General features: G+C 45.8%; 46 protein-coding genes and 2 pseudogenes. 25 read left to right on the top strand and 23 right to left on the bottom strand.

Going from position 1 to position 57,671, the window contains the following annotated elements; all coding sequences use genetic code 11:
* Positions 1-212 precede the first annotated feature (212 nt).
* From K4039_RS29905 to K4039_RS07405, 3 genes are all read left to right on the top strand, one after another.
* On the top strand, positions 213-356 hold the full coding sequence (locus K4039_RS29905) for an anacyclamide/piricyclamide family prenylated cyclic peptide (protein ID WP_375339789.1): 144 nt from the start codon (positions 213-215) through the stop codon (positions 354-356).
* A 562-nt stretch (positions 357-918) separates the two neighbouring features.
* A complete protein-coding gene (locus tag K4039_RS07410) occupies positions 919-1,788 on the top strand; it encodes a LynF/TruF/PatF family peptide O-prenyltransferase (RefSeq protein WP_265234506.1) in 870 nt (289 codons plus the stop codon).
* 116 nt (positions 1,789-1,904) lie between these two features.
* On the top strand, positions 1,905-4,061 hold the full coding sequence (locus K4039_RS07405; RefSeq protein ID WP_265234505.1) for a PatA/PatG family cyanobactin maturation protease: 2,157 nt from the start codon (positions 1,905-1,907) through the stop codon (positions 4,059-4,061).
* A gap of 277 nt (positions 4,062-4,338) precedes the next feature.
* Here K4039_RS07405 and K4039_RS07400 read toward each other — a convergent pair whose 3' ends face one another.
* The gene (locus K4039_RS07400; protein ID WP_265234504.1) at positions 4,339-5,250 is read right to left on the bottom strand and encodes a calcium-binding protein; all 912 of its coding nucleotides are present in this window, start codon (positions 5,248-5,250) and stop codon (positions 4,339-4,341) included.
* Positions 5,251-5,349: 99 nt separating this feature from the next.
* Here K4039_RS07400 and K4039_RS07395 point away from each other — a divergent pair, with 99 nt between their 5' ends.
* Positions 5,350-7,047 carry an NAD(P)/FAD-dependent oxidoreductase gene (locus K4039_RS07395; RefSeq protein WP_265234503.1) on the top strand — a complete coding sequence of 566 codons (1,698 nt, stop codon included), beginning with the start codon at positions 5,350-5,352 and terminating at the stop codon, positions 7,045-7,047.
* A 15-nt stretch (positions 7,048-7,062) separates the two neighbouring features.
* On the opposite strand, the pseudogene K4039_RS07390 reads toward K4039_RS07395, so the two are convergent.
* Together K4039_RS07390 and K4039_RS07385 are read right to left on the bottom strand one after the other, a co-directional pair.
* Positions 7,063-8,274, bottom strand: a pseudogene (locus K4039_RS07390) (RNA-guided endonuclease InsQ/TnpB family protein); the annotation flags it as partial.
* Positions 8,275-8,442: 168 nt separating this feature from the next.
* Entirely contained in the window at positions 8,443-9,219 is a 777-nt protein-coding gene (locus K4039_RS07385; RefSeq protein ID WP_265234557.1) for a Uma2 family endonuclease, read from the bottom strand.
* Between the two features lie 210 nt (positions 9,220-9,429).
* Between K4039_RS07385 and K4039_RS07380 the strand changes: the two genes are divergently transcribed.
* The 3 genes from K4039_RS07380 (at position 9,430) to K4039_RS07370 (ending at position 12,621) form a co-directional block, all read left to right on the top strand.
* Positions 9,430-9,903 (top strand): FxLYD domain-containing protein, encoded by a 474-nt coding sequence (locus tag K4039_RS07380; protein ID WP_265234501.1) that lies wholly within the window; start codon positions 9,430-9,432, stop codon positions 9,901-9,903.
* A gap of 203 nt (positions 9,904-10,106) precedes the next feature.
* Positions 10,107-11,834: an ABC transporter ATP-binding protein gene (locus K4039_RS07375; RefSeq protein ID WP_265234500.1), complete on the top strand. Its 1,728-nt coding sequence runs from the start codon at positions 10,107-10,109 to the stop codon at positions 11,832-11,834.
* Positions 11,835-12,000: 166 nt separating this feature from the next.
* On the top strand, positions 12,001-12,621 hold the full coding sequence (locus tag K4039_RS07370; protein WP_265234499.1) for a Uma2 family endonuclease: 621 nt from the start codon (positions 12,001-12,003) through the stop codon (positions 12,619-12,621).
* Between the two features lie 169 nt (positions 12,622-12,790).
* On the opposite strand, the gene K4039_RS07365 is transcribed toward K4039_RS07370, so the two are convergent.
* The gene (locus tag K4039_RS07365; protein WP_265234498.1) at positions 12,791-13,027 is read right to left on the bottom strand and encodes an antitoxin; all 237 of its coding nucleotides are present in this window, start codon (positions 13,025-13,027) and stop codon (positions 12,791-12,793) included.
* A 19-nt stretch (positions 13,028-13,046) separates the two neighbouring features.
* A complete protein-coding gene (locus K4039_RS07360) occupies positions 13,047-17,504 on the bottom strand; it encodes an NACHT domain-containing protein (protein WP_265234497.1) in 4,458 nt (1,485 codons plus the stop codon).
* Positions 17,505-17,882: 378 nt separating this feature from the next.
* Between K4039_RS07360 and K4039_RS07355 the strand changes: the two genes are divergently transcribed.
* On the top strand, positions 17,883-18,239 hold the full coding sequence (locus tag K4039_RS07355; protein WP_265234496.1) for a hypothetical protein: 357 nt from the start codon (positions 17,883-17,885) through the stop codon (positions 18,237-18,239).
* Between the two features lie 52 nt (positions 18,240-18,291).
* Here K4039_RS07355 and K4039_RS07350 read toward each other — a convergent pair whose 3' ends face one another.
* From K4039_RS07350 to K4039_RS07340, 3 genes are all read right to left on the bottom strand, one after another.
* On the bottom strand, positions 18,292-19,260 hold the full coding sequence (locus K4039_RS07350; protein ID WP_265234495.1) for a YegS/Rv2252/BmrU family lipid kinase: 969 nt from the start codon (positions 19,258-19,260) through the stop codon (positions 18,292-18,294).
* Positions 19,261-19,445: 185 nt separating this feature from the next.
* Positions 19,446-20,174: a DUF3891 family protein gene (locus K4039_RS07345; protein WP_265234494.1), complete on the bottom strand. Its 729-nt coding sequence runs from the start codon at positions 20,172-20,174 to the stop codon at positions 19,446-19,448.
* 135 nt (positions 20,175-20,309) lie between these two features.
* Entirely contained in the window at positions 20,310-21,863 is a 1,554-nt protein-coding gene (locus tag K4039_RS07340) for a metallophosphoesterase (RefSeq protein WP_321161581.1), read from the bottom strand.
* A 490-nt stretch (positions 21,864-22,353) separates the two neighbouring features.
* Between K4039_RS07340 and K4039_RS07335 the strand changes: the two genes are divergently transcribed.
* A complete protein-coding gene (locus K4039_RS07335; RefSeq protein ID WP_265234492.1) occupies positions 22,354-23,739 on the top strand; it encodes a hypothetical protein in 1,386 nt (461 codons plus the stop codon).
* A gap of 302 nt (positions 23,740-24,041) precedes the next feature.
* Here the strand turns inward: K4039_RS07335 and K4039_RS07330 are convergent, their stop codons facing one another.
* Complete coding sequence (locus tag K4039_RS07330; RefSeq protein WP_265234491.1) at positions 24,042-24,884, bottom strand: hypothetical protein; 843 nt, start codon at positions 24,882-24,884, stop codon at positions 24,042-24,044.
* Between the two features lie 812 nt (positions 24,885-25,696).
* On the opposite strand from K4039_RS07330, the pseudogene K4039_RS07325 reads away from it, so the two are divergent.
* Positions 25,697-26,116 (top strand): annotated as a pseudogene (locus K4039_RS07325) (transposase); the annotation flags it as partial.
* A gap of 180 nt (positions 26,117-26,296) precedes the next feature.
* On the opposite strand, the gene K4039_RS07320 reads toward K4039_RS07325, so the two are convergent.
* The gene (locus K4039_RS07320; protein ID WP_265234490.1) at positions 26,297-26,695 is read right to left on the bottom strand and encodes a DUF4342 domain-containing protein; all 399 of its coding nucleotides are present in this window, start codon (positions 26,693-26,695) and stop codon (positions 26,297-26,299) included.
* A 529-nt stretch (positions 26,696-27,224) separates the two neighbouring features.
* Between K4039_RS07320 and K4039_RS07315 the strand changes: the two genes are divergently transcribed.
* Both K4039_RS07315 and K4039_RS07310 read left to right on the top strand, forming a co-directional pair.
* Positions 27,225-30,044, top strand: coding sequence for an AAA-like domain-containing protein (locus tag K4039_RS07315; protein ID WP_265234488.1), 2,820 nt, complete (start codon positions 27,225-27,227; stop codon positions 30,042-30,044).
* Positions 30,045-30,503: 459 nt separating this feature from the next.
* Complete coding sequence (locus K4039_RS07310; RefSeq protein WP_265234487.1) at positions 30,504-31,964, top strand: sensor histidine kinase; 1,461 nt, start codon at positions 30,504-30,506, stop codon at positions 31,962-31,964.
* Positions 31,965-32,050: 86 nt separating this feature from the next.
* Here the strand turns inward: K4039_RS07310 and K4039_RS07305 are convergent, their stop codons facing one another.
* The 4 genes from K4039_RS07305 to K4039_RS07290 all read right to left on the bottom strand — a co-directional run bounded on the left by K4039_RS07305 (position 32,051) and on the right by K4039_RS07290 (position 36,290).
* Positions 32,051-32,431: a hypothetical protein gene (locus tag K4039_RS07305; RefSeq protein ID WP_265234486.1), complete on the bottom strand. Its 381-nt coding sequence runs from the start codon at positions 32,429-32,431 to the stop codon at positions 32,051-32,053.
* 115 nt (positions 32,432-32,546) lie between these two features.
* Positions 32,547-33,515: a protein translocase subunit SecF gene (gene secF / locus K4039_RS07300; RefSeq protein ID WP_265234485.1), complete on the bottom strand. Its 969-nt coding sequence runs from the start codon at positions 33,513-33,515 to the stop codon at positions 32,547-32,549.
* Between the two features lie 125 nt (positions 33,516-33,640).
* Entirely contained in the window at positions 33,641-35,050 is a 1,410-nt protein-coding gene (gene secD / locus K4039_RS07295) for a protein translocase subunit SecD (protein WP_265234484.1), read from the bottom strand.
* A gap of 256 nt (positions 35,051-35,306) precedes the next feature.
* A complete protein-coding gene (locus tag K4039_RS07290; RefSeq protein ID WP_265234483.1) occupies positions 35,307-36,290 on the bottom strand; it encodes an alpha-ketoacid dehydrogenase subunit beta in 984 nt (327 codons plus the stop codon).
* A gap of 191 nt (positions 36,291-36,481) precedes the next feature.
* On the opposite strand from K4039_RS07290, the gene K4039_RS07285 reads away from it, so the two are divergent.
* Entirely contained in the window at positions 36,482-37,117 is a 636-nt protein-coding gene (locus K4039_RS07285; protein WP_265234482.1) for a Uma2 family endonuclease, read from the top strand.
* 220 nt (positions 37,118-37,337) lie between these two features.
* Here the strand turns inward: K4039_RS07285 and K4039_RS07280 are convergent, their stop codons facing one another.
* Positions 37,338-38,705, bottom strand: a complete 1,368-nt coding sequence (locus K4039_RS07280) for an NACHT domain-containing NTPase (RefSeq protein WP_265234481.1) — start codon at positions 38,703-38,705, stop codon at positions 37,338-37,340.
* A 327-nt stretch (positions 38,706-39,032) separates the two neighbouring features.
* Here K4039_RS07280 and K4039_RS07275 point away from each other — a divergent pair, with 327 nt between their 5' ends.
* A complete protein-coding gene (locus K4039_RS07275; RefSeq protein WP_265234480.1) occupies positions 39,033-39,872 on the top strand; it encodes an SH3 domain-containing protein in 840 nt (279 codons plus the stop codon).
* Positions 39,873-40,019: 147 nt separating this feature from the next.
* Here K4039_RS07275 and K4039_RS07270 read toward each other — a convergent pair whose 3' ends face one another.
* Positions 40,020-40,745 (bottom strand): M15 family metallopeptidase, encoded by a 726-nt coding sequence (locus K4039_RS07270; protein ID WP_265234479.1) that lies wholly within the window; start codon positions 40,743-40,745, stop codon positions 40,020-40,022.
* A gap of 94 nt (positions 40,746-40,839) precedes the next feature.
* Here K4039_RS07270 and K4039_RS07265 point away from each other — a divergent pair, with 94 nt between their 5' ends.
* Positions 40,840-41,076 carry a hypothetical protein gene (locus K4039_RS07265; protein ID WP_265234478.1) on the top strand — a complete coding sequence of 79 codons (237 nt, stop codon included), beginning with the start codon at positions 40,840-40,842 and terminating at the stop codon, positions 41,074-41,076.
* 183 nt (positions 41,077-41,259) lie between these two features.
* On the opposite strand, the gene purB is transcribed toward K4039_RS07265, so the two are convergent.
* Positions 41,260-42,555, bottom strand: a complete 1,296-nt coding sequence (gene purB, locus K4039_RS07260) for an adenylosuccinate lyase (RefSeq protein ID WP_265234477.1) — start codon at positions 42,553-42,555, stop codon at positions 41,260-41,262.
* 774 nt (positions 42,556-43,329) lie between these two features.
* On the opposite strand from purB, the gene K4039_RS07255 reads away from it, so the two are divergent.
* Positions 43,330-44,160: a class I SAM-dependent methyltransferase gene (locus K4039_RS07255; protein ID WP_265234476.1), complete on the top strand. Its 831-nt coding sequence runs from the start codon at positions 43,330-43,332 to the stop codon at positions 44,158-44,160.
* On the top strand, positions 44,133-44,411 hold the full coding sequence (locus K4039_RS07250; RefSeq protein WP_265234475.1) for an excisionase family DNA-binding protein: 279 nt from the start codon (positions 44,133-44,135) through the stop codon (positions 44,409-44,411). Before K4039_RS07255 ends, K4039_RS07250 begins: the two co-directional genes overlap by 28 nt.
* A gap of 79 nt (positions 44,412-44,490) precedes the next feature.
* Here K4039_RS07250 and K4039_RS07245 read toward each other — a convergent pair whose 3' ends face one another.
* Both K4039_RS07245 and K4039_RS07240 read right to left on the bottom strand, forming a co-directional pair.
* The gene (locus K4039_RS07245; protein WP_265234474.1) at positions 44,491-46,020 is read right to left on the bottom strand and encodes a YifB family Mg chelatase-like AAA ATPase; all 1,530 of its coding nucleotides are present in this window, start codon (positions 46,018-46,020) and stop codon (positions 44,491-44,493) included.
* A 58-nt stretch (positions 46,021-46,078) separates the two neighbouring features.
* Positions 46,079-46,303, bottom strand: a complete 225-nt coding sequence (locus tag K4039_RS07240) for a hypothetical protein (protein ID WP_265234473.1) — start codon at positions 46,301-46,303, stop codon at positions 46,079-46,081.
* Here K4039_RS07240 and K4039_RS07235 point away from each other — a divergent pair.
* The 3 genes from K4039_RS07235 (at position 46,302) to lnt (ending at position 50,290) form a co-directional block, all read left to right on the top strand.
* Positions 46,302-46,649 (top strand): histidine triad nucleotide-binding protein, encoded by a 348-nt coding sequence (locus K4039_RS07235; protein WP_265234472.1) that lies wholly within the window; start codon positions 46,302-46,304, stop codon positions 46,647-46,649. The two genes, K4039_RS07240 and K4039_RS07235, sit on opposite strands and share 2 nt — an antisense overlap.
* 670 nt (positions 46,650-47,319) lie before the next feature.
* Entirely contained in the window at positions 47,320-48,402 is a 1,083-nt protein-coding gene (psbA, locus tag K4039_RS07230) for a photosystem II q(b) protein (RefSeq protein WP_265234471.1), read from the top strand.
* A 139-nt stretch (positions 48,403-48,541) separates the two neighbouring features.
* Entirely contained in the window at positions 48,542-50,290 is a 1,749-nt protein-coding gene (gene lnt / locus K4039_RS07225) for an apolipoprotein N-acyltransferase (protein WP_265234470.1), read from the top strand.
* 262 nt (positions 50,291-50,552) lie between these two features.
* On the opposite strand, the gene K4039_RS07220 is transcribed toward lnt, so the two are convergent.
* Positions 50,553-51,458, bottom strand: a complete 906-nt coding sequence (locus tag K4039_RS07220) for a bestrophin family protein (protein ID WP_265234469.1) — start codon at positions 51,456-51,458, stop codon at positions 50,553-50,555.
* A 326-nt stretch (positions 51,459-51,784) separates the two neighbouring features.
* Between K4039_RS07220 and recJ the strand changes: the two genes are divergently transcribed.
* Both recJ and K4039_RS07210 read left to right on the top strand, forming a co-directional pair.
* On the top strand, positions 51,785-53,860 hold the full coding sequence (gene recJ, locus K4039_RS07215) for a single-stranded-DNA-specific exonuclease RecJ (RefSeq protein WP_265234468.1): 2,076 nt from the start codon (positions 51,785-51,787) through the stop codon (positions 53,858-53,860).
* Between the two features lie 67 nt (positions 53,861-53,927).
* A complete protein-coding gene (locus K4039_RS07210) occupies positions 53,928-54,125 on the top strand; it encodes a hypothetical protein (protein ID WP_265234467.1) in 198 nt (65 codons plus the stop codon).
* On the opposite strand, the gene psb30 is transcribed toward K4039_RS07210, so the two are convergent.
* On the bottom strand, positions 54,096-54,236 hold the full coding sequence (psb30, locus tag K4039_RS07205; protein WP_265234466.1) for a photosystem II reaction center protein Ycf12/Psb30: 141 nt from the start codon (positions 54,234-54,236) through the stop codon (positions 54,096-54,098). The genes K4039_RS07210 and psb30 overlap by 30 nt on opposite strands.
* 214 nt (positions 54,237-54,450) lie before the next feature.
* Here psb30 and K4039_RS07200 point away from each other — a divergent pair, with 214 nt between their 5' ends.
* The 3 genes from K4039_RS07200 (at position 54,451) to K4039_RS07190 (ending at position 55,737) form a co-directional block, all read left to right on the top strand.
* Entirely contained in the window at positions 54,451-54,819 is a 369-nt protein-coding gene (locus tag K4039_RS07200) for a YkgJ family cysteine cluster protein (protein WP_265234465.1), read from the top strand.
* A 75-nt stretch (positions 54,820-54,894) separates the two neighbouring features.
* A complete protein-coding gene (locus tag K4039_RS07195) occupies positions 54,895-55,218 on the top strand; it encodes a hypothetical protein (RefSeq protein WP_265234464.1) in 324 nt (107 codons plus the stop codon).
* Positions 55,219-55,449: 231 nt separating this feature from the next.
* Positions 55,450-55,737 (top strand): YggT family protein, encoded by a 288-nt coding sequence (locus K4039_RS07190; RefSeq protein ID WP_265234463.1) that lies wholly within the window; start codon positions 55,450-55,452, stop codon positions 55,735-55,737.
* Positions 55,738-56,110: 373 nt separating this feature from the next.
* Here the strand turns inward: K4039_RS07190 and K4039_RS07185 are convergent, their stop codons facing one another.
* Entirely contained in the window at positions 56,111-56,542 is a 432-nt protein-coding gene (locus K4039_RS07185; protein ID WP_265234462.1) for a hypothetical protein, read from the bottom strand.
* A gap of 115 nt (positions 56,543-56,657) precedes the next feature.
* Positions 56,658-57,545: a shikimate dehydrogenase gene (locus K4039_RS07180; protein ID WP_265234461.1), complete on the bottom strand. Its 888-nt coding sequence runs from the start codon at positions 57,543-57,545 to the stop codon at positions 56,658-56,660.
* Between the last annotated feature and the right edge of the window lie 126 nt (positions 57,546-57,671).

Below are 57,671 nucleotides of genomic sequence, written 5' to 3'. Positions count from 1 at the left end.
GGGCGCTATTTACTGCGAAAAATTAAATAAGAAATACTGAAAAAAAATACTGAAAAAAGCTTGACAACTTTCGATAAAGTGTTAATCTAATTAATAGAAAAGTCGGTGAGAGTTGCCACGCGAAAACTATCCGCACTCGAAGAGCGCGAAAAGTAAAGCCAAAGGTGACGCTCAGCCGTCGGAAAATCTACCCAAAATTCAAGGAGACTTGTATGAAGAAGAAATCTTTGCGCCCCATTCAAACTGCCCCTGTGCAACGGGACACCACTGCCACCACTTCTGCTTCTTCGTGTGGCACTGTTGAGGCCCAAGGCCTCGATTTTCGATTCCCTTTTGCGGGCGGCGACGCCGAGTAATCACTGCCACAGCATCACTCACCTCAACACAGGTCAAAACTCAGTTTCTACCTCATGATTGCGCTTATTGGCAGCGATGAATTGACGTATAACCCTTGTCAGTTCTTCATCTTCCGATACCAGGCACGGGGGGGGGCTACGTAACAGGACTTGGCTTTTTTGGGTGAACCTTTATCGAAAAGATGAACCCCAGTGAGTAGCTTACTTCCCCAGTGGCACTTGCTTGGGTTCTTCTCCTGGGGTTTGTACTTCTAACAAAAGCCTTTGTACTTTCTGGCACATTCTTCTAAGCTGTTCCCTAGTCGGAGAAAAGCGGGATGCCACAAAGTTAACCCGTCATCAGTTAAACGTTCATAAACTTGTATTTATCCAACGCTTTCTTAATTGCATAGAGAAACACCTCCCGACATTCGCGCCGTCCTAATTTAAACTCGCGGTTGTTGCAACGGGTGGTGATATGGTAAGAATATCCAGTTTTTAAATGACGGCGTTTTCTTGGCATTGACTCTGTGTTACCTTGATTAAGGCAGATAAAGCTTCCTCATTAAAATATTAGCAAACAATGACAACCTTGTTAGAAAACAGCAAAAAACTTTACTACATTGGCATCCATAAGCGTGTCTTTGAAGTCGAGAATCTCTACCCTCTTGATGTTTTCGAGAACTTTGTCGAACAAATTGAAAAAACATCCGAAAATTGTATACTTGAATCTTCCTGTAAAATCGAGCAAGACAAACTTTATCCTGCTCGCTTTGATATTGGTTTTAAACTCCAAAATCTCGAACAACTCAACGCAGTCTATAACTTTTTCCAAAAAGTAGAAGCGCGTGCAGATGTGCGAGTAAATCATTCTTTAATTCAGCAATTTTTCGGCGAGGACTTCGACTTCAGTAAAATGACAGGATTCATGGTGGGAGTTGATGTACGACGAGAATTAGCTGAATCAAAGTTAAAGCTGGCGCTAACGATTAAAGACTATCCAGAAAAGCTAAAAGTAGCTATAGCATTGAACGGTGGATTAGACGAAACTATTCAAGCTCTAATGGTAAGTAATAGCTTACATCTGGGTTTTGATTTGAGCCTGAATGGTGGCAGCAACATTGAGCTTTATCTTTATATTAAAAAGCAAGAGTTTCAACAAATTCATATTCAGCAAAGGTTAGCCAAGGTTTTGTCAACCCAAGCTTTACAACCTTTACCTGCGTGCAGTCGAATTTGTGTAGGTTTATCCAAAGCAAATGCAGAAAAAGTAGTATATTACTACTTGGAAAACTTCAACGATTTTCTCAATTATTTTGCTGCTAACGATACTGCCCGTAGAGTCCACGCCTATTACCGAGAACAACCCGTCAAGGAAATGTGCGTAGCTTTGCAAGAAAGTGAATTACTAGCAGGGACAATTCAAAAAATGAATTTGTACTACCTGATTTAACATATTTAAATCTAAATTCCTATTTAGTTTTATTTCTTGTCATCATCTAAAAGCGATCCGTTACGCTGTCGCTAACACAGCCTACGCATAACGAAACAATAATCCCAAATTACACTATGCCTGACCTGATAACGATTCCCGGTCTTCCCGAACTTTGGTCGCATACTCTAGGCGACCCCCGCATCAAAATCGCTGTGCTCGACGGTTCCGCCGACATGGCCCGCGCCTGCTTCCAAGGAGCAAACTTCAGCCAACTACGCCCCTACTGGCAGGAAGAACCGGAACCCATCGAACCCGCCTATCTAGAGCAATGGTGGAAAATCCTAGCCCTACAAAAAGAAAAGGCCGATATAAAAAAAAGTGAAGAAGAAACAGACGCCGAAGAAGAAGCCTTAAAAGCAGAAATTGAAGCCCTAAAAGAAACCATCCCCAAACCCATCCTCGGCCGCCTCGAATGTGACTTCCACGCCACCCACATTGCCAGCACCATTATCGGCCAGCACGGTTCCCCCGCCCCAGGCATGGCTCCTGGCTGCACCGCTATCAATATTCCGATCGACATTAACGGCGAAGGCAGCGAATTCATCTCCCCCCTCAACCTCGCCCGCGCGTTCAATTGGGCAATGGCACAAGGAGCAAATATCATCCACTGCGCCGCCTGCCACCCCACCCAAAGCGGCCTCGCCCACGAACTAATTGGCCGCGCTGTCAAGCAATGTCAAGATAACGGCATCTTGGTTGTCGCGCCGGGGGGTAACGACAAAGGCGAGTGCTGGTGCGTCCCCGCCGTGTTGCCAAACGTCCTCACAGTGGGCGCACTGCGGGATGACGGCATCCCGTTTAAATTTAGCAACTGGGGTGGCAAGTACCAAGAGCAAGGCATCATGACATTTGGGGAAAATATCTTAGGGGCGCAACCGGGAACAGACGAGCCGGCGCGGAAAAAAGGCACCAGTTGCGCGGCTCCGATTATTACCGGCCTTTCTGCTTTGTTAATGAGCTTGCAATTGCAGCGGGGCGAAAAGCCAAATGCTGAAGCGGTTCGCGCTGCCATTTTAAACAGCGCCATTCCCTGCGATCCTGAAGAAGTGGAAGAACCGGAGCGCTGCTTGCGGGGGACACTGAATATTCCCGGTGCGGTTCGCTTGCTGACAGGGGAACTGCTGGCGGCTGTTGCGCCTTCGACATTCAGTCCAATTCAACTTGCAGCTAGTGCAGAACCTTTCTCCCAATTGCTGTATTCCGATGAGAGGGAAGCAATCATAGATGAGAGTGCGCTAACTCCCGTGCTCTTGGGTGCAGTGACTTCCGCCTTCCCTCGTCATGGGGAGTTAGGTTCGATCGCAGCTTCGCATAGGGGCGGCGAAATCTCTTCCTCAGAAATTCCAACCACGCCCAACACACCTACAACAGGCGTCACTGCGAGCCTTCCGTCAAAGCTGGTTTATGCCCTGGGAACTTTGGGCTACGACTTCGGCACCGAGGCGAGGCGCGATACGTTCAAACAATTGATGCCGGCTGTGGAAATTGAGGGCGTGACGGTTCCCGCCAACCCCTACGATGCGCGCCAAATGGCGAACTATCTGGAACAAAACCCATCGGAAGCAAAGGCTTTAATTTGGACGCTGAATCAGGAATTAACGCCGGTTTACGCCATTGAACCGAAAGGGTCGTTTGGGGCGGATGTGTACGAAGGCCTCATACAATTGCTAGCAGCACAGTTGATTGCACAAGAAAGCGAAGATTACATCGAGCGGATGAGCCTCCCGGGAAGGCTCAGCGGTGGCACGGTTGAACTGTTTTCTGGGGAATTGGTGCCGGTGATTGAACCGCGAGTGACGCGGGGAATGTATGGCTGGTCTGTTAATAGCCTCGTAAGTGCGGCTTTGGAGACTCTGCGGGATGGAATGGGTGATGTGAGCGAGGAAGCGGTACGGCGTTCTTTGGTTAGTTTCCTGCACCGCATTTATTTCGACTTGCGGAACTTAGGGAAAACTGCGCGCGATCGGGCTCTCAATTTCGCTGCGACAAATGCTTTCCAAGCTGCTTCTACCTTTGCCGAGGCCGTTGCTAGAGGCATGGAACTCGATAGCATCGAAGTGGAAAAAAGCCCGTTCTGCCGCCTGAATAGCGACTGTTGGGATGTGAAATTGAAGTTTTTTGATTCTGAAAATAGCAGTCGAGCTAAGAAAGTTTACCGCTATACAATTGACGTGATAGATGTGATGCCGGTTACTTTGGGTAAAGTGCGATCGTGGTCTGTGCGGAATTAATTAGTCCCTGGTTTTTGTCTGCTGGTTAAATGGGCGATCGTATCCGCGCCGTTATGCCCCAATACGGTTCAGTAGACAAGATTGCAAAAGTCCTTTTAATCAAATTTTCGGACGCTGCTCAGAGCAACGTCCCACAAGAAAAAAAAATTGTGGGATGGGCTTCTAGCCTGTCCTAATTATTTTTGCAATCTTGTCTATTGAATTCAAAAATTTTCTTTAATTCGGCAGAATGCCTTCCACCTTCAGCTACGGTTGCCTTCGACGGTAAACCATCCTGTCATACAAGCGGCGTGGGAGAAGGAGCGGAAAGCAATCTCAAGTCATAATTTGTATCGCCTTGAAACTGAGAAACGCGGACGAAATAAGTCCCCGCAGGCAAAGCCCCATTGCTGACAATTGTTTCTGAAGCCGTGCTTAAATTGTTAGACGAAGCAATAAGATCGTCTAATCCAACTGCGCCGTTGCCGTTGATATCCTTAATTAATTCTACGTCAACATCTGCACTCAAACCGTCCACAGTTGCACTGAAAATGCTCGGAGTATTGAGGATAAAACTGTAAATGTTTGCTGGTTGAGCAGCGCCCACAAAATCGCTGGCACTTTGAATGTTGGTCAAAATTCCCAGGTTTTTTGCTGCGTTTAAATTGTCGGCGGGAGCGGGGAGTGTGCTTAGCAGTCCTTCTTGTTCGCCGAATTGAATGTAGTGGTCGATCGCGCTTTTAACTATACCGTTGGTGACGGCTGCTGCTACCAGCGGATATTTTTGAAGATAAAAGTTCGGATCGAAAAAAACACTGGGTTTGCGGTTTTCAAATTGACCCACTTTCAGGTAATGCTCAAATGCGGTAAATTGATTTGTTTGGACTGCTGTCTGAACGTCTGGGTTGGTTGATAGATAAAAACTTGGATCGAACAAAGGGTTGGGACTCCGTTGTTCAAATTGACCGAATTTAATAAAGTGCTGGGCGGCGGAAAAATTATTTTTTTTAGCTGATACTGCTACATCTGTATTAGTGTCTAAATAATAGTTGGCGTCGAACAGGGCATTGGGGTTGCGATTTTCAAATTGGCCAATTTTTTGGTAGTGATCGAAGGGGCTCGATACCGTACCTCTGGCAACTGCTACGGCGACATCTGGGTTGTTTTCGAGATAAAATTTGCTGTCGAACAGTGTTCTGAGGGTTAGCATTATTAAAAAAAATCTCTTTGTACTTTAGGCTGGAAAGTGCATAATCAAATTCGATCGACAATCCAGTTTACACCGAAGTTTTGTGAGGGTGGCTCAATTATGGCTAAATCTGCACTGATGGCAATGCTGCGCCGCGCTGCGAGTATTGCCCAAAAGTCTCGGGAAACGGGCATTCCGGCTGATGAATTACTGGGGATGCTGACTTCGCGCAGTTCCAATTTTCCCATATCTCGGCGCCAGTTGCTGCACGGGGGTTTAGCTGCTGCGGGGGCTGTAGCTGCTGCGACTTTTACCAGGGAGGGAGCTTTTGCTCAACAAGGCGGACGATCGCCCATTTTGGTTGTGGGTGCGGGAATTGCGGGTTTGACGGCGGCCTATCGCTTGCGTCAAGCGGGCGTGCGTGCCGATATCATTGAGGCAACTAACCGCGTGGGGGGGAGGATTCGCACGGCTCCCAAGGTGGCTGGAACGCAGATTTCGGCGGATTTGGGGGGAGAATTTATTGACACCGGCCACACTACTTTAATTTCCCTGGCGACGGAATTGGGTTTGCAGGCGATCGATTTACTTGGCGTGCAGCGGGGATTGGTGAAGGATACTTTTTTCCTTGATAGGCGACGCTTTTCTCAAGAACAATTAATCGCAGATTTTGCGCCGCTAGCCACTAAAATTAGTGCTGATTGGCAGGCAGTGGGCGATAACTTTAGCTATCAAGATTTTACGGAAACTGCTGAAAGATTGGACAATCTTTCGATCGCTCAATATCTCGATGGATCTGATACTAGCACGATTGTCCGGCAGTTGCTCCGCATTGCTTACACGGCGGAATACGGCCGAGATCCCGAGGAACAGTCGGCGTTAAATCTGCTGTTTTTAATCGGTTCTGAACCTAACAGTTTTGAATTATACGGCAACAGCGATGAGCGCTATCAAATTGAAGGCGGTAACAGTCAAATTGTCAACAGTTTGGCGGATAAATTGTCTGATTCGATCGAAGCGGGGACGGTTTTGGAAGCGATTACTCTGTTACCGGATGGCCGCTATCGGGTAAATTTGCGATCGGGACAAAGCGCCTTCGAGCGCACTTACGAGCGAGTTTTGTTAACTTTGCCGTTTAGCACTCTGCGTGACGTTAAAATTAACGTACCTTTGCCCCAACCAAAGCGCAGGGCGATCGAGCAATTGGGCTACGGTACCAATTCTAAGTTAGTTACGGGCTACCGCAGCCGCATTTGGCGGGAAGTTTATCAATCGACTGCTTCTGTTTATACCGATTTAGGATTCCAAAATAGCTGGGAAGCTACGCCTTTTGCTCCTACTGGTAACGGTTTAGTTACTAATTTTACAGGAGGAAAGCAGGGTTTGGCGATCGGTAGCGGAACTCCCGAAGACCAAGCACAAAGATTTTTGGGACAATTTGAAAGAGTTTTTCCCGGAGTGAGCAATTTGCGATCGGGTAAAGCTGTACGAGCTTATTGGCCGGGAGAACGCTTTTCTAAAGGTTCTTATTCCTGCTATTTAATCGGACAGTGGACGCAAATGCACGGCGTAGAAGGCGAACGAGTTGGTAATTTATATTTTGCCGGAGAACACACTTCGCTGGAAAATCAAGGTTATATGGAAGGCGGTTGCGAAACTGGACAAAGGGCGGCTTTTGAAATTTTACAAGATTTGGGTTTAACAGGTTCTGCTGATGCTTTGAATACTCGCAGTGCGAGCAGTTTGAACCAGCGCCGTCCCAGCCGAAAAGTTCCTGGATCTCGGAATCTTAGGAATAGGAATCCGAGTATTAGTTGACACTCCCCAGCTATCAAGGCGAGGGGATTCTTTGTTCACAGAGCCGACTTGCTGAGGCAGGATTTCTCCAACCAAAGTAGGGGTCAATTCTCCCAAAGCGTTATTTGCAAAGAGTGCAAGGGTTCCGGTATGCCCTACCGTACCCAATCCCCGACTTAGGATATTTCTAGCGGCATTGAAATCTCTATCCATCAGACAACCACATTGACAGGCGTGAGTTCTGGTGGATAGCGTTTTTTTGACAATTTCACCGCAGCTAGAGCATTCTTGGCTGGTATATTGCGGATTTACCGCAACCGTTACGCGCTGGAATACTTTTCCAAAATATTCCAGCCATACACGGAACTGATACCAAGATGCGTCGTTAATAGACTTAGCCAGACAATGATTCTGCACCATATTCTTGATTCTCAAATCTTCGTAGGCTATCAAGTCGTTTGACTGAACTACGCACCTTGCCAATTTCACGGCATGGTCTTTACGTTGCCTACTTATTTTGAGATGGCGCTTACCTAAAGTCTGTCTGGCTTTGCCTCTATTCTTTGAGCCTTTGACTTTTTTCGATACTCGACGCTGACGGAGCTTAAGGATACGTTCGCCTTTTCTTAGGAATCTAGGGTTTTCAACCGTGACTCCATTTGAATCGGTGTAGTATTCTTTTAACCCAACATCTAATCCAATAGTATTACCTGTCGGTTCTGTATTTTCTGTTCTGCTGACATCTATACAGAATTGAACGTAAATACCGTCAGCACGTTTTACCAGTCGTACCCGTTTAATTTGGTTAATTTGGTAAAAATGTAAGTCGCGAGTACCTTTGAGCTTGAGCTTGCCGATTCCTTTTTTATCGGTGAAAGTTATCGACTTTCTGTCTGGATCAAGTTTCCACCCAGTCGATTTGTACTCAACAGAACGGCAGTCTTTATGAAATTGTGGATATCCTTTTTTACCGGGAATCTTTTTCTTACAGTTTTCGTAGAACCGAGAGATAGCAGCCCAAGCGCGTTCGGCACTTGCCTGTCTTGCCTGAGAATTGAGTTCGTCAGCGAACGGAAAAGTTGCTGCTAGTACAGCACAGTATTTATTCAAGTCGTACTTGTTCTTTTTCGGATTGTCGATCCAGTAGCGTAAACAGCTATTGCGAACAAACTGGGCAGTCCGAATTGCTTCGCCTACCGCATCAAACTGACTTGAATTTCCGTAAGTCTTAAACTCAAAAACTAGCATTGCTCTCATCTCCATTCTTATGCTATCGCCTTCAGCACAAGAGTGGTGAATGTGTAATTAAAGTTTACAATTAAAGCCGTCGAGCGAAGGACGGGGTTTTAAACCCAATTATGTGATAATAACGTAAGGTGCGCCGCAGCGCACCCTACAAATATCGCAGACAATTTATCAAACAATCTCGTCCGGGTTAATTCCCTGAGCGCGTAAATATTCAGCAAGGCGATCGGCTCGTTCGCATTCGCGATCGGCCCGTTCGCGTTCGAGTTCGACCCGTTGTCGTTCCGCTGTTATCTGTTCTACACCCCACAAAAGCAGATTTCCTGCTTCATCCCACCAGCGCAACCAATAGCCTGTACGCTGTTCTTTTTCCCCCCGCCAAGTTCCCAAATACAAACCAAAATCTGCTATCCAATGGCGACCTTCCTCATCAGGAAATTCTAATTCGTAATTGCCATTTTGCAAGCGATATACCTCCAATAATCCACTTTCCGGGTCAAAAATGATGTAATTTTGCACTTGCAGAATTTGTTCGTAAAAAAACCACTTTCCGGGAGGAAAAGTACGTATAATAGAATATTCCTCGCCGTCTGTTTCAGACAAAAACTCCATAACAATGGTTGGGATTTCTCCTTCCAAGTTTGGAGTGTAGCTTTTGCGGTCTCTTCTCGATTCTGCGGGTAGTACCGAAGGTATATAAACCCAATCTGGTGCTTTGATAACTAACTCGCCGTTAACAGTAGCGCAAATACCAAAGTTGCTAGCAATCAGCATTAGTGGCCCGATTAATCCTCTTAGTTCTAATATCTCTCGCAGTGCTCCGGCAATTAGCGGTTGACCTGTATTCTCAACTGGTTTTTCTTCTAATTGGAAGTCGTCTGGCAACTTCTCCCAAGTTACGGTTATTGCTACCGTTTTTTGTTTTGGGTGATCTTGAGTCGCGACCATGACTTTACTTTCTAAAGTTTGATATCTTATCATAACATACCCTAAGATCAGACGTACGGTTGAAACCGCGTCTATACAAACACTCACCCGCCTCCGCGGGTTGAAGAGTGGGCGGTTTAAAGTACGTTTTGCGTTATTTTTTTCAGTCTGCGGAGGCGGACTTTATTTTTGTAGGTGCGGCTTCAACCGCCGTCTTGTCTGAGAAAAAACATGAAATTTTTAGATTTAACAGTAGCTTTGCTAATCTTGCTGATATCGGCTTGCCCTTTGCTTGCCGACTCTACAAATCCAGTTGCTCAAAACTCACCAGTTGATGAGCCATTTTGCTACATGAAAACTGCCGATGGCAAAATAGTAGACTTAGGAAGATTGTGCCAGAAACAGCCAAGTTCTGGAACTTCTCAAACTTGCATTTCCGGTGCCAACATGGCGGCAAAAGTGTCAATTGCACAGGCAAATTATGACGGCAACTTTTTTAGCGGTCAAGTGGTCAATCAAGGCTGTAAAACAATCAAGAATGTGAAAGTCAATTATGAAGTTTTGGACGAGTTAGGTGATTTAATTGACAACGGATTTATCTACACTCAACCTGTTACTCTTGCACCAGGACAGTCAGCCACATTTCGGGGCGCAGTTGTCGCCGGGGCTAAGGTGCAGGCTACTTATGCAGACGCTCAAGAATGATTGTGGCGATTTGCCCGATCGCTGTTATCATATTTTGGCTCAGATATCTGTATGACTTACGCAGAGATCCCCCTAAATCCCCCTTCAAAAGAGGGACTTTGAATAATAATCTTGTCCCCCCTTATTAAGGGGGGTTAGGGGAGATCGAAGTTTGAATATTCTTGTAGAGATCCCCAAAACAGAATTTGCGAGGGCAAAATATCTTGAAAACTCGATCGACATACTGGCAAATCTTACCCTACCTCCGTCCCCAAAAACAAACCATCGGTAAAGCACTAGCTTGTACCGTAGTCTTTACCATATTTTGGCCAATTATCGCGTGGTTGGTTGGCGAAACAGCCAAATTTATAGGAAAAGGAGATTTACAAGGATTCGCCCAAATTGCTGCACTCAGCGCCGTTATATTTCTGATTCGCGGTACAGCCCAGTACGGTCAAGATACGCTGATGGCAAAAGCAGCTTTGACTATTGCTTTAGAAATCCGCAAAAAAGTTTACTCCCACCTCCAAAAACTCAATATCGGCTACTTTGAAACCGCCAAAACCGGAGACTTATCCTACCGCCTCACAGAAGATATTGACCGCATTGGCGAAGTTGTAAATAAATTTTTTCATCAGTTTATCCCTTGTGTTTTGCAGCTAATTGCCGTCCTGGGATATATGATTTATCTCAACTGGCAATTAACCTTGGGTGCATTAATTATTGCACCGTTGATGGCAATTTTAATTGGCTGGTTTGGCGAGAGACTTCTCACTTACTCGCGCCAAAGTCAAAATCGCATTTCTGATTTATCAGCTTTGCTAACAGAAGTATTCAGCGGCATTCGTTTAATCAAAGCGTTTGTAGCTGAAGATTACGAAATTGCCCGTTTTGCAGAAGAAGCTGAACAAAACCGCCGCGCTAAGTATTTGTCAGAACGAGTAAAAGCTCTTCAGTTCGTCGTAGTTGGCTTTCTGGAAGCGATGAGCGTGATTTTGCTGTTTTTCCTGGGTGGTTGGCAAATTTCTCAAGGAAACCTCACAGGTACTCAATTTATCAGTTATATCGCCGGAGTAGCGCTGTTAATTGACCCGATCGCCATTACAACGGCAAATTACGGCGATTTCAAGCAGGGAGAAGCTTCTAGCGATCGCATTTTTGAACTTTTAGCCATTCAACCGGCAGTTGTCGAAAAGCCAGGGGCGATCGAACTTCCGCGCGTTACAGGTAAAGTCGAATATCGCAACATTAACTTTGCCTATAATTCGGAAACACCGATTTTGCAAAATATGAGTTTGCTGGTGCTTCCCGGAGAAATGATCGCCCTTGTGGGCGCATCCGGTGCGGGGAAAACTACGTTAGTAAATTTGTTGCCGAGATTTTACGATCCGCAAGCGGGACAGATTTTAATTGACGGTATTGATATTCAAGATGTCACGTTAAATACTCTGCGGCGGCAAATCGGTATTGTACCGCAGGAAACGATTTTATTTTCGGGTACAATTGCTCAAAATATCGCTTTTGGTCAATCCTATTATGAACTGAAAGATGTGCAGAAAGCTGCGGAAATTGCTAACGCCCATCAATTCATTAGTGAGTTTCCCGATGGCTATCAAACTTGGGTAGGAGAAAGGGGTGTCAATTTATCGGGCGGACAAAAACAAAGAATTGCGATCGCCCGTGCGGTTCTGCTCGCTCCCAGAATTTTGATTTTGGATGAAGCTACATCGGCGCTGGATTCGGAATCTGAAGGTTTAGTGCAGGAAGCGCTGGAAAGATTGATGCGCGATCGCACTGTGTTTATCATAGCTCACCGCTTGGCTACTGTCCGTAGAGCCGATCGCATTTTAGTTCTCGAAAAAGGCAGAATTGTGGAATCGGGCACGCACGAGGAATTGCTCGAAAAGGGCGATCGATATGCGGGCTACTACGCGCAACAGTTTAGTCAGTAGGCTACATTAGAAACCGGGTTTTTAGCCGTTTCTGCTGGCTTCAACGAAGTATTATCGAAAAACCCCGGTTTCTGACCACCCGTGCGTAACTCATATCAAGAATGGTACAATAAATTATCAGATCGATATTTACTGATTCCAGTTAAAAAGAAGAGGCCGTGTCAGCATGATTCAAACCACAGCCAAACTACTAACATTTGAGGAATTCCTAGAGTGGTATCCCGATGGCAAAGGACGTTTCGAGCTACGAAATGGAGTAATAGTTGAGATGAATCCAAACGGCGACCATGAGGAAGTTACAAGTTTTCTCATCCGCAAAATTAACGTAGAAATCGATAGACTAAATATTCCTTACATAACACCATCAACCTATTTTGTCCGACCTCCAGCAGCTACTACAGGCTATCAACCAGACATCATAGTATTAGACAAGCCAGCGTTGATTTTGGAGCCACTTTGGAAAAAATCATCGATTATTACGCAAGGTAAATCTGTTAAACTTGCGATCGAGGTAGTTAGCACCAACTGGCAAGATGATTACTTGGTTAAAGTGGCTGATTATGAAAGATTGGGTATCCCGGAATATTGGGTTGTGGATTATGCTGCTTTGGGCGGCAAACGCTTCATTGGCAATCCGAAACAATCTACTATCTCAGTTTATCAGTTAGTTGAGGGCGAGTACCAGGTTAGCCAGTTTCGAGAGAGCGATCGTATTTTGTCGTCTGCTTTCCCCGAACTAAATCTAACTGTGGAACAGGTTTTCGGATCTATCCAAAGGGAAGAATAGCATTTTTTGAGGGGATGTAGATGTTAGCCCGAATGCTTCGCCCCTACAAGTTTGCGCGACACCAAAACCTTCATAACCAGGTTTTTGACCGTTTCTGTTGACCTCAACGAAATATTCTCGAAAAAACCCGGTTTCTGACTACCCGCGGGTCAGTGACGTAGTAAAAATTTCAGTCTAAACCCTCTCTCGTCTCCAAACAAAGCTGCTCCCTGACTAGCATAAAGTCCTCCGAGAACATATTTAAACTATCAAAAAAAGTTTTCCAAGGATTTTCTTTGGAGAGCGTGAGCTTTTCTGGTATAATCACAAACACTTCAACTTCTTCACCCACAGATCCAGGCGGCACTTGAATTTCAAGTTTATTTCCTGCAAGAACTTTGGTTGTAATGCGTATTGCTGACTGCATACTTCCTCCTTTGTGACGATTAATTTTCAACAGCCCCTAAAGCTTTGAGCGTGGCTTTTTCAACTTCCGTTAAACCGGTAACACCCGTGATATTCATCTCCTCATAAAGTCCGTCTCTGAGAGTCTTGATACATTCCCCTGTATTGACATCCCAGAGTTTAATCGTGTTGTCAAAACTGCCACTGGCAAGCCATTCACCCTCTGGACTGAAGGCGACTGAAAAAACCGCGTTTTCATGTCCGGTGAGAGTCCGCAGACAATCTCCGGTATGGCTATTCCAAAGCTTGATAGTGTAGTCATCACTGCTACTGGCAAGACCTTCACCGTCTGGACTGAATGCGACTGAACGCACCCAACTTTCATGTCCGGTGAAAGTATGCAAACACTCTCCGGTATGGCTATTCCAAAGCTTGATAGTGTTATCACCGCTGCCACTGGCAAGCCATTCACCGTCTGGACTGAAGGCGACTGACTCAACCCAATGTTTATGTCCGGTGAAAGTCCGCAAACATTCTCCGGTATGGCTATCCCAAAGCTTGATAGTGTTGTCAAAACTGGCACTGGCAAGCCATTGACTGTCGGGACTGAAGGCGACTGAAATAACCAAATTTTTATGTCCGGTGAAAGTCCACAAACAATCTCCACTATGGCTATCCCAGAGTTTACTCGTGTTGTCACCGCTGCCACTGGCCAGCCATTCACCATTTGGACTGAAGGTGACTGAAATAACCCTATTTTCATGTCCGGTGAAAGTCCGCAAACACTCTCCACTATGGCTATCCCAGAGTTTAATCGTGTTGTCAAAACTGCCACTTACAAGCCATTCACCATCGGGACTGAAGGCGACTGAACGCACTCCATTTTCATGTCCTTTGAAAGTCTTTATACACTTTCCGGTATGGGTATCCCAAAGTTTAATAGTATTGTCAAAAGTGCCACTAGCCAACCATTCACCGTTGGGACCGAAGGCGACTGAAAGAACCGAATTTTCATATCCAGTGAAAGTATGCAAACACTCTCCGGTATGGCTATCCCAGAGTTTAATCGTGTTGTCATCACTGCCACTGGTAAGCGATTCACCGTCGGGACTGAAGGCGACTGAATGTATCGAATTTTTATGTCCAGTGAAAGTCCGCAAACACTCTCCGGTATGGCTATCCCAGAGTTTAATCGTGTTGTCATCACTGCCACTGGCCAGCCATTCACCATCGGGACTAAAAGTGACTGAATCAACCCAATTGTTATGTCCGGTGAAAGTCCCCAAACACTCTCCGGTATGGCTGTTCCAGAGTTTAATCGTGTTGTCACGACTGCCGCTGGCAAGGCATTGACTGTTGGGACTGAATGCGACTGAAATAATCAAATTTGTATGTCCGGTGAAAGTCTGCAAACACTCTGTGGTATGGCTATCCCAGAGTTTAATAGTATTGTCACTACTGCCACTGACCAGCCATTCACCGTCTGGACTGAAGGCGACCGAAAGAACCAAATTTTCATGTCCGGTGAAAGTCTGCAAACAGTCTCCGGTATGGCTATCCCAAAGCTTGATATTGTTGTCAAAACTGCCACTGGCAAGCCATTCACCGTCTGGACTGAAGGTGACTGAATGTATCGAATTTTCATGTCCGGTAAAAGTCCGCAAACACTCTCCGGTATGGCTATCCCAAAGCTTGATAGTGTTGTCAAAACTGGCACTGGCAAGCCATTGACTGTCGGGACTGAAGGCAACCGAACGTACTGAATTTTTATGTCCCCGACAAGTTAAAAGTTCTTTGCCACTTACTGCATCCCACAAACGAACAATACGATCGTGACCACCTGTAGCAAACAGTTGACCATCTGAACTAAATGCCACAACCAAAAAATTACCAAAGATTTTAGCAAAAACAGATTCGGCTAAATTTGCCTCAGACAAATTAACGCAGCGTAGGCTAGCATTTGTAAAATTAGCACCTTTAATGATGGTATGAGAAAGGTCTTTTCCTTCTAAAACAGCATTGTCCTTTTTTACCAACAGCGTCGCCGCATTCCCTCCCACATAACCTACCTCGCTTTCAGTTTTGCCTCGCGTTGCTTCCAGAATTTCCAGAAGGGGCAAAACCCCCGTTTCCGAAACCATCGGCAATAACAAATCCATCACAGCTTTCGTCAGCCGCGCTTGTCCAAAACTATTACGAAGTTGCCCTAAATCTTCAGCAACAAATTCTTTCAAAGGTGCGATAAGTTCGTTGTTATTTCTTTTCTGGGCCTGAAGCCGGCAATAATTAGACCAAGTGTACGATTGAGGCGCTGCATCAGGATCTAAACAAGACTGTTCCGGCGCAACTAATTCGGTAAAATCTGCGGCCAAAACTCCCAATTCCGCTGCAAACTTGTAAGCGACAAAAAACTCTAATAACGAACGGTGTGCCGGAGTATAATCGCCGTCGGCATTGCGGATCAGCATGGTTTGACCCATCATGTCGTAGTGCCAGTGGTCTAAGTCTTTTTCCTCTTGGACGACGGAACCAAACAGACCGCGAATGCGATCGGGAAAACCGCGATAATTGAGACTCATTTGGTCGGTAGATAGCATTTCCCAAGACAGTTCGCACAAAAAGTAAAGCTTATCTGCTACAGAAGTAAAAGTCCGTTCTGCTTTGATATCTCTCTCTATCTTCCGCCGCACCGCATACAGATAAATCCGCGACATATCGACTGGTTTTCCAGCTTCAATATCCGGCAATGCTTCCAAAATTAACTCTGTCATCACCGGGCGACGCGCTAAATCCAATAACTGCGGGTTTCCCATGACTTTTTTGACTGTCGCCGCTTCTGCTTGAAATGACAGCGCTTGCCCAATTTGCTCGTCGTTAAATTTCTCTAATTCTAAGACTTCAAATTGGGGAGTTTCGCCTGTTAAAATAGTTGTTGATGCTTGCAGTTCGGCATTTAACAATGCCCGTCCTTCCTTGGCTTCAGGAAAGTGTTCGGTACGGCAAGTGAGGATGACTTTTGCGCCGGGAACCACGGCTTTTGCTAATTCCCAAAAGTTGTTAATCATTTGTTGCCGATCGCACTTAGCGGCCATTTCATCAAAACCATCGAAAATCAACAGAAATTTACCCATGCGATTGAGTTGTTCAAAGGCCGAATAACCGGCCAAAGGTATCTCGTGTTTCCGAAAGAAAAACTCGGAAAACAGCGACTCAACGCTAACTGCTTTGGCGTAATCTCGCAGCGGAATTACTAACGGCAAACGCGGACGTTCTAAGCCGCGCTTTTGAGCTTCTTTGTAGCGTTGCAGCGCCATCCAAGCATAGTGCATGGCAAACCAAGTTTTCCCAGTCCCAAATTCTCCTAAAACAGAAATATGTTCTTTTACGGGGTCATCTAACCACAGGTCAATATAACCTTCGATCCAGCCATCTCGCCCGCCATAATGACTTACGCCTATCTTGCGCTGAGTGTCGGGGTCAATTTCTTCTTTCGTACAGGCTAGCGGTACATATTTGGTATCAATTCCTCGGCTGGTGATTTCAGTTTCTAGCCAATCCAGATAAGAGGTAAAATCGGCATCTTGATCCAGCAATTCATCGAAGGTATAACAAGCTAAATCGCGATTTTCATCTTTTTTTACTTCATCCCGCGCGGCGCGACTGATGCGGCGGGCGGTGACTAACCAGCCTTCATCGGTGCGCTGTTTTTCCACCGACTCGCGCAGGGCTAAGATGTCTCTGAGTCCGGCTTCTCCGGCAATTCCGCGCACTAAAATGCGATCGTACTTTTTGCGTCTCACCGGAACATTAATAATCCATTCAAAATAGTTATCTTCCCAAATTTCATATTTCTCAAATTGATAATTTAATGTTTCAAACCAACCACGAACTTGTTGCGATAAAATGAAAACTTTAGACTTTTGAATATTGCTTGATTCGGCTGCTGGAAGTGCGGGATAATCTTCAGCTTCCAGTCGTGCAAATTCGGTGCGAATTCCTTCGAGGGTGGGAAGGCGTTCGATGCGATCGAGTACCAGAGATAGGCGTTTTTGCAAAGAGGCGATCGCATTTCCCACCATCACATCTCCCAGCGTCCGCGTCCGCTTTGCTACTTCCATAAATACGGCGGCAAATGCCATAAATTCCCGTTTGGGGTCAATGCCTAAAGCTCGAATTTCTTTGCCTAAAGCACTCTCATTCAGATAGTCATCGCCTGCTTTAATTAAAATTGCTGGGCTATCGGACTCGAAAGCTTTGCGAAATGCTGATTCAATCTCTTTTTGGCGAAACAGTTCTAAAATCTGCTTGGGTTTGCCAGCGCCGTATTCTACTAAAGTATAAACATAGACTCCCGCGAAATCGGCTGGCGGAGAATCGGGGTCGAGGTTAAATCTTTTTAATAATTTGATGACAGTTTCGTTGCGCTGAAACTTGTCTTTGACGGTGCCGAAGGGAATCGCTGTCAGGAGACTGATAACTAAGTCGAGACTAATTAGCATAATTTAGGCTTTCCTGTTTTTCCGTTGAAGTAATGCTCAAATCTAGAATCGGTAGGCTATGCCCCTGAAATGCGCTGCGGGCGATCGCAAAATGCTCTATTTTTATGTTAACAGGATTTACGCGCTTTGACTCCTAGAAACCGGGTTTTTACCGAATCTGCTGGTTGGAGCGCGTCTTTTCGTAAAAAACCCGGTTTCTGACCACTCGTTCGCAAGTTAGATCCAGTTAATTAACTTAGCATTATTTACATAGACTTGACAACAATAAAATAGAAAAAAACCGACATAAATTGTAGTAATAATAGCTCTCATATTAGTTGTTAGATCGTAGTTATAAAAGTTAAAATATAGATAACTAACAAATAAAACTTGCTATCTATGAAAATACAATCATCAGTCTTAGTCCATCTCGGATTTGGTAAATATGTACGATCCGATCGCGTAACAGCAGTAATCCCAATTGAAGAAGAACGGGGCCCTGGTCGCCGTACTTTCGTGCATATAGACGGCGAAGCAGACCCGATCGTTGCTTCGCGCGCCGAAGATACAATTGTTCGCGATTTGGTGCAGGAACCACGCGAAATAACTCAAGCTCGCCAGCAACAAGAAATCCTCCAAGATTTGCTGGCAGATTTGAGCAATGTTAATGTCACCGTGCGCCGCATTAGCCGCGATGAAGGTGGACTTGACCTCGAACTTTTGGAGCGCCGGATTCGCCAAATCTTAGAGGCTTAAAAATTAAAGACCGCCCGCGCGGTCTTTCTTATTGTTTGTGCCGCTGAAAAACTTAAGTTAAGGGTTTCATTGTAACTTCGATGTCCGCTAAACCTGTGAGTTTTTCCACCAGTGGCTCTACTTCAACTCGCGGTACAAAAATAGTTAAAGCTCCCGGAATGCACTCAATAGAGAGTGGAGTCATGCCGATGATTTCGCCGTCTACCACCACTTTTTGAGCAGGATCGGCAGTGATTTTTACTTTTTTGGCGCGCAAATAACCGATATCGTCGCTATCGGTAGGATTGCCACTCAAAGCTGTTTGTAATAGGTGATAAGAGGCTGCGATCGCCCCAGCTTTATTTTGAGGCGCCACCAGGGTGATGTCCAGCAACCCGTCATCGAAAATAATGCCCGCCGGGCCTTGCGCTAAAATGGAAGTAGGCGGCGCTGCATTCGCCACTGTCACAGCCACAGCAGTAACGGTGATGATTTTATCTTCGGTTTCGATTTCGGCTTCAAATCTTTCTAAATTGTTTAACTGTTGAATTCCTGAGAGAATGTAGGCCAGCATTCCCCAGCGATTCTTCATGTCGCGATCGGCTAATTCGACAGTTTCCGCCTCAAAACCCACTCCCGCTAGCAAAACCATCGGCATTTCACCGTTGCAAATCGCCGCATCCACCACCCGCGTCAATCCTCCCAAAATATTTGCGCAGGCGGTTTCAATTGTATTGGGAATCTCTAAAGCATTCGCAAAAGCATTCGCAGTTCCCCGCGAAATAATTCCTAAAGGAATATTTGTGCTGACAATCGCACCAGCAACCGCTGATAATGTGCCGTCGCCCCCGGAAGCAATAATTGCCTCAACTCCTCTAGCAACTGCTTCGTGGGCGAGTTGATCTGCGTCTATTTCTGGGGTTGTCAACCGAATATCTAAGTCAATAAACGGCTCTAAAAGTTCCCGGATTCTAGCTAAGTCTTGCTCTGGGTTGCTGTTGCCGGCGACGGGATTAAAAATTAGGCACGCTGAACGTTTCATAGGTAGTAATTGGTGATTGGTGATTGGTAATTGGTATTTGATAATTGGTAATTGGTGAAATTACGTCTGGTCGATCGACAACAATCAATTTGGTTTGTAGTGAGGACTTCAGTCCTTATTTTTCTAAGGACTGAAGTCCTCACTACGAACCGGGAACAGTGCAGTATTTCTGCTATTTGGTTTAATTAAGACTTAACAAAAGTCCACTCTAACATTTTTTTCGGAGCGTTTTGCAGCGCTTCCTTGATTTCCTGGTTGCTGTCGAACTTGACTTTATCCAAATGGCACGCTTCCACGTTGACAGTAAATTTATCGTCTTCAAAAGGCCAAGGAGTTACAGTCACCAGTTCGTTGCTGTGCTGTAGAATATCGTAGCGCTTTCCGTCGGGGCCGACACTAATTTCTAAAGCCCGTTCTCCGGCGGGTAACTCGCCGCTGCAAAGAATTAATGATAGCCGATCGCACCACTGGAAAAAAGCATAAGCTGATTGGGCCTCTTCCTTAGAAATCTTCATCTCCTCGCGCCACTTTTTTTGGTTGGCCAGTTGTTCGTCCAAAAATTCGTCGAGCTCCTTCGACTCTCCCCGCTTTCCTTCGTTCAGATAGCTCATGTGCATAGAAATCAGCATTGCTACCCACCGCCCGCGATATAGGGAATTCTCCGTCAATCCTCGCATTTTGGGCACAGAAGTTTCCGTGCTCAAGGTAAAATCTAAGGGCGCGCCCGCTTCAGTCAAGATATGTTCTTCCCACTCTTTCTCTAAATCGTCGTGGTGAGAAATCGCGGCTATGGTTTCGTAGAGGCGAACCGGAGATTTCGAGCGCTTCCACTGTCCGCCCAGTTGGGCGGCCAGCAAAGCATGGGCGCGGTGATAAATAATTTCCCAGCCGGTAGCGGTTAAGTTAGCAATCATTGAATTTTTCTCCTGAATTAAGTTGAGTGCAAAAATTGAAGATTTCCGCGTTTGAGACAGAATCTTTAGAGTTTCAAACTAAGGAATTAAGCCGTTTGCTTCGGCAAAACCCCATCCTGACGGCAATCTCATTCGTTAAATCACAAAAGGTTCGATCGCAATTTCCTGCCATTTCCCCTCAAATCGTTCGACAACCAAAGGTGTGACTCTGAACTTGGGGGGAGTCCCGTCAAGAACATCAATCCGCAAACACGAATAAGGACGGCGTTTGTGGGAACCTTGACCGCTGCGGCCGACAAATAGCAAAGATTCCGCTACCCGCCGGCCGGCTGTTTTGACACCCAGTTCGCGCCCCAATCGATAAGCTTCAGGAGTTGATGGTTCCTCCAACACCGGGCCTTCTGGGCGCTGGCGGCGCAGGCTGTGACCGCTTCCCCCGCAAACAATCCAATTAATGCCGGAGTCGCCATGTCCAGTATCCCCAGTCTTCAGGTGTTCCAAACAGTGGGCGTGGCCCGTTAGCACTAAATCTACTAGGGCACGCCCGCCCGCCTCTTTCTCAACTGCATCAGCCACCGCGTCGAGTACCTCGCGCAAACGCAACCGCACCGCCAAAGTTTGAGCTTGATTCCACTTTGTCGCCTCGGTCACGTAGGGGGGATGGTGCAAGTAAATTACTCGCCCACGCACCTCAGAATCACGCCAAGATGCAATCAGCCTTTGTTTGAGCCATTCGAGCTGTTCCACGTCGGTGGCTGTTTTGTCGGGGGACAGTTGTTTGTCAATATCAATCAGGATTTCGTCAAGTTGCTCTAATTTGGCGGCCAAGTCGTCTAGCTGTTCGGCTTCTGAAGGAATTTCGGGGTTTAGCCGATCGCACATTTCGAGCATTGCCAATTTTTCTTGTTCCAACTGCTGGCGCTCGATTTCTAAATTTTGGCGGCGAATGTCGCCCTGTTTGGTTTTCGGGATCGGTAAGGGTTCGTTGAAAGTATTGGAGTCGAGGGCGAAGAAGTCGATGCCGCCGCTGCGGAACGTGTAATAGCGGTTTGGTAAGCGGGTAAAGCGTCCGGGTTGGTAGCGGATGCAGCGGCCTGTGCTGGTGCTGGCGGTGTAGTGCGCGTCTAGGTGGCGATCGAGTTCTCCCGGCAATTTGTGAGCTTTCAGGTAGTCGAGAAACGCTTTAGCATAGGCATTTCCGCGATCGGAACCGTGCCAGCCAACATCGAGATCCAATTTGGAACCCAACAGCTTCCGCAGCGGATACGCTGTTGCCGACAGCAAGCCGTAGACTATGGGCAAGTCGTAATAGTCGTGGTTTCCTGGTACTGGCAAAAACGGAAAATTGAACACCATGCGATCGTAAGCAATCCGAGAAGGATGTTCGCCACCGACGATAAATTCTCGGTAGGGGCGAATAAAGTTTTGCAAGTAGTATTCGCTGGAACCTACTAGATAAACTACATCCCCTGTGTGGAGTGCGAAACGGCAAGTTTCCCGCTGCGAGAGCATTTGTTCGGCAATTTGCCGCTGGGGGTTGTGGCCGCGGTGGTTGCCCGTGCCGCTGTCGCCTAGAACTAAAAACGAAAACTCTGGGGAGTCTGTTGTTCGATCGTCCAAAACCATCCGAGTTTGGTCGATTCCCCGATCGACGATCGCCTGTTCTTGCCACCGCACCCGCTCGTTCATTTTGCGGATTTTGACTATTATCCGCGGATCGGACACGAATTTCACGCCGCCTAGTCTCCCAAATTGCTCAGTTCCTTGTTAATCATAGTGCAGCGATCGATCGACTTTTTACATCTCTCTAAAAGCTGAAAATCTATCTGGGGAAAGCGTGCGGGGGCTAAGAACTCGGTTTCTGCTTGCCCAGGAGCCGATCGACCCCTGTTGATCCGAGAAATCGTTTTTTTTGAGATTTAGCCAGCTTGCGGTTCTTGACTAACCGCTACAATCTACTGTTATTGATGATACAAATTGCTTTTGTTGCGGGAATCGCCACAAATTTTTAATTCTGAATTCTCCCCAATCGGTCTCTCCCTCTCTTCCTATCTTCCCCCCCGATCGTACTGCTCACTATCTGCAATTTTTGAGTCAGGAGTGATGGCACGATCGCAGCACCTTTTGATACCATGCAATCAAGTCCAAGACGATCAGGGAATGTAGTGGAGGTGCGTAAATGGAGCTTTTCGGAGAACAAAAACGGTGTCTGGATGCTTTGGTAGCGTCGATCGAGCAATTGGGAGGTCGAGCAGACATTCCGAAGCTCGAACAGATAGCTGAGTTAATCATTCAAACGATGAGAGGGCCTTGGCGCTACTTTCACACGTCGGAACACATTTTTGAGGTCGGGGGGTCAGTCGATCCGATCGAGGTGCTGGCTGCGCTATTTCACGACCTCGTGTACGTGCAAGTCGATCAGGGCGTAAGTTTCAATATCAGCAGCGCCCTTTGTCCTTTTGTCAAAGAAGTGCGATCGCAGTTAGTGATTAGAGATGAAACCGAACTGCCCGACGATACCATGTATCACCTTGTGGCCAGTGTCTTTGGGTTTGTTCCCGGTAAAACTCTCTCTCCCTTTGCCGGTCAAAACGAATTTTTGAGCGCCGTGATTGCTGCCAAATCTTTAGAGCCTTTTTTGCCAGCTAGTACGATCGCCGAAATCTCCGCCTGCATCGAAGCTACTATTCCTTTTCGTCCGGTTGCGCCCAACGGTTTAAGTGCGATCGAACTTTTGTACCAGCGGTTAGTAAATGTAAATCGCGATTTTGATTTTGGATGGACTGATGCCGAAACTGTAGAAATTGTCAAGCGTTCTGTGAGGCTATCAAATCGGGATGTAGAGAATTTTGCCTCTCCAAATTCCTCTAATTTCTTAGACAATACCTGGAACTTGATGCCGGAAACTAATCACGAATTGAGCAATGTCAATTCCTATACTGTTGGCGGATACCGCAAATCTCTGCAAAAAATGGAAGGATTTTTAAACTTCCTCAAACCAGAACTGGTTTTCCAGCAATTTATGCAAGAGCCGGACGATGAAACCTACGCTAACATGATTGCCCAAACACGAAAAAATATCGCCGCTGCCAAACTTTACCTGGGAATAAAACTAATTACCATCGCCATCTTGGAAGCTCTTTCCTACCGTTTGGGCCGCGACATTCCCCTTTCAACCATGATGGGAGAATTGCGCGCACCAGGATTTAAAACATCAGTTTTAGAGGATTATTTGCCCAACCGACCAATCGCCTACCCCTTAGAAAGTCAGTTGGAAAAAGAGGTTTTAGATTTGTTAGCAATAGGACGCAATCAAGAATCTCCCTATGATATTAAAAACTCGCCCGTAGCTACCTTTATTATCAAATCTATCGGCTTTGCTGAAACTGAAAATTTCCTGAAGAAAGCTCAAGACTTTTTTGCAGAGCGTATTTCGTCGGAAGAGTTTCTGTCTTACTGCGCTCCTGATGTCATCGACACCATCTCTTCGGGAGTTATGAAACTCTTTGACAGCAGGAAGATGGCTTTAGGAAAAGTTAAGTTAGCTCACCAAGCTGTTTCTTAGCATAGGTTGGCAGAATCTTAAAAAGTTTTCCATTGCACAAACCTGGTTCCTTGAGTTCAGCCACGATGTCCGGTTAGTCTGAGATGTTGTATCATTCTCGCTTAACAGGCTTTCGGGCCTGTTCCACAAAGAATAAGTTTTCTTGTGGGGAGTAGGGGTTGGGCAGGAGATCCCGCCCATAGCAGGCTGATTGACAATGGTGCAATATCTCAGTTTAAACCATAAAAAAAAGTCCTATTCAAAGGACTTTAGCTATGAGTCTGGGGTTTGAACCCCAGAAGGACTAATTCGACATCCAACTTCTATTTCTGTGAACCAGCCGCACCCTCTGCGCCGGAGTTGCTATCAGGTGCAGCAGTACCCGTAGGATTAGAATCGGTCTGGCTTTCGGTATTAGTTTTGCCGCTGGTACCTGCTCCAGAAGCGCCATCATTTGGAGTTGGAGATGGAGTAGCTGAACTCTCAGGTGCTGGAGTTGCTGGAGTGGAAGCTGGCTCCTTCTGCGAATTCGGAACCGTAGTATTAGTATTATTTGAGGGCGAAGATGGAGACGGCGCTGCTTGCTGAGCGGGTGCATCTTGCTGCTGTGAATTTGGAGCCGTAATATTGGTATTGGGAGCCGGATTTGCTTGAGGAGTCGGAGTTGCGTTTTGAGCTGGACTTGGTTGAGGAGCAGGCGTAGCCTTTTGAACTGGAGATGGTTCAACCGGAACCGGAACACTCTTTTCAATGATCGTTTTTTCTCTCTCTATAATCCGAGTCGGAGCAGGTGTTGCTGAAGGCTGATTCGCTTTCGGTACAACAATCACAGGAGCAGGAGTAGGAGTAGGAGCCTCCTCACCCCGATTGAAGTAATATACACTGCCCAGAACTAAGCCTGCCAAAGAAGCAAGAAGAATCCCTAACAGTAACCCGCGACCTGCATTCTCATTATCGCGGACTTCTTGGACTCCAGCTTGGCGGTGGTTTTCCGCGATTTGACCCTGTACATAACCTTGATCATGAGCTGCTTCTTTAGAAGCCTTCCCCGTTGTACTCGGAACACTTGTAGTAGTTCGTGTTGTACTGACATGACCGTTAGTTGCATCGGTGTGAACTTCTTGATGAATTTCACGGTTAGAGCTATTTTCTTCGTTAGGTTTCATAAAAAAACTCGGTAAGTGGGAAACTCAGAGACTTTAGTCCTGAGAGGAAAACAACCCGGCGGTTTAAACCGCCTTGAATCTTTCCATTACCGCCTTGGGATTGCTTAGCGGGAGTGTACTTTTGTGGTGTACTTTCGATGGGACAATTACCATCTCAAGCCTTGCAATCCTGTACGCATAATGTTTGGCATTTCTACCTCTCCCTTGCGGGGTGATGTTCGCTTCGCCAATGTTATTAGGGCTTGTTAGGGGCTAGTAGCACTGTCTCAGTGACTTTAAGACTGTTTAACCACTAGCGATAGGGCGGAAAACTAGCGTCGCATTCTCCGGTATCGTGACCCAGATAACGTAGTCAGTTAAGACTTAGGCTGGTCAGAATAGCTTGCTTCAACTTTCGTCTTACAAGCTCAGTGGCTTTAGCCCTGAGTTCCTGACAATTATCTTCGTCACAACTATTCAAAAAATATTTGTCTGTAGGAGATGCTTATGTTTGAAAACTTGAGCATCTCCTGTTCAGCATTTAAACCACTTATTTCGATTCACTGTCAAGAATTAGGTGTAAGCGTTGGGTGTTTGGCTCATACCAGTTTAAATGCTTAACAGCTTTCAGCTTAGGGAGTTTAGAGAACTTTTGGTTTTTCCTTCATTTGTATCCAATCTAACTCGCCAAGGTAGTAACCAGGCTCTACCCCTAGAGTGATTGTCGGAGTCCCCAAAGGAATAGAATTAGCCGGACTTGAACAAAAGAATACGGGCTAATTGAGTTATTTATAATGCTTGCTCTGCAAGCATATAAGCTTAAAAAATGAGCAATGAAAGAGACAACCCCTGCCGCGGTGCCCCCTGCTTTGATCAATTTTGTCAAAGATTTGACGATATCTGTGGTCATCAAGCCCAAAAACGGGAGTTTAGGAACTATTTAGGCGGAGTATTGAGAAAAAATAAGCGAAAAAAACTGTCGCAGATGGCTGGAAAAGCCGTCGGAGTAACTTACCGCAAATTACACCATTTTTTAACGGCAGCGCCTTGGTCATTTAGTGAAATGAATCAATGTCGGCTGGAGGTAATGAATCAGTGTCACCAAAGCAAGATTAGTCGAGGATTTAGCCTGATCAGAGATAATTCATGGCACCCTTAAAAGTGGCAACTTTACTGCCGGAGTGGGAAGACAATACATCAGAGAAATCGGGCAAAAAAAGAAGGGAATAGTAACAGTTACTAGCCATCTATTTATCAAGCCAGTTTGGGCTTGAAATTTGTTTAAGTCCGGTTAGATAACCACAATTAAGTTTTTAGCAGCAATAAAGGCAAGTTTTTTCTCATCCATCAAGAGAGTACGATCGTACTCACTACCAACAAGCTTTATTGCAGGAAATTAACCGGACATCAGCATTACTGACAACTGAGGTTTTTTAATCTTTTCTTTCAATGATGATGGTCATGTGAGCGACTAATGCACCGATCGCGCCTACTGCTGCAATCACTGGAAACAAAGCCGCACCGATCACTCCGCCGACTACTCCCACCGTCAGAGGAACTTCTACCAAGATCCGTCCTTCTTCATTTTTGATAATGATGCGGCGGATATTGCCTTCGTGAATCAACTCTTTAACTTTAGCAACCAAATCCTCGCCGTTAATCTTCAACTCCTCAACGCTAACTTTGTCCTGAGTATAAGCAGGCGTTTCTAAAGGAGTCGTTTCAAAGTTAACATCAGTAGCTTTTTGGCCCGAAACTGTTCCAGATACAGGTATTGATTCGAGTTCTCTTGTCCCGACTGGTTCTTGTTCGCGATCTGTAGGTGTGTCCATTTTTTGTTCTCCTTTTAGGTAAAAGTATTTATGTATATAATTACCTAGTAAAGATAACACACAATTTTTTGTCGATAAATCATTCTTTTGGGTGATATTGCTGCTGGTGTTGTCATGCTCTTCTATCTTAATTTTTGACGGCTCGATTTCCCCTCTCCCCTTCTTCCCTTGTGCCAATACGCGAACTGTCTACCTCTGAGCCTCGCACCGCTTCACCCTTAAAAAACCTCCGATCGCGACAGCCACAGGATTAGAGCTAATTTCACGCCTTGAGATATTCAGACTCAACAGATGTACAGGTTGAAATACTGACATTGTACTGAAAGTGCGATCGCCCCACCGTCTATAGAGTTAACACATCTAGTTCGGCAAACCGCACATGGAAACCCTCGCTTACTTTCCTCAACAGTCATTTTTATTCAACTCAGTGCGATCGCCCCACAAAACCCGGCCCCCCGAGGTTCCTCCCATGAACATCTTAGAGTTTCTAATGAGAATTGCTTAAAATAAAGGGGAAGCAGAAGTAATTATGATCGAAATATTATCGCAACAAAACCAATTATCTCAAATTGAAGTTGAGCTTGGGGCAAAGTCCGCTAAAATAGAATTACTTCCTTCTGCTTCCCCTTTATTTCCCGTGTCCGATTTGCCAGCGACAGAATTTGAATATCAAGTTGGCGGCAGTTTGCAGGCGAATGCTCTTACCTACGTCACCAGATCAGCAGATAGCGAACTTTACGACTCGTTAAAAGCAGGCGATTTTTGCTACGTGCTCACCTCCCGACAAATGGGAAAATCGAGTCTGCGGGTGCAAACAGCGCGCCGCTTGCAAGCAGAAAATATTGCCTGCGGCATTGTTGACATCACAGGAATTGGCACGGCCCAAATAACTCCGGTGCAATGGTATGCGGGCTTTACAGCCACTCTTGCCAACAGCTTTAAAATTAAAATGAATGTCAGGACTTGGTGGCGCGATCGAGAACACTTGCCGCCAGTCGTTAGATTAAATGAATTTATCGAACAAGTATTGCTTCCTGCGAGCGATCGCAATATCGTAATTTTTATCGACGAAATTGACAGCATTCTCTCCCTGAACTTCTCCAGCGACGACTTTTTTGCCTGGATACGCGGCTGCTACAACAAACGTGCCGAAAATCCCCAATACAACCGCCTAACTTTTGCCTTATTTGGAGTTGCGACTCCTCAAGATTTAATCTCTGACCAAACCAGAACTCCGTTTAATATCGGCCGCGCCATTGAACTCAAAGGATTCGATCTTACCGAAGCCGCACCTTTAGCCAGAGGATGGCCAGAAAAAATCGACAATTCCCAAGAAATTCTCAAAGAAATCTTAGCATGGACGGGAGGACAGCCATTTCTCACTCAAAAACTTTGTCAATTAACTGCTCAGAAGTTAGCAGCACAAACCAGCAGCAACTGCAATAGCCCAGCCAACTGTCAATTATTCATTGCTGAATTAGTGCAGTTAAGCGCATTGGAAAACTGGGAATTTCAAGACGAACCGGAACATCTCAAGACAATTCGCGATCGCCTTCTGAGAAATCCCCAGCGCACCGGCCGTTTGCTAGGAATTTACCAACAAATCTTAGCCGATCTGACTCTTCCGAACAGCCCAAAAAATTCAGCAGAAGAGTTAATTTGTCAAGATAATTTTTCAAAAGACAGTTCCGAGAAAATGGAACTGTTACTGTCAGGTTTAATCGTCAAATACGCAGGTAAACTGAGAGTATTTAACCCGATTTATGCCTCTGTTTTTAACCGAGAATGGATACAGCAAGAATTAGCAAAGCTCCTGCCTTACTCCGAGTCGATCTGCGCTTGGGAAGCCTCCAACCACACCGACACTTCCCGCTTGCTGCAAGGCAGAGCTCTCGCAGAAGCGTTAACCTGGGCGGCAGACAAAAGTTTGGGCGATCGCGATTATCAATTCCTATCAGCTAGCCAAGAACTAGAAAATCTGGAAATTCAAAGAGCTTTGGAACTAGAGAAAGTAGCTTCGCAAATATTAACCGAAGCAAATTTAGTCTTGAGTAAAGCTCAGCAAAAAGCCAAGCGAACAGTCCAATTTAGTTTGTTGGGACTCGCTGCAATTTCCGCAATCTCTGCTAGCGTCCTCCTGCACGCGCAGCGAGTTGCCCAAAAAGCTGAAAATCAAAAAAAACAAGCGATAATTACCTACATTGAAGCACTCAACTCTACCGCCGATATTTCCCTAAGCTACGATCAGCTAGGAGCTTTAATCGCAGCAGTCAGCGCGGGCAAAAAATTGCGAGAAATAGAAGTTTACCCAGCGCTCAAAACACAGACAGTAAATATACTGCACCGAACTCTAAATGCAGTCAGAGAACGTAATCGTTTGTCTAACGGACACACGGCTAATTTCAGCCCGGATGGTAAGTTAATTGTGAGTGCAGGTGACAAATTTCTGGTGAAAATTTATCAGCCTAACGGCAAGTTAATTTTGAGTTTACATGGACACACTGAGTCAATTACTGAGGTGGTTTTTAGTCCAGACAGTCAGTTAATTGCTTCTACAAGTTTTGATAAAACTGTCATAATTTGGCGCAGCGACGGAACTTTGCAGCAAATCTTGAAAGGACACCAAGATTTAGTTTGGAGCGCGAGTTTTAGCCCCAAGTCTCAACTAATTGCTACTGCTAGTTCCGATCGCACTATTAAGATTTGGAGTGTAGGTGGCGTTTTGCTGCACACTTTAAAAGGACATACTAGACCAGTTACATCAGTCAGGTTCAGTCCCGATGGTAATCTGTTGGCTTCCACCAGTCAAGATCGAACTGTCAAGCTTTGGAAACGCACCGGGAAAACACAGTTTCAACTTGAGAAAACTCTTTTGGGACACAAAGATGAAGTGTGGGGATGCAATTTCTCGCCAGACGGTGAGATGATTGCTTCAGCGAGTCACGATTGGAAGGTGAAACTTTGGAATACTGACGGCAAGTTGCTGAAAACTCTCGACGATTCTACAGCAGGTTTGGGTAGTGTCAGTTGGAGTGCAGACAGCAAGTTGCTCGCAGGGGGCAGCACGGATGGGAAGGTGAGACTTTGGCGGCGCGACGGTACTTTGCTGCAAACTTTTAGGGCGCATCAAGCGGATGTGTGGAGTGTGAGTTTTAGTGCCGATCGCACAACTTTAGCATCTGCCGGGAAAGATTCGTCGGTGAAGCTTTGGAGTCTCGATGCTGCTAAAGTAGAAGCTGCCGAACTTGACAAACTGCTCGCAGTCGGCTGTCGCTGGCTCGGAGACTACCTGCAATACAATCCGCGTGTTGAGAGCGATCGGCATTTGTGCGAAACCACTGATAATTGATATTTCTTGGCAATTCCCCGTAACTGATTTTACATGAATTGTCGCAGCGGGCGATCGGCTCCATATTTGTCGCTAGTTTTGTCTGATTGTCATATAATTTTAGGTAAGGGGTCATAGCAAATGTAGTGGCACTGGCCGCGGATGTCTATCAATCTGAACTAAATTAATGTTATCAAACATTAAAGGTAGTTATCACTACAATATTCTGATTAGTAGAATCTTGGATCGATTAAAATTTAGTAAATACTCAGGTATCACAGGGGTGACTGCTGTCAACCGATTATATCGTTTATGACGGTATTCGCATGATTTAAGGTACAAAAAATTGTGCTTAATCTATTGGATTGAAGAACAGAGAGTAGGGTTGATTGCCAAGCGAAAATAGAGGTTGAAATCGCAGTGTAAATTAGGCATACTCCAGCAGCCAACCGCAACTACCAATTACCAAAGGAGGGAGCAGTGTATGAAACTGATGGGTTGAGTCCCCTGAAATCGCCGCTCGGTTTGCGATCGACTCTAGAGGAATTAACTCTGTACAATTTTCTCCTAGAGTCAGAATGTCTGGGTGGCGAAGTTGCTAAAATTTTTCAAGCTAATCCTTTACTTCCCGGCATCATCATTACTGAGAAAGGAAAGTTTACAGGGATGATTTCGCGCAGGCGTTTTTTTGAACACATGAGTCGTCCCTACAGCTTGGAGTTATTTTCTCAACAGCCTTTGTTGATTCTCTACCGCTTTACTAAAACTGATATTTTGGTTCTCGATCGCAAAACCCCAATTATGAAGGCAGTGCGGCAGTCTCTAGAGCGATCGCCAGAACTGATCCATGAACCCATTGTAGTGCAGGTAGAGCCGGACAATTACCAACTTTTAGACGTGCACCAACTGCTGCTTTCTCAGTTGCAGATTCACGAGTTGTCAACAGTGGCGATGCGGGAATCCCAAGCACAGTTGAGGTATCAAGCCCAACAACTCGAACTTGCCCTGTTGGAACTTCAGCGCACTCAAACCCAACTAATTCAAACAGAGAAAATGTCTTCTTTGGGGCAGTTAGTAGCAGGAGTCGCTCACGAAATTAACAATCCGATCGGCTTTATCTACAGCAATTTGCACCACGCTAAAGAGTATACGCAAGGTTTAATGCGGATACTCGAACTCTACCAGCAGCACTGTCCAGAAGCCCTCGCATCAATTGAAGCCGAATCAGAAACAATCGAACTCGATTATTTGCTGGAAGACTTGCCTAAAGTCTTTAATTCCATGCAGCAAGGTGCAGAAAGGGTGCGTGACATCGTTTTGTCGCTGCGGAATTTTTGCAGGTTAGACGAAGCTGAAATGAAGCAGGTCAACATCCACGACGGTATCAACAACACGATTATGCTTTTGCAAAGCCAGCTTAAAGGGAAACCAGGGCAGGAGGCGATCGCAATTCACAAAGAATACAGCGACTTGCCGCTGGTGCAGTGCTATCCCGGACAGCTAAATCAGGTATTTATGAATATTTTAGTTAATGCAATTTACGCTCTTCTTGAGTGGAACAAACACGAAAATGTCGATGGAAAAAGCCTGAATAATTCGCAAGCAGGCGAGAAAAATGATTCCCTTGCAAATAGTCGTCAGATGCCTGCGATTCGGATTCGCACTGAGTTAATCGAGGGAAAAAAGGTAATAATTAGGATTTATGACAACGGCCCGGGGATGACAGAAGATGTTCGGAAGCGGTTGTTTGACCCTTTCTTTACTACTAAGCCTGTCGGCCAAGGAACGGGTTTGGGACTCTCGATTAGCTATGAAATTGTTGTCAACCAACACGGCGGTGAGTTGAAGTGCTTGTCGGAACCGGGAAAAGGAACAGAATTTGCGATCGAGATTCCACTTCAACAGTTTTCCCCAGCACATATGTTACCTCGCTTTGCGTGACTGCTGTTCGCGAGCTATATGAACTCGCAAAACATAACTACTGACTACTGACTAATGACTAATGACTACTGACTAATGACTACTGACTACTGCGAATTTTTGCAAACCCACTTCCACAAAGGATGACTCGGCCCCTGTTGGCGAATTCGGCGCACTTGTTGTTCCAAACCCTGTTTTTCTCGCTGGGGCAATCCTCGCACCTTATTGCGACTTTGCCAAGTTAGCACTGCTAAAGTCATCCCCAAGCACAAACCCAAACCGAGAGTCGGCCAGCGGTGAAAAGATAAACCGTAGCGTACCGCCGCCCAAGTGAAGTTTTCTAAGCACAAACCGATTTCGCGACGCAAACTCCAAATACTCAAAGAACCGATGCTAATCCACAGCAATATCACAGTTAACCAGCGGCCGTAAACTGTTAGTTTGTGAAGCCTTTGGACTTCAATTTGAAAATTTGGGTCATTGGTCATTAATTATTGGTTATTAGTTATTGGTTATTAGTTATTGGTTATTAGTCAGTTAACGGTTAACGGTTAACAGTCAACAGTTAACGGTTAACAGTCAACAGTTAACAGTCAACAATCGTTAAACTTCTTCTGATGGGTTGATTCCTTCTGCGGGGAGGGGGATGGAGTGGCCCGTGCGACTGCGCCACCAAGCTAGCAGCGTGCTAGCAATGAAAATACTGGAATACGCACCGGCAATAAACCCGACAATTAATGCTAAAGCAAAGTATTTAAGGGTTTCTCCACCAAACAAAAAGATTGAAAACAAGGTCAGCAGCGTTGTCAGGGTCGTGTTGATTGACCTTCCCAGCGTTTGCATGACGGCATCATCGACAATTTGATCGATCGACTGTCCGGGATTTAGCTTGATTACTTCCCGCACGCGATCGTAAATTACCACTGTATCATTAACAGAAAAACCGATAATTGTCAAGAGGGCGACGACAAATAAACTGTCAACTTCCAGTCCTCCAACTAAACCCAAAATTGAGAATACACCAAGCGTAATTAAGACATCGTGAAACAGAGCAACAAAAGCAAAAAAGGCATAATCTAACTGAAATCGGAATGTCAGATAAAGAGTAATGCCTGCAAAGGAAAGCAACAAAGCCAGCAAACCAGAAGTAAACAACTGTTTGCCGAGGGTAGGCCCCACCGTATCAATTTGAATAGATTGAGGAGCAAAAGTGCCTATTTTCTCGCTCAAACCTGTTTGCAACTTAGTCCGCTGTTCGACATCTAAAGTTTTCGTGCGCAGCGACAAACCGCGCTGTTCTTTGCCGATAACTTGAATGCTGCTACCAGCCAAACCTTGGGAGTCTAAAACTTGGCGGACACTGACAATATCGATGGGTTTACAATTTTCCGGTTTCGTGCAGTCGAGTTCAAATTGCAGCCGAGTGCCGCCGATAAAGTCTAAACTGGGGCGCAGGGGTGCGCGGATGTCGGGACGAGTCCAAGAAATCGCCATCGACACTATACCTGCAAGGATGATCGCGGCGGAAATACTCCACCAGAGCGATCGCTGTTTGATAACACTAAATTGCATAAGTCAGAAGGAAGAAGGAAGAGGGAAGAAGGAAGAAGGAAGAAGGAAGAGGGAAGAGGGAAGAAGGAAGAGGGAAGAAGGAAGAGGGAAGAATCTCAGCAATGACTACTGACTACTGACTACTGTCAACTATTAGCAGTTTTCGACAAACCGGGACAAAACCACTGAGGTTTGCGCAATCCAGGAAAGCCCAACACTACCAAAAGTAGAGTGCGACTGCAAGTAAGAGCAGTAAACATACTGACTACCACGCCCAATGCTAGCGTTACAGCAAACCCTTTAACTAAACCTGCACCCAACCAGAACAAAGCAGTACAAGCAATCAGCGTTGTGACGTTACCGTCTAAAATGCTGGAAAAAGCGCGGTAAAAACCTGATTCTACCGATCGATAAAGCGTCTTTCCCGATCGCAACTCTTCCCGCGTGCGCTCAAAAATCAGCACGTTAGCATCCACCGCCATGCCGATGCTGAGCACAAAACCAGCAATTCCCGGCAGCGTTAAAGTTACTCCCAACAGCACGAAGGCTGCCCAAGTTAACAAAGCATAAATTAACAGAGCAATATTGGCAATTACGCCGGGGAGTCGATAGTAACCAACCATGAAAATCAAGACTAAAACTAAGCCGCCGATACCTGCGTTAATACTGCTTTGAATGCTATCTCGTCCTAAGCTTGCACCGACAGTGCGGTTTTCAATAATCTCGACTGGTAGAGGTAAAGCACCACCACGCAATTGCACCGCCAAGTCATTAGCTTTCTGTGCTGTAAAGTTGCCGGAAATTTCGACATTACCGCCTGTGATACCAGTTTGTTTGTACTGATCACTAACTGTCGCAGCGCTGATCAGTTCGTTATCTACAAAAATGCCTAGAGTGAGGTTTGTACCAGCAATGCTTTTGGTCAGTTCGGCAAACTTTTCGGCCCCCTCGGTATCGAAGCGTAGCGCTACAGCATAGGTGTTGCCTAATGAATTGGATGTGGCGAAAGCATCTTTGAGGTTTTTGCCGGTGATCTCGGTACGTTCGTAAAGGTTGGCGGTGAGTTGTTGAATTTCTTGATTTTTTTTGTCGATCGCAGTTTGGTTATCTGCGATCGCCTTAGCATCTCCTTTTGCCTGCAACTCCTGCTGCTTTCCCACCAGTCCGGCAAGTTCCTCTTTTCTGACCTTCAAAAAAGCTCCTTCTTGCTGTGTCTCGCGCCGAAAATCTAGCTGTGCCGTACCGCCGAGCACCCGTTCCGCTTGTTGCGGATCGCTTACCCCAGGCAACTGAACCAGAATTTGATCGTTGCCTACCGTTTGTACAACTGATTCGGAAACTCCTAAACCATTAACTCGGTTTTCGATAATTCGCCTCACTGCTTCTAGATCCCGTTCTTCAATTTTCGGGATATCTTTGGTAGTTTTTATCTGAATTGTGAGTTGCGATCCTCCTTGTAAGTCTAATCCCAGCCGCGTCGGAATTGTTACTATTACAGTAATAGCGGCGATGATTAAAACAAAAATTAGGGCTAATATTGAACGTTGTTTTTGCATACTTATAGTAGTTGACAGTTGATAGTTGATAGTTGACAGTTGGTGAGACTGTGGATTCCTGCACGGTTGGGGTAGTTTGCAGTTTACCTGTGACAGTAATTAGTTGGCAGTGGTAATTGGTAATTGGCAATTGGTAATTGGCAATTGGTAATTGGCAATTGGTAATTGGTAATTGGTAATTGGTAATGGCAGCTATCAACTGTCAACTGTCAACTGTCAACTATCAACTATCAACTAACAACTGACAACTGACTATTTATACTCGCAAACCTACCATTTTTTGGACGGCTTCGACAATTTGGTTTGGCTGGACAATTGTCAGTCTTTCCAAATTGCCGTTGTAAGGTGTGGGAATATCTTGTGAAGACAGGCGCAAAACTGGTGCGTCGAGTTCGTCAAAAAATCGATCGCTAATCGAAGCAATTAGTTCGGCACCGATACCTCCGGTTTTCATGCACTCCTCGACAATAATTACTTTGTGAGTTTTGCGAATGGATTCGCCGATCGTCTCCATATCGAGGGGTTTGAGAGAAATCAGGTCGATTACTTCGGGATCGTAACCTTCTTTTAGCAGTGCGGGCAGGGCTTGCAGGACGTGGTGCCGCATCCTGGAATATGTCAAGATGGTGACATCTTTGCCCGATCGCACAATTTCCGCTTTGTCTAACGGCACTAAATATTCTGTTTCTGGCAAATTTTCCTTGAGGTTGTACAGCAGGACGTGCTCGAAGAACAGGACGGGGTTATCGTCGCGAATTGCCGATTTTAAGAGTCCTTTGGCGTTGTAGGGAGTCGAACAGGCGACTATTTTCAAACCCGGTACTGCTTGGAAATAGGCTTCTAACCGCTGGGAATGTTCCGCGCCGAGTTGTCGGCCCACGCCGCCGGGCCCGCGAATCACCATCGGCATTTTGAAGTTGCCGCCGGAGGTGTAGCGCAGCATTCCGGCGTTATTAGAAATTTGGTTGAACGCGAGCAGCAAAAAGCCCATGTTCATGCCTTCGATGACCGGCCGCAATCCCGTCATTGCTGCGCCGACTGCCATGCCTGTAAAGCTATTTTCGGCGATCGGGGTATCGAGCACTCGGAGCTCGCCATATTTCTCGTAGAGGTCTTTGGTGACTTTGTAGGAACCACCGTATTGACCTACGTCTTCGCCGAGTACGAATACAGAGGAGTCGCGGGCCATTTCTTCGTCTAACGCCTCGCGGAGCGCGTTGAACAATAAAGTTTCTGCCATAGGAGGTCAAGCAATGATTGCAGGAGGTCAGATTAGAATCTTAACCTTTTGGGGTGCGGATGAGGATGCGATCGTACATTTGGCAGTTAAGACTGGAGATTTTGCCCACACATATCATAACATTTGTATTATGTCAATAAATATTTAAGTTAAAATAATCCTAACTTGCCTGCCGACAGCAGAGGAATATTATGTTCCAGACAAAAACAGAACTAACTCTCGAAGAATTTCTCACTCTCCCCGAAGGAGAAGGCGATATTACTTACGAACTTATTGACAATCAAGCAGTACCGAAGATGTCACCGAAAAAATTTCATTCTCGCCTCACCAGAAGCCTCATCAAAATCCTCGAACAGTGGGGTGAGGAACGGGGAGAAATTGGTGTAGAATGGGCAGTGAAATTAACCAGATTGGGGCGAGACTGGGTTCCCGTACCAGACCTTTTATATGTTTCTTACGAACGCTTATCTCCTGACTGGAATCAAGATGAAGCCTGTCCTGTTGTCCCAGAATTAGTCATAGAAATTATTTCACCCGAACCAACTTTCGGTCAGTTAGCGGCCAAGGCGAGAAATTATTTAGATGCTAAGGTTTTGCGGGTTTGGGTGGTAGATAGCAAGGCTAGAAGTATTACTGTTTTTTACCCCGATGCAGCACCGCAGACTTATATGGGAGATACTCTATTAAAAGATCCACTTTTTGATGGATTAGAATTTAGCGCGGAACAGCTATTTCAGATGGCAAAAATACCACCAAAGACGGCGGTTGAAACCGCGTCTACACAAACGAATTGGGCCTCCGCGGAATCAAGATCAGACGGCGGTTGAAACCGCGTCTACACAAACGAATTGGGCCTCCGCGGAATCAAGATCAGACGGCGGTTGAAACCGCGTCTACACAAACGAATTGGGCCTCCGCGGAATGAAGAAAGTAACGCATTTTTACTAGGTACTCTTCAACCCGCGGAGGCGGGTTTTGTCTGTGTAGCCGCGGTTTAAACCGCCCGGTCTTATATCATGAATAGTGATTTTTGTCAAGCTCCTCAATTTAGATTTCAGCAAAATGTTTTTGCAATAAATCGTGGATAAATCGATAACGCCGATCGCCCGTTTTTTGCAGCAACAGTCGATCGCCCGCAGCATCCAGAAAACGCCTGTAATCCCAAGGAATATGACCGCTAGACCACAGCACGAGGCGCAACATAAAACTTTCAATCGCCGGAATTGGCGGCAGCAAAGCACTAATTACCGCAGCCGCAGCACCCGCAATCAATCCCCAAATCGACCCGGAGACTAGGGTGAAAATTAATCCCAAAATCACCCAAATCAGCCCGCCAACGAGCTTAACCCCAAACTTATACTTGCGCTGTTCCTCGCCTGTTTGCAGCCAACTAGACGGGATGCGATCGAGGTGAAATTCTTGAAATCCTTGCTGTTCCATTTTTCTCGCCAACCATCCCAGCCAGTGGCGAATTTGTTCGGGCCGCAGTTCCTTATTTCTGGGATACTGCTTGACTTCCCCGGTCATTTGATGGCGAATGTAGGCAGTTAACAGATATTTGCGCTGTTCTTCTGCGGAAGTTATACGCTTCCAAGATTCGATTAAAATATCATCGTAAGCCAAAGCCATCATGCTCAACAACAAGGGAGTTTTTGCCAACTTCAGCAACTCCGGCTCTTTTTCGATGCTGTACCAAAGTTCGCGGCTTCTGGCTTCTAGCAGATAGTTTTGAATTTGATTTTCTGTCAAAGGTTTCAGCAAAACTGCTGCTTGCAATTTAAATCTAGTTTGACAGTTTTTGTAGACTTCAAAACTGCTGCAAGCTACTAAATGTTTGGGTTTAAATTCGCTTTCCAAAAACTGATTGATTGCTTGAATGCAGCTATTTTGGCGGTGGGTTTCCACTTCGTCCAAACCGTCGAGGAGAGGCAATAATTTTTGTTCGGCGAGCCATTTTTTGCCCACAGCAGGAGAGATGCCGTATTTGAACTGAAGCTGAGCAATTAACCAATCTGCGATCGCCCCGGATTCTGCTTTCCACGATCCGAGTTCAAACAACACCGGTACAGGCAAACTAGCATCTTTTTGGGCGCGGGAAACTAACACCAGAGCCAATTCTAGCAGCGTGGTGGTTTTGCCTGCACCGATCGCTCCCAAAATGACCAATTTGCCGCCGGTGCGATCGAACACTTTAGAAATGCTAGCTTTGGGAGGAAGCCGAAAACTCGGACGGTTGCCGGCTTTCACTTCCACATCCCAACAGCGACTAGCACCAACAGGCTGGGAGTCTTGGCTGAGGTTAGCCACCACAGAAGCGTGCAAAGACTGCGATCGGCCTGCTTGGACTTCTCGCTTTACTTCCGAAAGTAGTCGATCGCGAGGTGGTTGTAATCTGAAAGGAATAAATCTTGACATTTTAGCTACTAAACTGCGCCTCGCGCCGGACGGCTACTTTACCATATTTGCGCGGAACTGGCTCACCGCAACAGTACCATCACTACAGGTGTCAAGTATAGATGGAGTGAAATGATTGTGACAATCATCGATGTTAAATTTTAGGAACTAATGCGGAAACCTCAGCCCTGATTAAGTATTTTCACTCTAGATGGAATGGCGAGCCCGCCAATTTTTCCGGGAAAATCCAGATAAATCTGCCCTAACCAAGTATTTTACCTATCAAAATTCTAGCCTCGCGCCAACTCCAAAACAAAAATTATCAGTATAAATACAGAGGGGTTTTTTATGTCATTTACTTCTACTCAAATCATCATCACAGGCTTAGCAGGGCTAGCAACAGCCGTGGGAGTGGCTGCTGCAACTATACAGTCGGGTGCGATCGAACAATCCAATCCCCCGGTTGCAGAATCGCCAGCAGCCGTCAGAAACCCGATTTCACTCGTTCCGGCCAACAACCCCGAATCTCGGCCAGCAGAACCTCTGCAAGCAGAAACCCAGGCTACGGAAGCCCCGAAATCTGAATCTCAACCAGCCCAAAGCCCCGCACTTGAACCACCGCAAATCGCCGGAGTCTCGCAGCAAAAAGTTGGCGCAGTAGTTGTCACACCGCCCAATTCCGGCTGTAAAATCAGTATGGCTGTAGTCAGCGATCCGAATCCACCGCTAAATGTGCGATCGCGCCCGCAAGTCAACGGCAGCAAAATAGTAGGAAAACTCCAAAATAATACCTTTGTTTCAGTCGCCGAAGAACAAAACGGTTGGCTGCGAATTACCGATCCGCCCGGTTGGATTGCCAAAAATCGCACCGAAAGCAGTTGTGTGAATGTGAACCAGCAGATTAATTTTCTGCCTGGGGGAGATGAAGCCATTGTTAAAGGTCGAATTATCGGCGGCGGCAGCCATTCCTACAAGATTCGGGCAGCCAAAAATCAAACAATGATTGTTAAGAATCGGAAAGATGTTTTCCCGCTAATTCTGACTCCTGGTGGCACAACTTTAGGAAATTCTGATCGGGATAATCAAACAGAGTGGACTGGAAAAATCCCTGTTACTGGAAATTATACATTTCAACTAGACTCAAATTTCCGCGGCTATGAATACGAATTTTATGTGCAAGTCCGTTAATTCCCAAGAACACCGGGCGGTTTCAACCGCCGTCTTAGGAATGAGAATTAAATAACTTACACAAGTTTGTGGGGTGGGCGGGCTCTCCCGCCCACCCCACAATAACAATTAAAATTGTAAGTTATTTAATTTGCGATCCTTAGCTAATTAAGGAATTTCAGTAAGCGACACATCAAGAATCGCAAACTTCTGCCAATCTTCCGAATCAAAGTGCCACCATTCAGTTGTGATACCAATAAATCCCTGTTTTTTCATCGCATTTTCAAGCGTTTGACGATTTTTCCGAGATTGGGCGCTGCCACCGTTGTAATCTCTGTGAGCTTTTTTGGTAAAATCGTCATAGGGTGTGGGCATTTCTAATTCTTTGCCGGTGCGATCGACTAAAGTTAAATCCACAGCCGCACCGCGATTGTGCCGCGAACCCCTAGCCGGATTAGCAACATAGTTCGGATCTGGCAAAAATTCCCACATTTGCTTAGTCACAGAAAAAGGCCTGTAGCAATCGTAAACTTTCAAACCCAATCCGATTTTTTCTAAGTCTGTTTGAACTAGCGCTAATTTTTGAGCGACAGAACTTCTTAAAGCGCATTTGGCTTGAGAGTAAAGCTTTCGTTTCAAGAAATTGTTCGCAGTGGCGTAGCGGATATCGAGGCGAATTTTGGGATTTACTTTGCGGATGTCAACAAGGCGCGCCCAATTGGGAAGTTGACTCATGAAAATGCTGTCAGGTGCGATCGGGCTTGGTTCTGGTTGGGTAATTTCCACTCTTGGCGGTTCTTGGGCGCGGACAAATATTGGTTGGTGCAGACCGATCGCACATAGCAATACTAGCATAAAGGCGATCGGATATTTTCCAAAACGATTAAATTTCATAGCTGTTTTGATGGCGAATATTAGAGAAGAGATTGAGGTGATTTTTCTGTGGTATAATCAATATTATGTAGTAACAGTGACAGCAGGAAAAACTATGAAAACTGCAATTTCACTTCCAGATTTAGTTTTTGAAGAAGCCGAGACATTGGCCAGTCAGTTAGGGTTATCGCGCAGTGAGCTTTATACAAAAGCATTGCAAGCATATCTACGACGATACAATCGCGATCGAATTTTGAGCAAACTCAATCAAGTCTATTCTGAAGAGTCCTCTGAACTAGATCCTGTTTTGGCAAAGATCCAATTTATGTCCTTACCCCATGAGGATTGGTAATACCAAGTCCGGGTTCGTTACCCCCTTTATCAATCGGCGATTTAAATCGCTTCTACACATACAAAGTCCGCCTCCGCGGACTGAAGAATAAAGGGGATATCAAAGCCGAATTTGGTATAATTTATCCCAAAGAAGTTTGGTGGAAAAACTTGCCCGATTCAAATTAGGAAATTAAAAGTATTTTCAAATTCCCAAGCGCTGATACACTAAATCTAAGTGCCTCAATTGATACTGCGGATCGAAACAATCATTAATTTCTTTGGTCGTCATCTTAGCTGTTACCCGATCGTCCTTAGCAATCAAATTGTAGAAATTGCCTTCAGATTTGTTCCAAGCTTCGTGAGCACAAGATTGCACAACTTTGTAGGCTTCTTCGCGGTTCATGCCTTTTTCTACTAAGGCTAGCATCACGCGCTGGCTGAAGATTACTCCGCCGTAAAGGTTCATGTTGCGCTTCATGTTTTCGGGATAGACTAGCAGGTGTTTTACTAAGTCTGTGGCTTCTACTAACATGAAGTGAGTTACTGTAGAACTGTCGGGTAAAATCATCCGTTCTACGGAACTGTGAGAGATGTCTCTTTCGTGCCAAAGCGCTACGTTTTCTAGGGCTGCGACGGCGTTGGCGCGGACAATTCTTGCCATCCCCGTGAGTCTTTCGGAGCGAATTGGGTTGCGTTTGTGGGGCATGGCGGATGAGCCTTTTTGCCCTTTGGAGAAGAATTCTTCGACTTCGAGTACGTCGGTGCGTTGGAGGTTGCGGATTTCTACTGCGAAACGCTCGATCGATGCGGCTAAAAGTGCTAGGGTTTGGACGTATTCGGCGTGTCGATCGCGCGAAATGACTTGAGTGGATGCACAATCGGGTTCGAGTCCGAGGTTTTGACAGGCGATCGCCTCTATACGCGGATCGATATTAGCATAGGTTCCGACTGCGCCGGAGATTTTGCCGACTGCAATGGACGATCGCAAATTGACTAATCTTTCACGGCTGCGAAATACTTCCGCCAGCCATCCAGCTAGTTTAAAGCCAAAGGTGATGGGTTCGGCGTGAATTCCGTGCGATCGGCCAACCATCACAGTATTGCGATGCTGTTGAGCCTGATAGCGAATAGCTTGACTCAAATCTTCGACACGTTGTAACAAGATATCGACACTAGCGACTAACTGTAGCGCCAAAGCAGTATCGAGCACATCGGAACTTGTTAAACCGAGGTGAATGTAGCGGCCGGCATCGCCTACATATTCGTTGACATTTGTCAAGAAAGCGATCATGTCATGGCGAACTTCCTCTTCAATTTCGAGGACTCGTTTCGGGTCAAAATTAGCCTTAGCTTTAATTTCTTCGACTGCGGCGGCGGGGATGTAGCCGAGTTCGGCTTGAGCTTCGCAGACAGCGATTTCTACTTGTAGCCAGCTTTTGAGCTTGGCGGTTTCAGTCCAGATGTTGCCCATTTCGGGCAAAGTGTAGCGCTCTATCACGGTTGGGAATTGGGGAATGCGATCTGACTATTGTACCGCTATGTGGCACTGGGGATAGGTCGGGTTGCCAGGGGCGATCGGGGGAAAGTGGGGGAAAGCGGGTAAAAGGGCGATCGGGTATAGCAATCCTAAATGATTCTACTCGTTACCAGGAAGATCCTGGTAACGCAGATCCGGAGGCTCGGCCTCGATTTTCGCCCTTGCGAGGCAGAGCCTCTGGACATCGATTCCCAGGCGCTTAGCCTGGGAATCGGTTATTGAAACTGATTTAGGATTGCTATAGCTGCGAGCTTGTTTATTTGTTGGTGAGGTGAGGAAGGCTGACGTAACACGCCCAAAATGGCTCAAGTCGAAAAGTCAACCTATTGGCTGTTGAGCATGGATTATCCCAATCAGCTATATTGTTAGGTTTTATGCTACCAATAATTCGGACAGTTTTTTAACGGCCCTGTAAGCCTTACAGAAGCCCTGCCATTTTTAACGCATTTTTTGAAACTTAGCGCTGGACTTAAATTTAAATCTTGAAAAAATAGTCCACCATATAGCCAGTCTGGGTTTCGGACACTCGATTAGATATAAACTGTCCGAAGTGAAGTATTGATGCTACTATAATTAATTATATCTTTGATAATGCCCGACCTATCGGTGAAACAACAAGCTGAACACTTGCTAAGAACAGAGCCAGAGTTGGTAAAAAGCCTTGTTGAGGAATGAATCCACTAACTCACCCATCAAACTCCTGAATTATCAGGGTCAATCAATGATAGCAAGCAGATGACTGATGTAAGAGCCTACGACCTTAGTACCTGGAATCGTTCTGTAGAAGGTGAAATACATCGCTTACGCCTTCAAGTTGACCTGAGCTGGAAAAAAGAGGCACGCAACTTATCCTGGTTTGGTCTCCAAGACGGAATGTCTGTCCTTGAGCTAGGCAGTGGACCGGGCTTCTTTACCAAAAAACTATTATCCTTAGTGCCTAATAGCTCAATAACAGCAGTAGAAATCGATCCAACTGCGATCGAGTATTTCCAGCAATACCTGCAAGGTATAACAAGTGACCGACTCAAGATGATCGAAGCCTCTATTATGGACACCAATTTACCAGACAACAGCTTTGATTTCGCCATCGTGCGCTATGTTTTATGGAATCTACCAGATCCAATTGGGGCAGCTAAAGAAGTATTGCGCGTCCTCAAACCTGGTGGAAAATGCGTAATTACTGACTACGATGATGAATTTTATAGCCTTGTCGATCCGCCGGCTCCAAAACGCCTGTTAGGTTTCGAGAAATTAAATCAGTTTGTGACTGCCAATGGCGGGAACCCAAAATTTGGTCGGTACTTGTGGCGCATACTTAAAGAAACTGGTTTCAAAAAACTCAACCTAGAGGCGGTTATACTCCATAGTGACGAGTTGGGTATAGAACCTTTGTTTAAGATTAGTTTTGATGAGGCTTTTTTAGTTCCAGTAATACAACAGGGCTTTCTTAAAGAAACCGAGTTAGAAGAAATTCGTGCAGAGACAAAGCAGTTCCTGTCATCACCAAACGCTTTGATAATGATCGAACTCCTAATGATTTGTGGCGAAAAACCCTTAGCAACTTAAACGATCTGTATCGGCTGGTTTGCTCTGGTAAGTCTTATCTGAATGTATTACAACCATTTCTAGTCAAATTACTAGAAAACGGAGAAATTCCCCATATCAAAGTTGGTTCCCATCGGCGCATACTTTTCCAAGATGTCATGATTTACAAGGAACAGCGGAAAATCAAGCGCCGTCAAGGACTGAAGGAACTAAGTCAATTTCTGCAAGATGAGGGTTTTTACGAAGAATCTATATCCAATTTAGCTGAGTAATATGGACATTATTGCTGTTATTTTAGATTCCTGTGTCATTTTACCTACGCCCGATCGCCCAAATCCCCCTTACTTTACCTTACTGCATCCGATCGATCGTCCGATACTGCACCGCCTCACCCACATGATTGGTTTTCAGACTTTCATCCCCCGACAAATCAGCAATAGTCCTAGCAACCTTCAAAATTCGATCGCTAGCCCTCGCCGACAGCCCCAACTTCCGAATCGCCATCTCCAACAAATTCCGAGAAGCATCATCCAACTGACACCATTCGTTAATGTGGCTGCTTAGCATCTGCGCGTTACACCGCAAGCCAGCTTCCGACTCAAAACGGCGAGTCGCCACCTCTCGCGCCCGCTGCACCCTCACCCGCACCGGTTCCGACTCCTCCCCCGTCGGCTGTCGCGTAATTTCCTCCGGTTTCAAACGATTAACCGCCACCTGCAAATCAATCCGATCCATCAAAGGCCCCGAAAGTTTTGCCCAATATTGCTCCCTCTTTTGCGGCGAACAAGTACATTGTTGGATCGTATCGCCGTAGTAACCGCAAGCACACGGATTTGTACTCGCAACCAAGGTAAATTGTGCCGGAAACATCACCGATTGTCTAGTCCGAGAAATCGTCACATAACCATCTTCCAACGGTTGCCGCAAAAACTCCAAAACATCTCTTTTAAACTCAGTTAATTCATCCAAAAAAAGTATGCCGCGATGTGCTAAAGAAATTTCACCCGGACGCGGAAAACTGCCGCCGCCAACTAAAGAAGGCCCCGATGCTGAATGGTGAGGACTGCGAAAAGGCCGATCGCTCACCAAGCTTCCCTTATCCTTCAACAACCCAGCCACCGAATGAATTTGAGTCACATCCAAAGCTTCATCAAAAGTCAGCGGCGGCAAAATACCAGGCAAACGTCTCGCCAGCATAGTCTTACCGCTCCCTGGCGGCCCCACAAAAATTAAATTGTGCCCCCCCGCAGCCGCAATTTCCAAAGCCCGTCTTGCGTGAATTTGCCCCTTTACATCCTTTAAATCTAGACCCGGAATCCGCCTTTTTGCTAACTCTTCTCTACCGTTTACTTCTACCGGCGAATAAACTTGAGGATTGTTTAAAAAATCAGTAACTGCAAAAATATTATCAAAACCGTAAACAGATATTCCGCTTACTAAAGCGGCTTCTGCGGCATTTGCCATCGGCACAATCAATCCCGAAATACCCATTCTGGCAGCAGCAGCGGCGATCGGCAAAACCCCAGCCACAGGCCGCAAACTCCCATCTAAAGAGAGTTCCCCCAAAAACAAATGATCTCCCAACAGCTCCACGCTGACCTGTTCCGATGCTGCTAAAATACCAATGGCGATCGGCAAATCAAAGCTTGGCCCTTCCTTTCGCAAATCCGCCGGAGTCAAATTAATCACAATACTCCGCATCGGAAAACCATATCCCGAATTTTTTAGCGTAGCCTTAACCCTTTCCTTAGCTTCTTGCACCGCAGAATCGGGCAACCCCACAACCACAATTTTCGGCAGTCCCCCCGATACATCAGCCTCGACACCCACCTTTACCGCGTCAATTCCTACGATCGATGCACTCCAAACCCTAGCAAGCATTTTTCTCGATCCTTAATTTGCCTGTCTTTGATTCATCATATATTATGATTAACAATGACTAATGAATATCGGAAGAAGCAAGAAAAACTTTTCCTTGCCTCTTCCTTTTCTCTTTTTGCTGGTCTCCTCCTGAGTCTTCCCCCTTCCCTCCTCTCCTTGTCCCTTCCGTCTTCCCCCTTCCGTCTTGCACCTCCGCCCTTGTCACTTCCCACTTCTTCCTTCTTCCTTCTTCCTTCTTCCTTCTTCCTTCTTCCTTCTTCCTTCTTCCTTCGTTAACACCCATGACAACCCAAGAAACGCTTTTCAGCAAAATCATCCGCAAAGAGATTCCAGCAGACATCGTTTATGAGGACGACTTGGCCCTCGCCTTCAGAGATATCAATCCGCAAGCGCCAGTCCACATCCTCGTCATTCCCAAAAAACCTATTCCCAAATTAGCCGATGCCGAATCGGGAGATCATGCGCTCATGGGACACCTGCTCCTGACTGTCAAGCGCGTAGCAGAACAACTCGGACTCAGCAACGGCTATCGCGTCGTGATTAATACCGGCAACGACGGCGGCCAAACTGTAGACCACCTGCACCTTCACATTCTCGGCGGACGGCAGATGAAGTGGCCCCCTGGCTAAAGGTTAATTTTGACGCACAACTTACGAACTCATCCTCAGAAACCCGGTTTATGGCTATTGCAAAGCGCCTCATAAACTGGGTTTTTAGTTGATGAATCCGGTTGATGGGGAATTGTTGAGAATGTATAGCAACCGCCACATCAGTGAGGACATAAATAACTTCATGAATAGAGCCGATACCCGTCAAGCATCAATGATTTGATTCCCGTTATGCAACTGTCAACTGTCAACTGTCCACTGCTATAGTGCTATAGTGCGATCGCACAATCACCCAATTTCCAGTATTCTCCCAATAAAAACTTATGTGTGCCGAATCCACGGATAATATGTGAATAAATATTAAAAATAATTTGTTCAAGACCTAATTAAGAGATATTTAAATAGAAAGGCGATCGACCTGAACAACAGTAATTGAAGTCAACTGCTGAATAAACCTACAGATAATAGATTCAGCTCTTCTGTTCGCTGTATTTAACCGTATTACTTATGTAACATTACTTTGCAAATAACTACAAATATTCACTAAAAATCAATGTTTGTAAATATTTGTAAAATGTTTTAATTGTCAGCACTAAACCCTTGGCAAACTTTAGTGAATGGTGTTACTAATATAAGCGTGGGGCATCCCCACAACGAACATTGAAAATTCAATTAAGCAATCATAAAACAAATGACAACAACCGTACAGCGCAGCGAAAGCGGCAACGTTTGGGAACGGTTCTGCGAGTGGGTAACTAGCACCGATAACCGGATTTATGTGGGCTGGTTCGGGACGATCATGATCCCGACTCTGCTGACCGCCACCACCTGCTACATCATCGCCTTCATCGCAGCTCCTCCTGTAGATATCGACGGCATCCGCGAACCAGTTGCAGGTTCCTTGATGTTCGGTAACAACCTGATCAGTGGTGCTGTCGTTCCTTCATCGAATGCGATCGGGCTTCACTTCTATCCCATCTGGGAAGCAGCCTCTTTAGACGAATGGTTGTACAACGGCGGCCCTTACCAGCTCGTCATTTTCCACTTCCTCATCGGCATTTTTTGCTACATGGGTCGTCAGTGGGAACTGAGCTATCGCTTAGGAATGCGTCCTTGGATCTGCGTGGCTTACTCCGCACCTGTGGCATCTGCTACCGCAGTATTCTTGATTTATCCGATCGGACAAGGCAGCTTTTCTGACGGTATGCCCCTGGGAATCAGTGGCACATTCAACTTCATGATCGTGTTCCAAGCCGAGCACAACATCCTGATGCACCCCTTCCATATGTTGGGAGTAGCTGGTGTATTCGGCGGTGCACTGTTCTCTGCCATGCACGGTTCTCTCGTTACCTCTTCTTTGGTTCGCGAAACAACCGAAACCGAATCTTTGAACTACGGTTACAAATTCGGTCAAGAAGAAGAAACCTACAACATCGTTGCAGCCCACGGCTACTTCGGTCGTTTAATTTTCCAATATGCCAGCTTTAACAACAGCCGTTCTTTGCACTTCTTGTTAGGTGCGTGGCCAGTTGTCGGCATCTGGTTTACCGCTTTAGGTATTTCCACGATGGCATTTAACCTCAACGGTTTCAACTTCAACCAATCGATTATCGACTCCCAAGGTCGCGTCATCAACACCTGGGCGGATGTGATCAACCGCGCCAACTTGGGTATGGAAGTAATGCACGAGCGCAACGCTCACAACTTCCCCCTCGACTTGGCCGCCGGTGAAGTCACCCCAGTAGCAATGGTTGCTCCTGCCATCAACGGCTAAATTTAGCTGTTGATTAACAAAAAGCGCTCTCTCCAAATGAGGGCGCTTTTTGTTTGGGTAAGTATAATTTAAGAGATTTCCTTCTGGCTGATTAATCTGATATATTGATTAGGCATTATTATTTTTAGCAATTATCAAAGTGACGATATTTAACAGGCTTAAATTTGAAAAACTCGCAGTTCATAAATCTCAAATATTAGGCCCGGCGATCGCACTTTTCAGCGGCATTTCGATGGCATTGACAACAGCACCATTCAATGCTTGGCCCTTGGCATGGATTGCATTAGTTCCCCTGTGGGTTATGGTTGTCAGTTATCAACGGCCAATAATCACAGAAAAAAAACAAAAATTTCTTCCTTCTTTTTTATTCCTTCTTCCTTCTTCCTTCTTCCTTCTTCCCGTACTGTGGGGAATTGGCTATCACGGATTAGCCTTATCTTGGATTATGGGAATACACCCCATGACTTGGTTGGGTGTTCCTTGGTGGCCGAGTTTGGCGATCGCACTTTTTTGCTGGACATTCATCACCCTTTGGGGAGCCGCATTAGTCACCGTTTGGGCGTGGCTATTTGCGATCGTAATTCCAAAAATTAGTGGCACAGGCATCTTCCCTGTGATTTCCCCAAAAATTAGTGGCACAGGCATCTTGCCTATAACTCGCGTTTTAATTGGCACAGCTTTGTGGTGCGCCTTAGAAAGTATTTGGAGTACAGGTTCGCTGTGGTGGACATCACTATCATACACCCAAAGCCCGCACAATTTACCAATATTGCACCTCGGTCAACTCTCTGGCCCTGCCACAGTAACAGCCGCCATTGTAGCAGTAAATGGCTTAATTGCCGAAGCTTTTATTGAAGGAAGAAGGAAGAAGGAAGAGGGAAGAAGCAAGAGGGAAGAAGCAAGAGGGAAGAAGCAAGAGGGAAAACGAGAGAAGGAAGAAGCAAGAGGGAAAAATTGGATAGCTTATATTTTGCCTGCGGGTTTGTTTTTAGTTTTGCATATTGTCGGCTGGAGTTTATACAATCGCCCCTTAATTCAAGAAGCCGGAACAGCATTAAAAATTGGGATTATTCAAGGCAATATTCCTAACGAAATTAAGTTTGACTCAGGGGGCTGGCGGCGCGCTTTGGAAGGTTACACCGCTGGATACAAAGAGTTAGCAGACAGAAACGTCGATGCTGTGTTAATTCCAGAGACCGCTTTGCCTTTTATTTGGACAAATGAATATCAGCGTTCCACTCTTTCCTTTTATCAAGCTATTCTCGAACGCGGTGTAGTGGCTTGGGTTGGAGGATTTGGACAGGAAGAAAACGGTCTCACTAATAGCTTATTGGCGATCGACAAAACGGGACAAATTGTCGGTCGCTACGATAAACTAAAGCTAGTACCTTTAGGCGAATATATCCCTTTTTACGAAATATTAGGCGGGATCATAAATCGACTGTCACCCTTAGATGCTCGTTTAATACCAGGAAACTCAAAACAATTGTTTGATACGCCATTTGGCCGCGCCATTGTCGGAATTTGTTACGATTCCGCCTTTGCTGAAAATTTCCGATATCAAGCAGCACAGCGAGGCGAATTTATGATTACAGCTTCCAACAATGCCCATTACAAACCGCCGATGCTGGCCCAACATCACGCCCTCGATGTGATGCGCGCAATTGAAACAGATAGATGGGCAGTTATCGCAACTAATACGGGGTACTCTGCTTTTGTAAATCCTCACGGCGAGACGGTTTGGAAGTCGGGACTGAATACCTACGAAGTCCAAGATGCTACTATTTATCGGCGGAAAACTCGGACTTTGTACGTGCGCTGGGGAGATTGGCTGACGCCTTTATTGTTGGTTGTAGCTGGGTTGATGCGGTTAATTGTTAGAAATTAATGTCATACAATTTATAACAAATTTTGCGACAATAGACAAGATTGCACTCACTATCCTATCTTAAAAATATCTGCGTTTATCTGTGTTTATCTGCCTAAAATCTGCGGTTGATCTATCCCGTGATTTATGCAAGAGGTGTCATCAAATTATTGGCTTTGTTGACTCAATCTTGTACGCACAGGTGTGTCGCTCGATCAATTATCCATTTTATTCGGTAATTTTTAATAGCGACGCACCCTACATTTATTAATGACTAATAATTCTACTTGTCTTTAACCTGTTCGTGAACGCTAGGAGATAAAGTAATTAAATCGTCGATATTTCGCTGCATGGCAGCACAAATATTGTCCAAAGGCAAATCATTGGTATCATGCCCGAAGGGATTTTCAATTTCAATCCCGATTTCTTCTATCCCGAACAAAGTAAAACTAATTAAAGCCACAACAGGGCCGGTTCCCCAAGTCAAATCCTTCACCATTTGAAAGGGTAGTGCCAAACAGTAAAGTAACAATAGCTGCTTGAGGTGAATCGTGTAAGCCAAAGGGATAGGTGTCTTCAAAATTCGCTCGCAGCCACCTAATACATCAATCATAGAGTTGAGCAACTCCTTCATAGAAGTTAACTGATAGACATCAAGGCAATTGCGCTCGTACTGATTGTGCAAATAATCCTCAATCCAAAAGGCAATTTCTAGCGGCGGATTGTTCATTGACTTGAGCTTTTGGCACTGAGATGGTGACATCAACGACTCTAATTCTGAATTGATTGATTCTTGGCGTAAATGCAATTTCATCGATACTGCGAAGGCAGGTAACAGGCGCAGAGCGGATTTTTTTGTAGCGCTATCCTGCGGGTCTTTTTCCTCAATTGCCACCCAGATTTGGCGCGCTAAATTGCGGACGTTATTAACTAAGGTTCCCCACAGTTTTCTACCTTCCCAAAATCTTTCGTAGGCTGTATTTGTCCGAAAAACTAACAGTAAACCCAACACAATACTCGGTACAATACTAGATAAAATGGGCAAGGAAACTGGCCATTTCAAAAAGTTCAGCAGGGAAATAAAAAGTCCAAAGCCGCCGCACAGTAAAACCCGGGGCCAGATTGAGGGAATGACGGAGCCGCGAAGCTGTAATGCAATTTTAAACCAAGACGGTCGATCGACATTCATGCAATTCTCCTCATAAAATTAAATCAGTCGTCTGCGCCCAAAGTCTATTTGCGATTGGCGATGGACAAGGGCAGATGCAATCTGGGGGTTGGAACTTTAGTCTAAAATTTGGGGCTCTTCACGACTTCTATCGGGCGCTGGTATCCCTATTTGCGTGCGGTGAGGGCTTCCGAAAAAAGCTTTCCTACAAACAACCTTTGGATTTTACCCACAAAACTCATCTTTAGGATCGATCTAAAATCTAAAATCTAAAATCTAAAATTGATTGACTGATTGATGCACTTAATTCGGTAAGATTGGTGATGTATCTTTAGACCTCAGCTTCCGTGCAAGAGCGACCGACATCTTTGCCCCCGAATTCTCCCCGATTGCCCAACCAACGGTGGCAAATTTATTCGCCTCAACCGCAGCAAGCCGAACAGTTTGCTGCAGAAATCGGTTTGTCGTCTTTGCTAGCACAGGTACTGATTAACCGGGGCATCGATTCTTTGGAAGAAGTGCAGGGGTTTATCGAACCGGAATCTCTGGTTTTGCCCGCGCCAATGGATGAGTTTCCTGATTTGGCTGCGAGTGTCAAATTGTTGCGGGAGGCGATTTCGGGAGGGCAGAAAATTGCGATTTGCGGCGATTACGATGCTGACGGGATGACGAGCACGGCTTTGTTGCTGCGAGCTCTGAGGGCTCTGGGGGCGAAGGTGGATTATGCTATTCCCAGCCGGATGCGGGAAGGTTACGGGATTAACGATCGCATTGTAGAAGAATTTCACGCCGAGGGTGTGGCTCTGATTCTCACGGTAGACAACGGCATTGCAGCTTACGGCCCGGTGGCGAGAGCGCGAGAACTCGGTGTTAAAGTTATTATTACAGACCACCACGATTTGCCGCCAAAACTACCGCCTGCGGATGCTATTCTCAACCCAAAATTAATTGCGGAATCTTCGCCTTATCGCGGTTTGGCTGGGGTAGGTGTTGCCTATGTTTTGGCGATTACTTTGGCTCAAGATTTGAATAAAGTTGGCGGGTTGGTGAATCCGCTGCTAGAGTTATTTACTTTGGGAACTATTGCGGATTTAGCTCCTTTGACTGGGGTTAATCGCCGCTGGGTAAAGCGGGGTTTGCGACTTTTGCCTCACTCACAATTGGCGGGGGTTCAAGCTTTGATTCAGGTGGCCGGAGTACAGGCGGGAACTGCGGAAACTTTACCTCTTTTTAATTCAAAAAGTCAAGCTAATAATACGTTAAAGCCTGAAGATATTGGTTTTCGGCTGGGGCCGCGAATTAATGCTGTGGGGCGGCTGGCTGACCCTCAAATTGTGATCGAGTTGCTGACGACGGACGATCGCGAATTGGCTATCAAAAACGCGATGCAGTGCGAACAAATCAATCAGCGCCGGCAGGAATTGTGCCAGGAAATTGAGCAAGAAGCGATCGCCTGGTGTGAGAAAAGTGCGATAAATTTACAGCAGGAACGGGTTTTAGTTGTTGTGCAACCCGGTTGGCACCACGGGGTGATCGGGATTGTGGCTTCTCGGTTGCTGGAACGTTATGGCGTACCCGTTTTTATCGGTACTTTTGAGGATGAGGGTGGCGAAACGGCTAATATCATCCGGGGATCGGCGAGGGGAATTCCTGAGTTTAATGTATTTGACGGGCTGAATTTTTGCGCGGATTTATTAACTAAATTTGGCGGACATAAAGCGGCTGGCGGTTTTTCTATGCCGGCCCATAATCTCGAACAATTTCGCCATCAACTGTCAGTTTTTGCCAATCAATGTTTGCAGCCGGAACACCTCAAGCCGCTGGTTTCTGTAGATGTGCGAGCGGATTTGGCTGAGATTAATCTCGATCTTTACCGACAAATTGATGCTTTGGAACCTTGCGGAATTGAAAATAAGGCTCCTGTATTTTGGACTCCTAATGTTTGCATTACTGAACAGAAAATTGTGGGTAAAGGAGGCCACGTTAAACTAACTGCAACTCAAGATGAAAAAGGCTCGGCTAGTGTGAAGGGGATTGCTTGGCGTTGGGGGGAATATTTTCCTTTGCCTCGGCGGGTTGATATTGCTTACCGATTGCGGGAAAATAGTTTTAATGGCAGGACTTCGGTTGAGTTAGAATTGTTGGGTGTCCGTTTGCCTGCAAGTGCTGCGAGTTCGAGGCGGCAGGTTTTTGGAAAAGTTGAGTTTGATTATTGCGATCGCACTTATTCTTGCAGTCTGTCTCCCACCGGTTCTCAAGAGGAATTGAGAATTCGCAACTCTCAAGGACAAGTTTTGGCTGTTGCACCCGGACAACATATCGGTTTGTTGGGGAACTCCCGTCAGGATGCTAAAGAAGTCGATGTATCTCTACCTTTTTTTGAGAATTTGATTCAAACGGCTAAACACGCCCTCGGCATTTGATATCAAATCCTCTGTTCATCGGAATTATTCATCTCTCTGATCTCCCTCTGTGTTCTCTGCGTTCTCTGTGGTTAAATCACCTGACGATGCAACCGGAAACGATATGATAGCGGTATTTGAGCGGAAATCTAGTGCAGCAGGGAAAATCAGCGAAAATTGGCGATCGAGCTTTGGGAATTTTGCATCACATTTAAAAATCAAAACTCCCAACCATCGATCGCCAGCCGTGCTACAATTACAAGTCGCCGCCTTTAGCAGCCAATAGAAAAATCACGATCGGGCCCGAAAGCACGACTGCTGCAAGTAAAGCTACCTGAATAATCAGTTGGTAGTTTACACCGCCCAGGCCGCTGAAAAGATCGGTTATAAAGTCCATGTGTCCTCCTACTGTATTGATTAAGTCTAGATTGTTGATTAGAAAATCCGCTTCTGATTTTACCGGGCGATCGGCCCTATTTTTTAAGGAAGTTTACAAAATTCAACAAAATGTAAAGAACGATCGACCTCCCATTCACAGGGAACCGGGGAATTAATGCCCGTTGTCGGAGTGTTCCCAATCTAAAATCTAAAATCTAAAATCGAACGAAACTATGACTACTTGGCGTTGCATAAAGCAGTGCGGTGCTTGTTGTTACCTAGAACCAACAGAGCGCCCAGACTTAGACGAGTATTTATCTGAAGAGGAATTAGGAACCTACTTGAGCTTAGTCGGAGATGACGGTTGGTGTATCAATTTTGACAAGAAAACGCGAGAATGCGGAATTTATGACGATCGACCCCGCTTTTGCCGGGTAGACGAGGGGGTGTTTCAGGATATGTACGGCATTGAGCCTGCTGAATTGAACGATTTCGCGATCGACTGCTGCTTAGAGCACATTGAAGACCTTTATGGCGATCGATCTTTGGAGATGATCCGCTTTAACCAAGAAGTCGGAATTATCGCCTTACCAGGCAATTAACGATCTCCCGGTCGATCGCTCCAGAGAGTGTCAAAATAGACAAATCAAGGAAATATCGCGCAGTTGAGTTGAGCAATGAGCAATCGAGAGGGTTTTACAGGCGGATTTATTGCCGGAGCCGCAGTTGGGGGCTTGGTGGGGGCAGTTTTGGGCGCGGTGCTGTCGCGGCGCGCTGCTGAAGCTTTGCTGAGTGAACCTTCCGACGCCAACGCAAGAAAGATGCGCCAGAGGAAAGCCAGCCAACTCGAAGCCGAAGGGATGGAAGTAGCAAGGCTGAGTTTGGAAGATAAAATTGCCCAGCTAAATCAGGCAATTGATGACGTGCGGCTGCAACTCGGCGATGTCAACGGGAACGCGCCAGCCCACAACAGCGAAGGTTCGATCGCCAAAGACTCCTGAATCTATGAAAGATTTTAGAGTAGTCTGGGAGTAGAATGCGGGCGATCGACCAACTGTCGCACATTTCTCTCTTCATTTTTCGCGATCGAAGGGGAAGCGACAAGGAACAAGGAACAACAAAAATGCTCCTCTTCTGCCACTCCCTCACTCTCCCCCTTTCCCCCAGCTATGCTAAAATTAAAGCTAAAGTTAAAGTGTTTGTAAACTTTACTCAAACTTTCAGCACAATATATGAGTTATTCCATAGGCCTGTTGGCTACCACGCTGTCCACATTTGTGCAAATCTATGTAGCACTAATGATTGTTAGGGTGCTGTTGAGCTGGTTCCCCAATATCAATTGGTACGACCCCCCGTTTTCGATTTTGAGTCAGTTAACAGACCCTTACTTGAATTTATTCCGTTCGATTATCCCCCCCCTAGGAGGGATTGACTTTTCACCGCTGATTGCCTTTTTTGTCCTTCAGTTCGGCTCGGAATTCTTGATCCGTCTTTTGAGCAGCTTGCAAACAGCCTTGTAGTTGGAAAGCTTAAGTTTTTAAACATATAGGCTAAATTGTTTAACAAACCTAGCTGCCGGCCACTAAAATTAAGATTTGAGATTTTTAAATTAACTCGCCGGTTGAAAAGCCGGGGAGTTAATTGTACATTAGATCTCAATACGGTTCAGTTAGAAGTTGTCCGAAGAGAGGAACGAAGCAATCGCAGTATCTGTTTTTCACTCTTGTTTTCCCGACTGGACTGTTTGAGCTGAACTGTATTGTGTTAGATATAACCAATTGAAAGCAACTGAACAATCTAAAATCTACAATCAGAAATCGAAAACTGCATCGCAGTTTCTCAACAGCCAACCCAAAATCTCAAATCAGCAATCTAAAATCTCCAATAGTTTGATTAGCGACGAACCACACCACTAAAACCTGTAGCTTTAAATTGCTTGAGCTGCAAAGGTGTTCGCTGATTGGCAGCAACCGAAATTCTGAGCTGAAAATCGCTAATTCCGGGAGGAACTTCTTCGATAGATCCCAAGCGAGTGCGGTTTTGCATCACCGGATTTTCATCTGCATCATAAATACGTCCGAAAATATCAGCATCAAAAACAGGTTTGCCACTACTATTTTCAGCTTTCCCTGTAATCAAAAAGCAGTTAGCTTCCATAGAACTGCCGCTGGTAACTGTTCCTTCTGCCATTTCTGCCGGACATTCGCGATAAGAAAGATCTGAAAGTTTGATCTGTGTCAGAGCCCAAGCCGGTGGAGTGTATACCAAACTAAAAATTGCGATCGCGCAAGTGACAAAAAAAAGACTGATAGCTCGAAATTTCATAAGTTGCAGCGCAAGTATATTTTAATTCCCAGCTTAGCGCGAATTCATGATCGAATTTTTAACATCTCTAGGGAAACAGCCCTGTGCCGTTTCCCTAGTGCGATCGCCCATAGCATCACTCTAAGCCTAAATGCTGCCGCAAGGCTTGGCGCATTACATCCACAGGGACGGATTCTGTGTCCAGCCAAATTTTCAAGGCGGCGGCTCCTTGTTGAACTAGCATTTCGAGTCCGTCAATCGGGATAGCCCCCCTCCTCCGCGCATCCTTGAGAAACTGAGTAGGATTCGGAGTGTAAATTAAATCATAGACGATCGCACCTGCGTTGATTTGATCGAACGAATCCGCCGAAACCGGCGACTTTTCCCCGTGCGGATACATACCCACAGGAGTTGTGTTCACCAGCAAATCCGCCTGCGAAATTAACATTGACAAATTATCCCAAGTGTGAACCTGCAAATTCGGCACGGGCATCGGAGAATTAACCCAACTCTGCTGAAACTCCGCTAAATTTTGGGCGTTGCGCCCGACAACGTGAATCTCGGCACATCCCAATTGAGCGCATCCAGCCACAACAGCCCTCGCCGCGCCACCATTCCCCAAAATTACCGCTACTTTCTGACTCCAATCGGAGCCCTCCCTAGGTTGGTAAGTGGGGGTTTGCAGGGGCGCGAGAAAGCCTTCTACGTCAGTATTTGTGCCGCACCAACCTTTGTCAGTGCGGTAGACGGTGTTGACTGCGCCGATCGATCGGGCGATCGGGGAAACCGACGACAGCAGCGGTAAAATGGCTTGTTTGTGGGGAATCGTGATGCTAAATCCCCGAAGGTCGATCGCCGCAAATCCTGCAAGCGCAGCCTTTAAATCCTCTGGTTTTACCGGAAATGGGAGGTAAACAAAATCGACTCCCAAGTGAGCAATAGCAGCATTGTGCATCGCCGGCGACAGAGAATGTGTGACGGGATGACCAATTACTCCGAGCAGTTTAGTAGTGCCTTGAATCATATAGCAATCCTAAATCATTATCTACACTTATTATGATATAATTATATGCAATAATTGATTGTGACAATAAAAAAATGAATAACTTACAAATGCCACAGAAAGATATGGAAAAAGAAAGAGCGGCGT

Source organism: Lyngbya sp. CCAP 1446/10 (genome assembly GCF_026130175.1).
In the GTDB taxonomy this organism is placed as follows: Bacteria; Cyanobacteriota; Cyanobacteriia; order Cyanobacteriales; family Microcoleaceae; genus Microcoleus.
Note: the sequence above shows the minus strand (reverse complement) of the source record. Positions and strands in the feature narration are given on the sequence as shown.

Coding starts and splice junctions, on each gene's coding strand:
- K4039_RS07395 (WP_265234503.1), top strand. CDS start 5,350: ATGGCTAAATCTGCACTGATGGCAATGCTGCGCCGCGCTGCGAGTATT.
- K4039_RS07255 (WP_265234476.1), top strand. CDS start 43,330: ATGACTGATGTAAGAGCCTACGACCTTAGTACCTGGAATCGTTCTGTA.
- K4039_RS07305 (WP_265234486.1), bottom strand. CDS start 32,431: ATGACCAATGACCCAAATTTTCAAATTGAAGTCCAAAGGCTTCACAAA.
- secF (WP_265234485.1), bottom strand. CDS start 33,515: ATGCAATTTAGTGTTATCAAACAGCGATCGCTCTGGTGGAGTATTTCC.
- K4039_RS07245 (WP_265234474.1), bottom strand. CDS start 46,020: ATGCTTGCTAGGGTTTGGAGTGCATCGATCGTAGGAATTGACGCGGTA.
- K4039_RS07280 (WP_265234481.1), bottom strand. CDS start 38,705: ATGTCAAGATTTATTCCTTTCAGATTACAACCACCTCGCGATCGACTA.
- K4039_RS07220 (WP_265234469.1), bottom strand. CDS start 51,458: ATGAATGTCGATCGACCGTCTTGGTTTAAAATTGCATTACAGCTTCGC.
- psbA (WP_265234471.1), top strand. CDS start 47,320: ATGACAACAACCGTACAGCGCAGCGAAAGCGGCAACGTTTGGGAACGG.
- K4039_RS29905 (WP_375339789.1), top strand. CDS start 213: ATGAAGAAGAAATCTTTGCGCCCCATTCAAACTGCCCCTGTGCAACGG.
- K4039_RS07185 (WP_265234462.1), bottom strand. CDS start 56,542: ATGAAATTTCGAGCTATCAGTCTTTTTTTTGTCACTTGCGCGATCGCA.
- K4039_RS07385 (WP_265234557.1), bottom strand. CDS start 9,219: ATGGTCGCGACTCAAGATCACCCAAAACAAAAAACGGTAGCAATAACC.
- K4039_RS07340 (WP_321161581.1), bottom strand. CDS start 21,863: ATGAACGAGCGGGTGCGGTGGCAAGAACAGGCGATCGTCGATCGGGGA.
- K4039_RS07195 (WP_265234464.1), top strand. CDS start 54,895: ATGAGCAATCGAGAGGGTTTTACAGGCGGATTTATTGCCGGAGCCGCA.
- K4039_RS07190 (WP_265234463.1), top strand. CDS start 55,450: ATGAGTTATTCCATAGGCCTGTTGGCTACCACGCTGTCCACATTTGTG.
- K4039_RS07315 (WP_265234488.1), top strand. CDS start 27,225: ATGATCGAAATATTATCGCAACAAAACCAATTATCTCAAATTGAAGTT.
- K4039_RS07290 (WP_265234483.1), bottom strand. CDS start 36,290: ATGGCAGAAACTTTATTGTTCAACGCGCTCCGCGAGGCGTTAGACGAA.
- K4039_RS07355 (WP_265234496.1), top strand. CDS start 17,883: ATGAAAATACAATCATCAGTCTTAGTCCATCTCGGATTTGGTAAATAT.
- K4039_RS07380 (WP_265234501.1), top strand. CDS start 9,430: ATGAAATTTTTAGATTTAACAGTAGCTTTGCTAATCTTGCTGATATCG.
- K4039_RS07330 (WP_265234491.1), bottom strand. CDS start 24,884: ATGAAACCTAACGAAGAAAATAGCTCTAACCGTGAAATTCATCAAGAA.
- K4039_RS07235 (WP_265234472.1), top strand. CDS start 46,302: ATGACAACCCAAGAAACGCTTTTCAGCAAAATCATCCGCAAAGAGATT.
- K4039_RS07405 (WP_265234505.1), top strand. CDS start 1,905: ATGCCTGACCTGATAACGATTCCCGGTCTTCCCGAACTTTGGTCGCAT.
- K4039_RS07335 (WP_265234492.1), top strand. CDS start 22,354: ATGGAGCTTTTCGGAGAACAAAAACGGTGTCTGGATGCTTTGGTAGCG.
- K4039_RS07400 (WP_265234504.1), bottom strand. CDS start 5,250: ATGCTAACCCTCAGAACACTGTTCGACAGCAAATTTTATCTCGAAAAC.
- K4039_RS07370 (WP_265234499.1), top strand. CDS start 12,001: ATGATTCAAACCACAGCCAAACTACTAACATTTGAGGAATTCCTAGAG.
- K4039_RS07180 (WP_265234461.1), bottom strand. CDS start 57,545: ATGATTCAAGGCACTACTAAACTGCTCGGAGTAATTGGTCATCCCGTC.
- K4039_RS07360 (WP_265234497.1), bottom strand. CDS start 17,504: ATGCTAATTAGTCTCGACTTAGTTATCAGTCTCCTGACAGCGATTCCC.
- K4039_RS07345 (WP_265234494.1), bottom strand. CDS start 20,174: ATGATTGCTAACTTAACCGCTACCGGCTGGGAAATTATTTATCACCGC.
- K4039_RS07320 (WP_265234490.1), bottom strand. CDS start 26,695: ATGGACACACCTACAGATCGCGAACAAGAACCAGTCGGGACAAGAGAA.
- K4039_RS07240 (WP_265234473.1), bottom strand. CDS start 46,303: ATGGGTGTTAACGAAGGAAGAAGGAAGAAGGAAGAAGGAAGAAGGAAG.
- K4039_RS07275 (WP_265234480.1), top strand. CDS start 39,033: ATGTCATTTACTTCTACTCAAATCATCATCACAGGCTTAGCAGGGCTA.
- K4039_RS07265 (WP_265234478.1), top strand. CDS start 40,840: ATGAAAACTGCAATTTCACTTCCAGATTTAGTTTTTGAAGAAGCCGAG.
- K4039_RS07410 (WP_265234506.1), top strand. CDS start 919: ATGACAACCTTGTTAGAAAACAGCAAAAAACTTTACTACATTGGCATC.
- K4039_RS07200 (WP_265234465.1), top strand. CDS start 54,451: ATGACTACTTGGCGTTGCATAAAGCAGTGCGGTGCTTGTTGTTACCTA.
- K4039_RS07285 (WP_265234482.1), top strand. CDS start 36,482: ATGTTCCAGACAAAAACAGAACTAACTCTCGAAGAATTTCTCACTCTC.
- K4039_RS07270 (WP_265234479.1), bottom strand. CDS start 40,745: ATGAAATTTAATCGTTTTGGAAAATATCCGATCGCCTTTATGCTAGTA.
- K4039_RS07365 (WP_265234498.1), bottom strand. CDS start 13,027: ATGCAGTCAGCAATACGCATTACAACCAAAGTTCTTGCAGGAAATAAA.
- K4039_RS07350 (WP_265234495.1), bottom strand. CDS start 19,260: ATGAAACGTTCAGCGTGCCTAATTTTTAATCCCGTCGCCGGCAACAGC.
- psb30 (WP_265234466.1), bottom strand. CDS start 54,236: ATGGACTTTATAACCGATCTTTTCAGCGGCCTGGGCGGTGTAAACTAC.
- secD (WP_265234484.1), bottom strand. CDS start 35,050: ATGCAAAAACAACGTTCAATATTAGCCCTAATTTTTGTTTTAATCATC.